The sequence below is a fragment of the Lysinibacillus sp. EB271-A1-10B genome, from assembly GCF_058791335.1.
The window spans coordinates 1-49,198 of the sequence record NZ_JBYTDL010000021.1 but is presented as its reverse complement, the minus strand read 5'-3'; the positions used below and the strand labels follow the sequence as shown (position 1 = coordinate 49,198).

The window sequence follows — 49,198 nt, the reverse complement described above, 5'->3', positions numbered from 1 at the left end:
CCAGTAGAGCCAGTAGAGCCAGTAGAGCCAGTAGAGCCAGTAGAGCCAGTAGAGCCAGTAGAGCCAGTAGAGCCAGTAGCCCCAGTAGGTCCAGTAGAGCCGGTCACGCCAGTAGCCCCAGTGACCCCAGTAGAACCGGTCACGCCAGTAGAGCCAGTCACACCGGTAGCCCCAGTAGAGCCAGTAGCCCCAGTAGCCCCAGTAGCCCCAGTAGCCCCAGTAGCCCCAGTAGGACCAGTTATTCCACGTTTAATAGGAATAACAGGACAGCTTGGAGCACAAGGATTACAACAACACGGGAATGTATTACATTTGCTGCAGATTCTATTTTTAAATTGTCCAAAATGCATTGTTTCACCTCCTCTCTCAAATATCGTATTCATAGAGAGAAAAGATGAAATAGACAGTTAACTACTTGGTTTATCAAAAATATCAATAGCGATAAAAGTATTTTCTAAACACTGTTCACTAACAACTTATTTATATAGAAGATATTTAAGATGTTTCATTTTCCTTATTTAAAATGCGATCAAAATATTTTTTATTGTGCAGTATTTTTTCATCATTTGGTAAATAGGCTCTTGCTAATTCATTATGTGCGTTGGCGAGTTCATATTGTTGTAATCGATCGAAGAGGACACAAAGTTGTAAGTGGGGTAACCAGGTCGTAAAGGTTTTATTTTGAAAAGGAGTGTTAGGTTTTTGCTTGATGACAAGCGCTTGTTCATACCAAAATATTGCTTCATAATTTTTGGCTTGTTCCATAAAATGAAAGCCAAGTCTACAACACGCTTCCGGGCGTGGAATATCATATTCAAAGCTTCTTAAAATGGAACTCAAATTATTTTCTTTATCATTTAAATGGGAGTAACAATCTGCTAATTTAAAACAGGCTCGGATATTATCTTCTACCCAGCCCAATTTAGAAACTAAAAACGTTTCATAGTAAAATAGTGCGTCCTCAAATTGTTCATGATCTAGTAATTCATTTGCATAATAAAATGTATCTCGTGGAGAGAGAGGTTCTCCTGATTCAACTAATTGCTTATAGATGTTAATATTCCGATTATGATCATGACTAAGTGGTAAATGGCTGACAGCGATATCGCTATCCAAAAGCTTCCCGCCGACTTCTAAATATTCATGGACAGCTCCTATCCATTGGAATTGTTTATCTCTTCTTACTAAACGATATCTTCTTAATAGTGAACTTACATTTCCCTCATGATCAAAGTTTAAATTATAATTCATCGAAACGGCATCTATATCAAGACTTAAGGATTCTTTTAGTGCTTTAAATTTTACCTGATCCTCTTCTAATAATACGTCGTCTGCATCAAGCCATAAAATGTACTCCTTTGTTGCTTGCTGAAAGGAAAAATTTCTTGCTGCTGCAAAATGCTGAATCCATTCGAAATCATAAATACGATCTGTGAATTGTTTAACGATTTGCTTTGTATTGTCGGTCGAGCCTGTATCGATGATATTAATCTCGTCAACTAACCCTTTTACAGATGCTAGACATCTACCGATGACATCTTCTTCATTTTTCACTATCATACATAAGCTAATGGACACCATAAAGTGGATTCCTCCTTACCGTAATCTATGTAGTATATGAGCTACTATATTTTTGGGTTTGGATAAATGCTCGTAGATGTAATATTAATAGTGAAAATTCACTTGTTTTCTTTGTCATAAATTTACCATTCAAGTTTCACGCGAATTTCACAATTGTGAAGTATAGTTAAGAAACAGAGGTGATGATGTTGAAAAAATGGGTATTCTTCATTTTTTCTTTAGTACAGCTTATATGGCTAGCAGGGTGTACGGGGAAATCGTTTGATCCTATAGAACGCGACCAGGATTTTATTGCATCCTTAAATATACAGGAGCCTTCGCTAGATTTTATAGATGGGCAAGGGAATGTGATGGCAACGTGGTTATTTGACAAAGCTTACTCGGGGGCAATTCTGCTTGAAAATGATCGTGTATTATTGTACGGTCATCAATTAAATGAAATAGACGTCTATACATTATCAACTGGAAAGAAGCTCTATTCCAAAAAAGTAAAGCTTGGTACAACCAATGTGTATTATGCTGAAAATAAAAAACAGTTTTTTATTGCGAATAGCAAAACAAATACAGTGACAAGCTTTGATGAGAAGGGCAATGAACTGGCAACACAGAAGCTAGGTAACTACCCTATGTCAATGGCAGCCTATAAAGATAAGCTATATGTGATTAATTATAAAGATACGAAATTATCGGTGTTAAATATTGGAAATCTAAAGGTTGAGCAAGAGTGGCCGATTCAAAAATCATCACATGGAATAGCTATTCTCGAAGAGACAAATGAACTATGGATAGGTGGTCATGGAGAAGGAAGCAAACCGAATAGTTCTGTTAAAAAATATGATCTTACGACAGGAGTCAAAAAAGGGGAGATAAAAATGCCTTTAATGCCTGTTGGATTAACCAAAACAAAGGATGCTATCCTCGTTGTTAGTCATGGTCATAATGAATTATATGTTGCTGACTTTGATGGAAATGTGAAATGGGAGCAAGTGGTAGGCGCTAATCCATTTGCCGTAAATCAGTTTAAAGATAATATTGTTGTCGCTGGCTATGATGACCATACTTTATATTTCATAAAAGAAGGTCAGGTGAAAAAAACAGTTGATGTGGGGAAAGGTGCTTTTCAACTGTTAGTGAGGGAGGAAAAAATGTGACAACTGTATTAATTGTTGATGATGAGAAAGATATGCGTAATTTAATAGAAATGTTGCTCAATAATTCTAAAATTGAGACTTTAACAGCAGCAAGTGGTACAGAAGCCTATGATTTTATTGTACGAGAAAAAATTGATTTAGTTCTACTAGATGTGATGATGCCACATGAAGACGGTTTTGCAGTTTGTCAAAGTATACGTGCGATGTCGAATATACCAATTATTTTCCTGACAGCACGCGATGCAAATGAGGATAAAGTTAAAGGCCTAACAATTGGCGGAGATGATTATATTGTAAAACCGTTTACAAACGATGAGCTGGTTGCACGAATTCATGCTGTGTTAAGAAGAAGTGGTGCTAATATTGAAGAATTACAGCAAAAATATGTGATGCTTGGACCTATTAAAATAGATGAGACTGCACGCAAAGTATCTGTGGATGGAAAGAGTGTTCCGCTTACTTTAAAGGAGTTTGAACTATTACATTTATTTATGAACAATCCTGGAAATGCTTATACAAGGGAGCAATTACTAGAACGCATTTGGGATATTGATTATGTAGGGGGTACAAGAACTGTTGACACGCATATAAAAACCTTACGTATAAAGCTTGGAAAGGAAGCAGCGGGGCATATTCAGACCGTTTGGGGAGTGGGCTACCGCTTTGATCCTGGCGAATGAAAAAGATTTCAACACGTATTTGGCTATTAATCTTTGCATTTTTAATTATTACGGTTGTCTTCATGTATGTCCTGACTGATTATTTATATGAACGGCTTTATGTAGAAGACACGGAAGAGATGATGGTAGAGGTAGGGTCAAAGCTACAAACGATGTATACTGGTAGTAAAGTAACGGATGAATTTATTGCAAATATTGAACAGTATACTAATTATTCTAATTTAAATATTTTTGCAGTAAGAAATCCGCGTGAACTAAGCGCTTGTGTGCCGTTTGATATTGACTTCGAAACATTGATTGGTCCAGAAGAGCGACAGCAATTACTGGCTGGTGAATATGTACAGAAAATTGGGTATGAGCCTCGGTTTGATAGACAGTTAATTTCTGTAGTACTTCCGCTAGTAGATCAAAATAGGCTTGAAGGAATTATATATATTTATTTCCCTTTAGCAAAAATTAGTGAGTTAGCGAATAATGAAGTCATTTCCTTATTTGTCAGTGCCTTTATATTTTTAATTGTCATCAGCTATTTAATTTATAAAGGAATCCGTCATATTATGCGACCACTAAGTAATTTGCAAAGAGCTGTTGAGCAAATGTCAGACGGAAACTATGGAACACGTGTGACAGTTCATTCCAAAGATGAAATAGGAAGATTATCTAGCACCTTTAATAAAATGGCAGAGTCGATTCAACAAGAGGATGAGGCTCAAAAAACATTTTTAGCGACAGTTTCACATGAGCTAAGGACACCTATTAGCTATGTAAAAGGATATAGTGAAGCGATGCAAAAGGGCATCATTCCGGAAAGTCAAAAAGAGGAAACGATCCAGCTAATTGTACGTGAGGCAAATCGGATGGAACGTTTAACGAATGAATTACTTCTACTTGCTCGTATGGAAAATGAACAGGCGGAAATTACTTTATATCCAATTCCGCTTGCTGAAACATTACGCGAGGTTCAAAAAATATTAACTCATCAAGCCGAGAAGAAGACGATTGCACTCCATTTGGATGCTGATGATGCATTGATTATCAAAGCTGATGAAGTAAAGCTGAAACAAGTTTTTATTAATATAATTGAAAATGCTATTAATTACTCTTATGAGCAGTCAAAGGTTGAAATTACTGCTTTTGAGGATAATGGAAGTGCACAAATTACGATAAAGGATTATGGAATTGGTATTCCACAAGAGGATTTATCGCATGTAACGGAGCGCTTTTATCGTGTTAACAAAGCACGGAGCCGGGCAGATGGTGGCAGTGGACTAGGCTTGTCGATTGTTGAACAATTGCTGAAGCAGTTACAGGGCAAGATAGAGATTGAAAGTGAAGTTGAAAAGGGCACAATTGTAAAAATTACATTGCCGTTAATGGAGGAATAAAACGTGAGAAAATGGTTATTGGCATTAATAGTAGCAGTACCTGTATTATTGGTTGGATGTGGAGAAAAGAAAGAGCAAACAACTTTGAAAGAGCCAGAAGTGCCTCAAATTCCAGAGGTTGAAATTTTAACACCAAAAGAAGTAGCAATCAATGAAACGATTGAACTTGCTGCGCAAGTTGAACAAGGTGGCAAAAAAGTTGATGATGCAGTTGTAAAATTTGAGGTATGGGAATCTGGTAAACGTGATGAAGGGCAAATGATTGACGGTAAATTAGAGAAAGATGGCGTTTACAAAGCGGAGACTAAGTTTGACCACGATGGAGTATATTATATGTATGCTCATACGACGGCAAATGGTGTTCATAATATGCCGAAGCAACAAATTACTGCTGGAAGCCCAGATATGACGAAAGTTTTACCTGAAGATGAAAAAGCAAATAACAACAGCATGGATCATAACATGATGGATCACGGTAATGATAAATCAGAGGGTGCTGAGCATAGTGATCACGAAAAAAGTGAAAAAAATCACAATTAAATGCTTGCATTATTTTTAAAATAGGAATATGATAATGACCAGATGACCGAAACGGTTTTCTGGTCATTAACATTTTCGTGTACAAAGGCATGTACATAATAGAACAAGAAAGGATGTTACTAATGGATCGTAGGCAGGAAATTCTTGAAGCAGCTACAAAATCCTTTACATTGTTTGGGTACAAGGCGACAACAATGGAGCAAGTAGCTAAAATTGCGAATGTCGGTAAAGGGACGATTTACACATTCTTTGCAAATAAAGAAATTTTATTTCAAGAGATAGCTATGTCACTTGTACGAGAGATGCAAGCAGAAGCGGATGCAGTGCTGGATGCATCAGCTAGCTTTATGGACAATGCGCACAATGCTTTAATGAGAATGCTACATTTCCGTGAAAAACATCTTTTATTTGCGAAGCTATTAGAGGAGGAAAAGGAACTACGAACGCCAGCAGTTAAACAAGCTCTAGTTCGCATTGAGAATGAAATTTTATCCTACGTTACTGAATTAATTCAAAGACGTATCGTAAAAGGAGAAATTAGAGACTGTGATGCAGAATTAGTAAGCTTTCTGTTGCTAAAGGCGTATCTAGCATTTGTCGTTGATTGGCATGAGCTACATGGTGAAATTATTCCAGAAGAAAAGATACTAAATCTTTTCAAGGAAACAATCTTCCGTGGACTAATTTTAACTTGATTTGGCCGAGATAAAAAGAGAAGCAATGACAGTCTAGAGTTTTTACCCACCTGAAATTTTTTTTTGAATAAAAATGACCGACTGACGTTTTCGGTCAATATTATAGGAGTGAAGAAAACGTATGATTAAAGCTGAGTGGCTGAAAATCTTAAAAACAAGAAAAATGCTTGTTTCAATAATCGCTGTATTATTTATTCCAGTGATGTACGCAGGTATGTTTTTATGGGCATTCTGGGATCCATATAAAGGCCTTCCGAATTTGCCAGTAGCTGTTGTCAATGAAGATAAGGGCGCTGAAATGGAAGGAGTTAAATTAGATTTAGGGAACGAATTAGTTGATAAGCTTGTCGAGAGTAACGAGTTTAAGTTTGTTGAAGTATCCAAAGAAGATGCAGAAAAAGGTCTAAATGGTCGAGATTATTATATGACTCTAGAAATTCCAACAAATTTCTCTGAGCATGCGACTACGTTATTAGATGACAAACCTTCTAAATTAGTCATGAATTATATTCCAAATGAAGGATTAAACTTCCTTAGTGCACAAATTGGTGAATCAGCAATGGAACTAATACGTGCGGAAGTGAATGAACAAGTTTCAGCAACTTATGCTGAAAAATTATTTGATTCTATTACAACTCTTGGAGATGGCTTTACAGAGGCTGCTGATGGCTCGAATAAGCTAGGTGAGGGTGCAAAAACTTTAGCGAATGGTACAAAAGATTTAAAAGGTTATTTAGAGAAAATAGCATCAAGTTCGGTTGAATTATCGAATGGTGCAGACAAAATTGCTAAAGGTATTGGAGATGCTTCAAAAGGTGCAAATGAATTAAATACTGCTATAGGAAGCATACAAAATGCTACTGGACAGTTATACCCAGGTGCACAGAAAGCAGCATCGGGGGCAACAGAACTTTCGGGCGGTGTGTCACAATATACACAGGGTGTAGCACAACTTCAAGCAGGTATAGCTAAGGTTAGCAATAATCAACCACAAATCACTGCAGGCGCAGCAAAAATTGCAGATAGTGCAGGTCAATTAAATGGTGCAGCAGGCCAATTAAAAGATGGTTCTGCTCAAGTATCAGCTGGTATCAATGAGTTATCTAAACAATTAGAAGGCATGATGGGTTCATTGCCTGAAGAGCAAGCAGCCGTATTAAAACAAACATTAACTAAGCTACAAGCAGGAAGTGCAAGCGTGCATGATGGTTTAGGTGCTTTAACTGCTGGTACAGGACAATTACAAGCTGGTGCTAACGAATTAAGTTCAGGTGCATCGCAAATTGCGGCAGGTCAATCACAAGTGTTAGCAGGTGCAAATGAGTTAGTATCAAAAAGCGGTAAATTAAATCAAGGTGCACAAACTCTTCAAGCTGGTAATGCAACACTTGCTCAAAAATTAGGTGAATTAAATGCAGGTGCACAGAAAGTCGGAGCAGGTTCTAACGCGTTGGCTTCAGGCTTAAATGAGCTAGTAAGTGGTTCAAATAAACTTGCAAATGGTCAATCAACACTTGCATCTAAATCAGGTGAAGTAGCAGAGGGTTCTACAAAGATTGTTGATGGTTCAAGTGAACTTGCAGATGGTCAATCAACTTTATCTGGAAAATTAGGTGAAGCAAGTGAAAAAGCAAAAGAAGTTCATGCAAGCAAAGACACATATGATATGGTAGGTAGCCCAGTTGAGGTTGATAAAGAATCTGTTAACCATGTACCTAACTATGGAACAGGTTTCTCACCATACTTTATTTCTCTTGGTTTATTCGTTGGTGCGTTATTAATCTCTATCGTTTTCCCACTTGTGGAACCAGCGATTCGTCCAAAAAATGGAGCAGCTTGGTTTACAAGTAAAGCTTCAGTTTTAGCAATAGTCGGCTTAATTCAAACTATATTAACAGTGGTTATTGTAAAATGGGGCTTAGGCCTTGAAGTAAACAATTTCGGATACTTCTGCCTAACAGCATTATTAACAAGTTATGTTTTCTTAGCTTTAATTCAAATGTTAGTATCTATTTTCGGTGATCCAGGACGCTTCATGGCGATTGTTGTATTAATTTTACAACTTACAACAAGTGCGGGTACATTCCCACTTGAGTTAATCCCATCACCATTACAAGTATTTAATAAATTATTACCAATGACATATACTGTTTCAGCATTTAAAGCAAGTATCTCAACTGGTGATACATCATTCTTAATGCAAAACTATGGAATTCTAGCAGGTTTCCTAGTAGCATTCTTAGCTATTACTTTCGGTTATTTCATGTTACTACACACAAAACGTTACTCAAAAGTAGCCGAAGAAAACTAAAAAGGAATTTTTTACACCCACCGATATTGGTGGGTGTTTTTTTTATGGTTGAATAATTGACTGACAAAGGAAGAGTTACTCGTTAGCAGGAGAACCTCCCGGGTTGCTTCGAGAACTGATCAGGTACAGGGAAGAACTGTTCGTCTTCAGCAGAAAACAGCTCATATGCAAAAGAGTCATACAAAAAACAGCAGCTGATATGAGCGTATCGGCTGCTGTTTTTAAGTGTAAGAGATTTAATTAAGGGTTCATCAATTAATATGATGAGAGGTGTCATTTTTAGTACGTGTGGGGCACGTATATGACTATTACAGAATAGGCAAATGCTTATAGGTGGTTACATTTTTCACAAGTGTTGCTGTAGCATTCACTTTGTTCTTCAATCTTTTCACCGCATTCTGTACATTGCTTTGCAGGTAGGTTCTTGAAAAATTCAACTACATTTTCTAACATTGTGGACTCCTCCTTTAAGTTCATCTGTACTATTACTGTTTTGATATTTTCTAGTGTATTATAACAGAAGCTTTTCGTCAACACAAAATGCCTAATTTACGTTAAAATAAATATGGATATATTGTGAAGGAGGAAACGTAAATTATGATATTCGTTGATAATAAAGGGATTCATGATCCACGCATTAACCTTGCCATTGAAGAGTATTTATTGAAAACGATGGATGTTGAAAAGGAGCCAGTGCTACTTTTTTACATAAATCAGCCTTCAATCATCATCGGTAAAAATCAAAATACTATCGAAGAGATTAATACAGATTACGTAGAGGATAATGGCATAATCGTTGTACGACGCCTTTCTGGTGGAGGCGCAGTGTATCATGATTTAGGGAACCTCAACTATAGTTTTATTACTAAAGACGATGGCGACAGCTTTATGAATTATAAAAAATTCACGCAGCCTGTTGTAGATGCACTTGCAAAAATGGGCGTTCATGCGGAGCTTTCAGGCCGCAACGACATTTTAGCGGAAGGACGTAAAGTTTCCGGGAACGCGCAGTTTTCTACAAAGGGCCGTATGTTTAGCCACGGCACATTACTGTTTGATACAGAAATTGATGCTGTAGTATCTGCATTAAAGGTGAAGAAAGATAAAATAGAATCAAAGGGTATTAAATCGATTCGTTCAAGAGTAGCTAATATTTCTGAGTTCTTAAAGGATACGATGACAGTCGAAGAATTCAGGCTGGAAATTTTAAAATCCATTTTCGGTGGTGAAGAAAATATTCGCTATTATGAGCTAACAGAGGAAGACTGGGCAAATATCCATAAACTATCTGAAGAGCGTTATCAAACATGGGAATGGAACTATGGGAAATCGCCACGCTTTAATATTCAAAAAACACATCGCTTCCCAACAGGAGGCATTGATATTCGCTTAGAGGTGAATAAAGGAATTATTGAAGAAGCACATATTTTTGGAGATTTCTTCGGTGTAGGCGACATGACAGATGTTGAACAGCGTTTAGCTGGGACAAACTATGATCGAACTGCAGTTGCTACTGCGTTAGCAGATATTGATATTCCAACATACTTTGGTGGAATTACGACAGAAGAGTTTTTACAATTAATTTATTAAGAGAAGCTTATGAAGAAAATGGCAAGCGTCCTTATTAAAGGTTCAATATCAAAAGAAGAGGATGACATTTGTTAAACATATGCGATGTTTAGATGCTGATTGGAGCGAAGGCTGGACGCCCCTTGGAAGCTTTGCTAAAGCGCCTAGTCGGAACGGAAATCACCCTCACGTTATGAGATGCCCCTTATTTAAAGCAGGGCATTTAGACATAAAAATCTGTAGCTAACGATACATGTTAACTTTTGCTACAAAAGGTTCGCTGACAGTTATGTCAGTGGGCCTTTTTTTGATACAATATAAGATAGAAAGGAGTGTTGGTATGGAGAAGCATCGAATATTTATTGTCGAAGATGATGTAAAGATTGCATCATTGCTCGCAGAAACGCTTAGAAAATATCAATACGAAGTTGAAACGATCAAAGAATTTGATCATCTCGTTGAAGAATTCACAGCATTTAATCCACACATGGTGTTGCTTGATATAAATTTACCTTCGTACGATGGCTACTATTGGTGTCGCCGACTACGTCAACATACAACTTGTCCAATTATTTTTATTTCCGCTCGTTCTGGGGAAATGGATCAAATTTTTGCGCTAGAAAATGGGGGCGACGATTTCATTACGAAGCCATTTAATTATGAGATTGTGCTAGCTAAAATCCGTAGTCACTTGCGTCGTACATATGGCGAATATGCAACAAGACAAGAAGAACGGACAATTAAACAAGGACAGCTCGTTCTTCATTTAGAAAGAATGGAGCTTCATAAAAATGATTTAGAGATCCCACTTCAGAAAAAAGAATGCATCATTTTAGAACTGTTAATGGGAAATGCTCCAAAAGTAGTGGCGCGTGAGCAACTGTTAGAAGAGCTTTGGGATGATCAGGCATTTGTCGATGAAAATACATTGAACGTCAATATGACACGAGTGCGCAAAAAGCTAGCTGATTATCAAATTATGTCTTCTATAGAAACGGTGCGCGGAGCAGGTTATCGCTTTAATTTAAGTGCAGGTGAGTTATAGTGGGCTGGAAATTATTTTTGCGTGATTACGCATCGTTCATTGTATTCCAGTTCTTACTAGTCGGTTTTATTATGGTTTTATATTGGTTGGACGGCTTTCGAAATGTTGATACTGCTATATACTCCTTCTGTATTAGTTTAGTGTTATTAGCATCGTTTTTAATTATCCGTTATTTAATGCGTCAACGTTATTTGATCAAAATATCGCAGCTACCTAAAACGATGGAGGACGTATTGCAAAAAAATGCTAAAACACCTGAGGCGATACAAGCTGAAAAATATATGCATGAACTATATCGACTATATAAGCACGAGCTTCAATCGTTATATGCTGGACAAAAACGACATGATCAGTTTATGAATCAATGGGTGCATCAGATGAAAACACCAATTTCTGTTATTGAGCTCTTATTACAGGATGAGCGTCCTCTTGATAAAAAGAATGTACAGGAGGAAATTGACCGCCTGCGTAGAGGCTTGGATATGGTGTTAGTGAACGCTCGATTAGAAAATTTTGAAGAAGATATGCAAGTAGAACAGATTGCCTTAAAAACGATTGTTACGGCAACTGTAAATGAAAATAAACGTTTATTTATTACGAAGCGTGTCTTCCCAGAAATTCATATTGAGGACGATATTATCGTAGCAAGTGATTCAAAATGGCTTCACTTTATTATCGGGCAATTCGTCACAAATGCGGTTAAATATACGTTTGAGGCGAATAAAAAAATAGTGATTACTGCCGTTAAAAAGGATGGCCACGTACAATTAGCCATTTGTGATGAAGGTATTGGTATTCCTGCTTCCGATCTTTCTCGTGTCACTAAAGCTTTCTTTACTGGTGAGAACGGGCGTAAAACTGGGGAATCCACAGGGATGGGCTTATATTTAGCGAAAGAAATCTGTGAAAAACTCGGTCACGAATTAAACATTACATCAGAGGTAGCGAAAGGAACAGTTGTTACAGTGACATTTACGAATTAGGGGGATCGGAAATGACAGAGGTATGTTTGGCTGAATGGGTTTTACATGTAGAGACAGAGAAAACAGAAGCATTATACGAATCACTTAACGAAGTTTGTGAGTGTTTATCCTGCAAAAATTTTCGTAAGGCTAGTCTTTTGCTTAATGAAGAAGTCATGCATTTTTCGAATAAGCTTGGGCTAGACTTATATAAACCAACTTTACTTAACGCTTTTCCTGTAGAAGGTGAACAAGTGATGTACAGTGGACATTATATGATTTGTGGAGAAGTAATTGAAGGTGAAATAGATGCCTGGGATGTAATTGTTGGTTCGCATTGCTTTAGTCTAGTGGAGGAGGATGGTAATACGCCAGCTGAATGTTTAACGGAGCCGTATTTTCAAATTGGCTTTGAAGTAGTATTGCAGTGGCTTTTACCAGAATCTATGGAATTAATGAAGAAATAAGGTGAACAAGATATGCCTATTTTACAAATAAAAGACGTGACAAAGGTGTATGAAGGTAAAGTAACCCATCGTGCGCTAAGTCAACTAAGCTTTGAGGTGGAGGAAGGCGAGTTTTTAGCAGTCATGGGTCCATCAGGAAGTGGAAAAACAACATTATTAAATCTCATTTCTACGATTGATGAACCAACGAGCGGAGAAATCATTTTAGATGACATGAATCCTCATATGCTGAAAGCAACTGAGCTAGCCTACTTTAGAAGAAGGCAGCTTGGTTTTGTTTTTCAGGATTTTAATCTTTTGCATATGCTCACAGTGGAAGAGAATATTGTGCTGCCACTGACTTTAGACCAACAACCATTAGAAGTAATGGAGGAGCGTCTTGCAAGTATTGTGGAAAAGCTCGATTTAACTTCATTCTTGCATAAACGCCCAAATGAAATATCAGGTGGACAAGCGCAAAGAACAGCTATTGGTCGGGCACTTATTCATAACCCGAGTCTCATTTTAGCAGATGAGCCGACCGGGAATTTGGATTCGAATTCTTCGCGTGATGTACTTGAGCTTTTAACAAAAATCAATCAGGAAAGACGAACAACGATTGTCATGGTAACACATGATCCAATTGCAGCTAGCTACTGTGACCGCGTGTTATTTATTAAAGATGGAGAATTCTTTAATGAAATTTACAAAGATGATCGTCGTCAAATGTTTTTCCAGCGAATATTAAATGTGTTGAGCTTACTAGGAGGAGGACAAGTAGGTGACCTTTCGACAATTCGCTTACCGTAATGTCGTACGGAACAGCCGTATATACGGCGCCTTTTTCATGGCAAGCTTTTTTTCTGTGGCTGTGTTTTTTATCTATTCAATGCTCATGTTTCATCCGGATATTGAAAGTGGAATTTTAGGAGAGGCATCGTTAATTGGGATGGTTGGTGCGGAAGTCGTACTCGTCCTTTTTACATTATTCTTTTTATATTATTCGATGAGTGCTTTTTTAGAGGCGAGATCACATGAGTTTGCAATTTTACTACATTTAGGAATGGAAAAACGCCAGATGAATAAGCTTGTCTTTTTGGAGACAATGATTATTGGATCGGGTTCTATTTTTGTTGGGATTGTATTTGGTTTTTCGTTTTCGAAATTCTTTTTCATGATTGTGCGGGAAATTTTACATTTAGATAGTTTACCCTTATATGTTTCATGGCAGCCTTTTTTACTAACGATAGGTGTTTTCACAAGTGCTTTTGTGGTCATTTCTTTTATTAGTGTATATTTTACACGTGAAAGAAAATTGCGCGATCTCCTTAAGGGAAATGACTATTTAAATAGTGTTTCAACCTATTCAAAAATTCGTGCTTTAATTGGTATTACCCTTATTTTATCGTCATACGTATTATCAATTATCGTAGCAAAAACAACTTTGATTGGTTTAACAATAGTAATCCCGTTTTTAGCAACCTTTGGAACATATTATTTTTTCAGAGATTCTTTACCTTGCTTTTTAGATAAAGCACGGGGAAAAAGGAAATTTCATTGGCAACGCTATCGTCTTCTTTCGTTAGCTGAGCAAACACATATTATGATGGACAATGTGAAAATGTTTTTTGTAGTAACGATGGTGTCAACTATGGCCTTTTTATCGATTGGTGTTTTAGCAACAATGTCATCATATACAATACAATATGATCGTATAAATCCACTAGGGCTTGTCTATAAGGGAGATGGCGACAATCCATATGAGCGAAATCATATCGCCTCATTACGTATGGAATTAGAGGAAAAGGGCTTGTCCTATCATTTATCTCGCTTTGTTGTTATCAAGCAAACCTCTTCCTATACTCACAATGAGGTTGAGGTGTTTAGGGAATCAGATATGAATGTATTGCTTTCTTCCTATAGTTATCCATTACTTGATATGGCTAAAGGAGAGGCAGTGTTTATTCCATATTCGGAAGAGTCTCTAAAGAAACTAAAAAATAAAGTTGTGCATACAGTTTTAGAGGAAAATTCTATCCCGATCACCATCGATAGTGTATATCCTAAAATAGTATTCCCAGGGTCTATTGTTAGTGTTAATTCTATCGTGATCAGCGATGAGGATTTTGTAAAGCTCATAAAGCCGATTGCCAATAAAAACGTTGCGCAGCCAACCTATCATTTATTTACCTTCTATATTCCTCAGTGGATGCAAACAAAAAATATTGGTAAGGAAATAAATGAGTTACAAGCGTCTCTATATTTTTCTAAGAAAAATAAATTTAGCCCATTTTACTTTGAAAATGCAGGATTAAATTATTCTTATATATTAGCTACTTATTCTTTATTCACATTAGTAGGGGTTTTAGTAGCAACGGTATTTTTATTAGCAGCAGGTAGCTTCGTTTACTTTAAACTGCATACTTCTCTTGAAAGAGAAAAGCGTAAATTCGATGTCTTAAAGCGAATGGGCTTAACAGATACGGAGCTCAAAAAGCTTGTGAATCGTCATTTATTCCCGCAATTTTTCTTACCATGGGGTGTTGCAATGATGCACAGCCTCTTTGCTTTTCTTATGGTTCAAGGTGTTTTGAAGGATATTGCTAATATTTCCATTGCAAAAGAAGTTGTCTTATCTTTTAGCTTTTTTGTGTTAATACAAGTAGTCTATTTTTACTTGATTCGTTGGCGTTACATCTCGCATATACGTTCGTAGAAAAAACGTACAAAAGAGAAAAAAATGAGTTATTTGACGTAAATTATGACATGAGATAAAAAGTTTCGTTGTTTTTTTAATATATTTCTTATATAATGTTACTGAATGATGATTCATTTTGTCTTTATTTAGTAGATTTAGGTGATGAGATGGATGGGGTGTGTTTCCTTTTCAAAGGAAGTCCAAACATCTACTGAATGAAGATAAGCCTCCGGCGGATGTCACGGATTGTTTATCTGCGCGAAAGCGAAGCGTCAGCGTCAATGCGCCAAGGCGAAATTGATACGATAAGGGGATGGTGTAATTGAATTTAGTTTCAAGTGTTCGTCAGCAAGCATTAGAGCAACCGGATAAAATTGCGTATCATTTTATGGGGAAAGATACGACTTACGGTGAGTTTGAACACACAGTTGGTCGTTTTGCAAAGGGATTACAACAATTAGGGGTAGAAAAAGGGGACCATGTGGCGTTTTTACTCGGCAATACACCACATTATTTAATTTCGTTATATGCAACAATGAGTATTGGGGCAACAGCAATTCCGATTAATCCAATCTATACACCGGATGAAATTTCGTATATTTTGCATAATGGGGATGTAAAAGCTGTTATTGCACTTGATGCGCTTCTTCCATTAGTAGAAATGGGTGTACATGCTTTTCCAAATGTAAAAACATTTGTTGTTTGTGAAACAACAGCAGATGTTACTGAAAAAGTAACTACTTTATCCGATGAGGCAAAATCAAAAATTCATTTATTTTCACAAGTGATTGCTAGTGTATCAGAATCTTGCCAACCAGTAGAAGTAGCTGACGAAGATAATGCAATTATTTTATATACTTCAGGAACGACAGGTACTCCGAAGGGGGCAATGCTGACGCATGGCAATGTCTATTCGAATGCACGAGATGTTGCGCATTATCTAGGCTATAGAGCGAATGACCGTATTATTGCAACTTTACCAGTGTTCCATGTATTTGCGTTAACGGTCGTCGTCAATGCACCTTTATTGAGTGGAGCAACAGTTTTACTTGTACCACGCTTCAGTCCAACAGAAATCTTTAAACTTACGAAGGAACAAAAGGCAACAGTCTTCGCTGGTGTGCCAACTATGTATAATTTCTTGTATCAATTACCTGAAGGCAATCCTGAAGATTTCTCAACAGTTCGCTTAGCAATTTCAGGAGGTTCATCTTTACCTGTAGCACTCTTACATAATTTCGAGAAGAAATTTAATGTGCGTGTTTCAGAGGGGTATGGCTTATCAGAAGCTTCACCAGTAACATGCTTTAACCCATTGAATCGTGAACGTAAGGCAGGTTCTATTGGGGCATCCATATCCAATGTTGAAAATAAAGTGGTCGATGTTAATGGACAAGAAGTGCCCGTTGGCGAAGTAGGAGAGCTAATTGTACGAGGGCCTAACGTTATGAAGGGCTATTATAAATTGCCTGAAGAAACGGCTATGGCTATACGAGATGGCTGGTTATACACAGGGGATTTAGCTAAAGTTGACGAAGAAGGGTACTTTTACATCGTTGACCGTAAAAAAGATATGATTATTGTAGGCGGATTTAACGTATATCCAAGAGAGGTTGAAGAAGTACTCTTTGCACATAATAATATCGTTGAAGCGGCAGTTGTAGGTTTCCCAGATCCTAACTTAGGTGAGGCAGTTCATGCATATGTTGTCTTAAAAGATGAAGCTGCAACTTCAACAGAAGACCTTCTCGCATACTGTGCAAAACATATGGTGAAATACAAGGTTCCTAAAGTAATTGAGATTATAGATGAATTACCGAAAAATACGACAGGCAAAATTTTACGCCGTTCATTAAAAGAAAAAGTATAAGAAACTGTAGCTACTATTGAAAAATAGTAGCTTTTTTTATCTCGCATAAATGAACAGTTAGATTCACATTTCAAGATTCAAGAGAAGCCTGTGCGAAAGCGAAGCGTCAGCAACAAAGCGCCCAGTCGGAACGGAAATCAACCACACATTTTTGTGATGATCCAATATTACAGCAATGTAAAAAAGTATGGCCATTTATTTAAATAGTTGAGTGTATATGACTGTAAGTGATAAAATCAAACTTATGAAATCTACATACTTTTTAAAGGCTTGTCATATAGTGTTGAAGAAGTAACACCACAGCCTGTCAAGAAGAATGGAACCCTTTGGTGTCTAGCTACGTCAAAGCCTTTAGAAAATTAAATTGAAAGAGAGCATATGGAAAAATGATAGAACTCATCAAAGAGTTAATTAGTTTTATTATGCATATTGATGTGCATTTAGAAGAAATCATTCGTGAGTTTGGTAATTTGAGTTATTTCGTCTTATTTGCAATTGTTTTTGTTGAAACTGGTGTCGTAATTTTCCCATTCCTGCCAGGTGATTCATTGCTTTTTGCTAGTGGTACATTGGCAGCAGCAATGGGCGCGTTTAACATGTGGATATTAATTCCTGTGTTTTTAGCAGCTGCAATTTTAGGGGATACGATGAATTATCATATTGGTCATAAAGTTGGGACATCCATTCCACCAAAGAGCTTCCTTGGTAGAGTCGTTAAAAAAGAACGTATGGAGGCAGCAGAAAAGTTCTTTAATAAGCATGGTGGAAAAACGATTGTCATCGCACGTTTTATGCCTTTCATCCGTACATTCATCCCATTTGTTGCAGGGGCTAGTAAAATGAAGTATGGCTACTTCATATTGTATAATGTTGTAGGTGCAGTGTTATGGGTGTTCAGCTGTACATTACTAGGTTATTTCTTTGGTAATATACCTATTATTAAAGACAACTTCTCAACAGTTTTAATATTAATTATCTTAATTTCAGTAATACCAGCCGTAATTGGTGTTATTAAATCAAAAGTAAGTGGAAAATAAAAGGACGGTCCAAAAGTGATAGAAGATCACTTAGGACTGTCCTTTTTTATTCATCATTATTATGAAAGTTCTTTTCTGTACGAAAGCTAGTGTTAACATAGCGACAGATGTTATCACGGGACTTGATACTCAGCCTTCTTGCCCTATTCGTTTGCGTTTTAGGCTATCGTCTGGAACGCTGATTCTCAAGCGAGTGTCATTTGCGCTTTAACGCTATTTATTGGGGATGATCTATTTTTTACTATTCTAAATAATAGATAAGACCTTGAGAATCTTCTATTTCTGTACCGCGTGGTATGTCGATAACTATAAAATTTGAATAGGAATTATCCATTTCGTATCGTTCTGCTCCTCGATTAAAATCTAAGAAACCTATTGTTGCTTTTAAACGATTATAATTTACTTGTTGTTTAGAAAAAGATTCAATAAATAACTGGTTTTGTGCCACATATACATCAGGCAGTGGTACTTCGTCAGAAAGATCGACACCATTTACTATGAAAGGAAATTGATAATAGGTAATAAGAGCTTTCCCCGATTCAATATTGTCATTATAACGTTGTCGAATATTCAAGCTTAAATTATTGTCATCATTATTTATTACAACAGGTAATGTATCTCCATCAAAGTTAATTTCCCATGTTTTCTTTTTGTAGTCTGAAGTTAAATACGAAGAATTGAATTCTTGATCATACTTTGGGATTTGATCAAATTTTTTCTCAACTTGTTTAATATCAGAAGAAGAAAGTACTGGTATTTTTGAATCTGAAAAAAAGCTAATATAAATGAAAGCAGTAAGTCCAAGAATGATATAACTAGTAATGCCAATCATAATACGCTTTGGTGTCCAAATTCTTTTAGTTTTTTTACCTAATTTACTTAGTATTTGAAAAATAGCAATTACGAGTAGTATTGAAGTAAAAAAGAATATTGTAGTTACTATCATTTACGAGACACCTCCGATTTATTTGCAATCCAAATAGTGAGGCAAAAGCATAGTGTAGCCACAAGTAAACAAAGAACACTAATCATAAGATTTGGTAGCATCATTAGAGGAATAATGTTTGGTGTCATAAAAATGTAAATAAAGCTAAACACCATAAAAGTAGATAGAAATATCTTTATCACTACGGGTCCTTTGAAGCTGGTGCCAAATAGTAAGCCGAGTGCACCAAATAAACAAATGCTACTGAAGCATAATATGAATGTTGATGGTGAAATAAATAGACCTTCTGTTACAAAATATTTCTTTTCCACTAACAAAATCCCTAATACTTGTAAATAGTAAGTCGAAATCATAATGATGACTGCAATAAAACTGTACATGATCATGACAAATATATTTGCGATGGTGCTTGATGTCCGACTAGAAATAACGGATAAATCATCAACTCGATACGCTTTTGTGGTAAAAAGAAGCGCTACGATAAATGCCCAAATGGCTGAAACAATAAGAAACGTATCGAGTGAATAAATAGAAAATCGAACATCTAAATTTCCATGCCCATGACCAGAAGAGGCACTTCCAGAGCTAGATGTTAAAACGCCAAAAATGATTTGTACAATAACTAAGGAGCTAAGGGCAGAAATATTTAATTTTGCTTTCCATTTCACTTGTTTTTTGACAATTGTTTTAAGTGAAATATTAGTCAAAGATTGCATCAATATCACGTCCTTTTTTATTTGTTAAATACATGCAAACTTCACTTGCAGTAAGGGTTGATACTTTGATGCCTTTTGTTCGAAGTATTTCTTCTGAGACGAATAGTTTACTAGCAACTACTACAGCTGAGGTCATCCCTGCCACAATCTTTTGAGCGTAAACTTCCGTCTCAGAGAGCAGATCCGCAAGTTCATCACTTGGTCCGCTAAGTGATATGAGCTGTTCCTTAAATTCATCCAATGGCGCGTGGGCAATGACGGAGCCTTCATCTATTAATAAAATTTCTTCTAAGATAGATTCCATCTCTTGTAAATGGTGACTAGTAATTAAAAATGTCCGTGGAAATGCTAGGTATTCCTTTAAAATTGCTCTGTAAAAATCTGTACGAATCACTTCGTCCATACCATTCATCGGCTCATCTAAAATGGTTAGTGCACAGCGACTTACTAATCCGTAAACAAGATTAAAGGTTGCCAATTGACCTTTAGATAGTTGCTGGTGTTTTGCTGTAAGATCGATACCCGCATAATCGAGCATGCGATAAGCTAATTCATTTTGCCAATTAGGATAAAAATCAGCGCCCATCTTAAGAATATCTTCGAGCGACAAGTATTCTGAGAAGCTTAATTGATCATCGATAAAAATCATATTGGCAGCTGTTTGAATATTATTAAAGGGATTTTCATTAAACACTTTACATGAACCAGTCGTAGGCTTTAGATAGCCTGCAAAAATATTTAGCAATGTCGACTTACCTGCACCGTTGAGACCAATAATGCCGATAATTTTTTCTGCATCAATAGCGCAGGTTACACGTTGCAGTGCTTGACGACGTCCAAAGCTTTTAGATAACTCCACACATTGAATAATATTCATTCCAATCCCTCCTGTGTTTTTCGAATAAGTACTAGCAATTCTTCATCAGATACAAGTAATCGTTTTGCCTCTAATACGATCTCTTGTGCCATTTTGGTCAATATTTCGTTTCGACGTTTCAACAAAATGCGTTCCTTTGCATCCATAGTGACAAACATTCCTAACCCCCGTTTTTTATATAAAAGTTGCTCTTCTAGTAAAATTGTCAATCCTTTACCAGCTGTGGCAGGATTTATATTGAATAACTCAGCTAGTTGGTATTGTGAATAGACTTTCTGGTCTGCCTGTAATCGATCGGCAATGATTTCGTGCTGTAGCCATTCAGCAATTTGGATATAAATCGGTGTTGTACCATCTAGATGAACGTGCATCGAAAAACCCCCTTTCGTTGCTACAATATATAGTGCATTAGTGTTGTAATGTACTGTACACCGAAATTTGGTAAATGTCTATATGAAAAGATAATATTTTACAAATCTATAAGAGTGAATTTAAAAAAGGTAGATCGGAAAAATGAATAATATTTTATTGTGAGTAAATTGGAGTTTTGGGTAACGATTTTTTGAAACTCATCGACGAGAGTTGAGGATGACACATAATGAGATGAGGATTAGAGACTAGGAGACTCCTTAGGGATAGCATCATAGTGGCTCATCGTACGCCACCAACTGGAACGAAAATCACTATGCTATTTGGGTGATTTATTTTATTGTATATAATGTTAATTATTGTTAGTCAATTTTTAGACAGTTACTTGAACGATAAGCAGAGAGTACTGAAAAATGCTATAATAATGTTACTAATAACTAGAGAAATGGGGGGCGACGAAATGGAAGTATTTATCGGCAGACAGCCAATTTTTAACCTTCAGGAACAAATCGTTGCATATGAATTATTATATCGCAGCAAAAACGTGAATGCTTTTCCAATGGTCGATTCAGATGCTGCCACAATTGATGTATTAGTAAACTCATTTCTTTTAATTGGCATTGAAGAGGTAACAGAAGGAAAACCTAGTTTTGTTAATTTTACAGAAAACTTGCTTATGAGTCCTTTAAATGAATACATAAATCCATCGCAAGTTGTTATTGAGATTTTAGAGGATGTCCCTATTACAGCTCAGTTAGTCGAGAGAGTTATTGAGCTCAAATCATATGGGTTTAAAATAGCATTAGATGATTTTATTTTGGATGATCAAGTACAAGTTTATGATGAGTTATTTACTTATATCGATTATATAAAAGTTGACTTTTTATCGTCACCACTACTTGAGCGAATGGAAATAGAAAATAAAGTGAAAGAAAATTTTCCTCACATAAAATTGCTCGCTGAAAAAGTAGAGACACGTAAGCAATTTGAAGTGGCGAAGCATTCTGGCTATGAATTGTTTCAAGGCTATTTTTTTGAACAACCTCAAATAATTACAGCAACCGATATACCTGCGAATACGATTCAATATTTATATATTATTACGCTATTAAAAGAAGAGGAGCCTAATATACAGTTATTGGCGGAAAGTATTGAGCGTGACATTTCATTAACATATAAATTATTGCATATGGTTAATAATTCAGAGTTGCGTTCTAAATCCAAGGTTCGTTCGATAAAACAAGCGATTATATTACTCGGGGTTCCAAATTTACGAAAGTGGATTTATTTATTGGCGATGCGAGAAATTGACAGGAATACTGATAATGATCTGTTTAAAGAAGTCATGCGTACATCTTTATTTAGAGCAAAAGTATGTGAGAAATTAGCCAAGCTTTCCTATAAGAAAAATTTCTCTGAATATTTTTTAGTTGGGATGTTTTCATTAATAGACACTATGTTGCAAAGACCGCTGAATGTTATTTTACAGCAGCTCCCTTTTTCAGAAGACATTACAGCAACGCTTTTAGGTAATCAAACTGAAATGACACCTTATTTGGAATTCAGTTCTGCGTTAGGCAAGTTAGATTGGTCTACATTAGAAAGGTTAGCTCCTCAGCTTACTATTGATTTTTCAACTATTGATCTTTTATACAATGAAGCCATGGAGTGGGCAGAAAAGTCTTTATAAAAATAAGAATCAATCATAGTTTTTGTTTAGTGGAATAGGCCGTTAAGTATATAAGCTATCTTAAAATATTTTTAAGGTAGCTTGTTTTTATGTTTATAAAGCTTGCCATTAGTTGATTGGAGAGGAGACTGGGCGACTCTTCGGGGATTAGCGATTTAGAGGAACGAAGGCTAAGAGCATCACGTCCTGTGATAACACCTTCGTGACCAACATCCTGCTGCTGCCGCTACGTTGCACTCACGCTTTCGCGCAAAAGACATTTGTTGGCCCGAGACTCTGCAGCGAGCCTCGCGAGTGAAGAGGCTCATCGGACGCTCCCAGGAAGCTCTGCTCTGCGCGAAAGCGAAGCATCAGCGGCAAATGTTTTAACTGTGCGAAAGCGTAGCGGCAGCAAATGTTTTATCTGTGCGAAAGCAAAGCGACAGCAACAACAAAGCGCCCAGTCGGAACGGAAATCAACCACACGTTATGATGATGAATCTAATTGTCATAAGTGTCATACATAATGCAAATTATAAAAATACATGTTCCTTCATCAAGACGAAGTTCTCAATGCGAAAACTATTTGCTATAATCATCTCGTCTTTGAAAAATTCTGAAAGCTGAAGTGGACGTGGGGGAAATGAATCAAATTCATGATGTAAGGGAAAGCATTGTGGAGTATGTGTACGTCATAGTAGGAGCTGCAATTATTGCTATCGGCTTTAATGTATTTTTACTGCCAAATCAAGTAGCTTCTGGCGGAGTAAGCGGAATTAGTACAATTTTAAACGGTTTATTTGGTTGGAATCCTGGCTTAGTACAATATGCATTTAATATTCCATTATTTATAGCAGGTATATTATTACTTGGAAAGAAGTTTGGGATAAAATCGTTTATTGGAACAGTGACATTACCGTTCATTGTATTACTAACGAACAGTTGGAGTCCTTGGACAGATAATCCTTTACTCGGTGCACTATTTGGGGGGATTGTAGTCGGTATAGGAATAGGACTTGTTTTTAAGGGGAATGCTTCTACTGGTGGCACTGATTTACTAGCGCAAATTATTACAAAGTATACTGGAATTACGCTTGGTACAAGTGTACTTTTAATTGATGGGATTATCGCAATTAGTGCAGCAATTGTTTTCGACTTAGAGAAAGGTTTGTATGCCCTGATTGGACTTTATGTCACGACAAAAACGATTGATATTATTCAGCTCGGCTTTAGTCAGTCTAAAATGATTTACATTATTACGATGAAACAAGATGAGGTACGTGATGCCATATATGCCGAGATCAATCGAGGAGTGACAAAGTTGCCTGCAATAGGTGGTTATACAGGGGAAGCTCGACCAGTTTTGATGGTTGTGGTTTACCAAACAGAATTCACAAAGCTGAAACAACTCATTAAAAACGTTGACCCATCAGCGTTTGTGATAGTTTCTAATGCTTATGAGGTGTTGGGAGAAGGTTTCAAACGTGCATAACTTTGGTATAATGTCGGGGAAAGATACTTATTTACTTTGAGGAGGGTCCCTATTGAAAAAGGCAATGTTAACATTAGCTATTGGTTCAGCAATCTTCTTAGCTGCTTGTGGTGGAGGTAAAACGGTAAATGAAGGTTCAAAAACTACTGCACCAGATGGCGAAACAATTGCAATGAAATCTTGTATTACTTGCCATGGTGGTGAACTACAAGGCCAAGGAAATGCACCAAAAATTAATGATGCTGGCTCTCGTTTTTCGGAAGCTGAACTTTTAGATATTATAGAAAATGGTAAAGGTTCAATGCCTTCTGGTATTGTTAAAGGCGAAGATGCAAAAGCAGTTGCTAAATGGCTGGCAACTCAAAAATAAAATGATCATGAAACTAGCGGGGCTGGAGAACCGCTAGTTTTTTTATGTGTAGAAGTTTTTAGTCATGTAGACAGAGTGTAAATATAGTTCTTTTAAACTTAGACATGCTAAAATAAAGTGAAGCTGCAATCAGTAAGCTGATTGCTAGTTGAACCAATCAGGTGTATACAGCTAGTTAATTTCCACGAATAGCGGAAATTTTACTGACTGTTAACACAGACAAAACATATTCAATTCCTTTGAATGGAGGTTACAAAACATTGGTCGTAGTATTAACAAGAGACGTTATGGAGAAATTTAAGTTAGAATTGTTAGCTGGTGAGGAAGGAATAGGAAGAACGATTGTTACGAGTGATATTTCAAGACCAGGGCTTGAAATGGCGGGATATTTTACGCATTATCCTGCAAATCGAGTGCAATTGCTTGGAAAAACTGAACTGTCATTTTTTGAAATGTTACCTGCAAATGTGAAACTGGAACGCATGCGTCTACTATGTTCGCAGGATACGCCAGCTATTATTATTTCTCGGGATTTAGAGGTACCGAAGGAACTTATACAGGCGTCCAATGAAAAACATGTACCTGTATTTAAAACACATATGACAACAACGAAATTTTCGAGTAGACTAACAAACTATTTAGAAGGTCGCTTAGCACCAATGACTGCTGCTCATGGAGTTTTGGTGGATATATACGGCATCGGTGTACTCATTATCGGAAAAAGCGGTGTGGGGAAAAGTGAAACAGCACTTGAGCTTGTCAAGAAGGGGCACCGTTTAGTGGCTGATGATTGTGTAGAGATCCGTCAGGAGTCAGAGAACTTTTTAATTGGTAGTCCACCGCCTCTTTTAGAACATTTACTCGGAATTCGAGGCATCGGTATTATCGATATTATGACCCTTTTTGGAGCAAGTGCGGTACGCCCGTACAAGCGTATTACATTAGTGATCGAATTAGAAATATGGGATCCAGAAAAAGTATATGATCGTCTAGGTTTAGAGGAAGAGAAAATGAAAATCATTGATACGGAATTAACGAAGTTAACGATTCCTGTAAGACCTGGACGAAATGTGTCTGTTATTATTGAAGTAGCAGCAATGAATTATCGTTTGAAAAAAATGGGTGTTAATGCAGCCGAAGAGTTTTCTAGACGATTAGATGAGGTGATTTCATCAGCGGATGAATTAGATGATTAATTGTTCGTTAATAGGATACAATAGCCTATATGATAGATGAGAGGAGTTTAAGATGGATTTATTATTATTAGATATTAATCCGATTGCTTTCCATTTAGGACCTATCCCTGTTCGTTGGTATGGGTTACTAATTGTATCGGGTATTATTTTAGCTTATTTTGTTGGACAAAGAGAGGCTGTTAAGAGGGGCCTACCGGAGGAGTTTCTTGCGGATTTATTACTATGGGCTGTTCCTATATCCATAATATGCGCACGTATTTATTATGTAACGATGCGTTGGGATTATTATAGTGAAAACCCGGGGAAGATTATTGAAATTTGGAATGGTGGTATCGCTATTCACGGTGCACTTATTGGGGCATTTTTGACAGGTTACATATTCACTCGTAGAAGAAATATAAGCTTTTTACGAGTAGCAGATATTGCGGCACCGAGTATTTTAATTGGACAGATAATAGGACGCTGGGGAAATTTTATGAACCAGGAAGCTTATGGTGGTCCAGTATCACGTGAATTTTTAGAACAATTAATGTTGCCAGACTGGATTATTAATCAAATGTATATTGAAGAATTAGGAACTTACGTACATCCTACTTTTTTATATGAATCCGTTTGGAACTTCATTGGGCTAATTATTTTACTAGTATTACGCAAAGTAAATTTAAATCGTGGGGAAATATTCTTCAGCTATTTAATTTGGTATTCAATCGGTCGATTCTATATAGAAGGTATGCGTACAGATAGCCTGTATTTAGTAGGGGATTTACGTTCAGCTCAGGTTGTTTCAATCATAGGCATTGTAGTGGGTCTTGGTGCGATTATTTACCGTCGTATAAAAGTAAAACCCGCAGTGAAATATTTAGATAATAAATAGGGGGTTTGAAAAGTGACTGTAAAAGCATTACTATTTGATTTTGATGGCACATTACTCAATACAAATGATTTAATCATTCAAACATTTATGCATGTTTTAAACGAGCGATTTCCCGGGCAATATTCGCCAAAAGATTGCCTGAAATTCCTTGGCCCGTCCCTAAAACAGACATTTAGTGACATTGCTCCTGGTGAAGAGGAAGCAATGATTACAAAATATCGTGAATATAATGAAGAGCATCACGATGAGCTTGTCACTCAATATCCTGATGTGGTCTCAACTTTAGAGCAATTAAAGGATATGGGCATCAAATTAGCGATTGTGTCTACAAAGCGTAATGGGATGATTGACCGCGGATTATCTGTACTAGGAGCAAATCATTTATTTGATATCCGTATTGGCACGGATGATGTGAAAAATGTAAAGCCTAATCCAGAGCCTGTATTGCTTGCGCTTGAACGCCTTGGAGTAAACAAGGAAGAGGCCATTATGATTGGTGACAATTCCCACGATATTGAGGCAGGACATAACGCTGGAGTTAGAGCAGCTGGTGTCGCATGGGCATTTAAAGGTGAGGAATACTTACAGCAATTCAAGCCGGAATATATGTTACATCATATGACGGATTTATTTGAAATTGTGGAAGCGGGGTAAGTGAATGGCACGTAAAACAGAACGCTATCGTGTCGAAGGGGCAAACTCGCTTTGGAATATTTATGACACGGTGTCCTTTTGGAAGGTGATGAAGTGTTTCATTGTCATTCAAATTGGACGCTTCACACCATTTTTACGTGTGAAAAACTGGTTGTATAGAACTTTTTTAAAAATGGACATTGGTGAACAAACTTCCATAGCTTTAATGGTTATGCCAGATACAATGTTTCCAGAACGTATTCACATTGGTGACAATACCGTTATAGGCTTCAATACGACTATTTTGGCGCATGAATATTTAATAGAGGAATATCGTCTAGGAGATGTTCATATTGGCAATGAAGTAATGGTTGGTGCTAATTCAACGATACTACCAGGTGTAACGATAGGTGACGGTGCGATCGTGTCAGCTGCAACCCTTGTACATAAGGATGTGCCTGCAGGCTGTCTAGCAGGCGGCAATCCTATGCAAATTATTTATTCAGCTGAACAAATGGCGGAACGCAAACGCAATGAAGTAGTGGAATGGTCCACGCCAAAAAAATAATAACATCGAAACTGTGCAATCTTTGCTGTGCACAGTTTTTTTCGTATGGTCACGTATGAAGTTTAATCGCTTTCCAGGAGTGGTACGCGCTATTTTGCTTTTGCATATAAACTTTTAGTTGGCGTTTTCTTTCGCTGCAGAACTATCTGTTGCTATGGGTTTGCTTTTGTACAGACATGCTGAAGTCCGCTTTATCGTTATAAACTATACATGCTATGTGAAGTGGTTGATTGTAGTGGAGACTGGACACCCCCAGGAAAGCGCCCTGTCGGAACGGAAATCAACCACTCGTTTTGCCGAATAGTCATGCTTTATTCAGTTTACCTACACCTTGCTCTGCACAATTTTTGTGTAAAGATTTACTTGTTTAAGGAGAAAAAAGCTTACTCTGTTAATTAAAGTTTAAATTTTTTTATTTTTAAGTATAATTAACAGAATAATCAGTATTGAAATTATTTGATAATTTCGTGGTGTTGCATTGACGGAAAAGAAGAAATAAGTTAGAATTCTTTCATAATCTAATTCTCTAACACTCTAGTGAGTTAAAGTGAATCGTAAGGAAGTGTCAAAATGTCGTCGATTAAAATGTTTGAAAAACCACTTGGAATGCGCGATACATTTCCACAAATATTCGAAAAGGTAGAGACTGTTAGAAATACTGGACGAGACTTTTTATGCCGAAGAGGCTATGAATTTATTAAAACACCTGCAGTAGAGTATTTCGATACAGTCGGTAAAGCATCTGCAATAGCCGATGCGCATTTATTTAAATTAGTAGATAGCCAAGGCAACACGTTAGTATTACGACCTGATATGACAACACCGATTGCACGCGTGGCAACCTCGAAACTATTAAAAGAGATGATCCCAGTACGTCTCGCTTATTTTGCTAGCGTCTTTCGAGCACAGGAAGCGGAAGGTGGACGTCCGGCAGAATTTGATCAAATGGGGATCGAGTTAATTGGGGACAATTCTGTATTTGCTGATGCTGAAGTTATTGTGACAGCTATGGAGTTATTAAAGCATTTTGGATTAGTGAATTTTAAAATGACGATCGGTCATGCAGGTATATTAAATTGTATTTTACAAGATTATACAGAAAGCGTTGAACAACAAAATATACTGCGGGCACTCCTTGTGCAACGTAATTATGTAGGATTTGAAGAAGCGGTGGAATCATTTGATTTACCTAAGGCAAAATCCGATGCATTACTGCAATTTATTGAAGAAGCTATGAATGTTAAAGAAATTCAAGATATTGAAAAATACGTGCGGAAAAATGACGCATTAGAATATATGCAGCAGCTCGCTAAACTACTTGAAATTGCAAACTTAGCGGATTATATAGCCTTTGATTTTACACTTTCTAGTCATATGAGCTATTACACAGGCATGTTATTCGAAGTGTTTGCTACCGGCAGTGGCTTTCCATTAGGCAATGGGGGACGCTATGACGGATTGCTGGAGGTATTTGGCTCAAAAGTAGGCGCTACAGGATTTAGTATTCGCGTTGATCGCTTATTAGAAACATTGGATGGGCAGTCTGTCGAACGACAAGAAGCTACAGTCGTGTTATTTGAGGAAGAACAATTTGAAGAGGCGATTGCAAAAGTAAAAACGCTACGAGCAGCTGGTAAACAGGCAACCTTGCAGTTAAGGAGTAGCCTTGTTGAAGAAGAAGCATTTTTAGCACACTTCACAGAAGTAGTGGTTGTGGGACAGGAGGACGTTGACGGTGAATGAATTAACGATTGCTATGCCGAAGGGACGCATCTTTGACGAGGCATACGAGATGCTTATAGAAGCCGGCTTTAATTTACCAGAAGAAGTCGAAATGTCCCGTAAATTAATGCTTGAAATTCCAGAAGAGAAAATCCGTTTCATATTAGCAAAGCCAATGGATGTGCCTGTGTACGTTGAACATGGTGTAGCGGATATTGGTATTGCTGGGAAGGATGTTTTGTTAGAACAGCAACGTGAAGTGCATGAGTTATTGGATTTGAAAATAAGTACTTGTTATATCGCTTCAGCAGGCTTACCTAATACGACAATGAATGAAATTGCACCAAGAATAGCGACAAAATATCCTAATATTGCAATGAAATATTATAAGGGTATTGGCGAACAGGTTGAAATTATTGAGCTAAATGGTTCGATAGAATTGGCGCCCATGATTGGCTTAGCAGATCGAATTGTTGATATTGTTTCAACAGGCCGTACGCTGAAAGAAAATGGCTTAGTGGAATATGAATTTATTACAGACGTATCATCACGATTAATTGCCAACCCTGTAAGCTACCGCATGAAGAGTGACCGTATTATCGATCTCGTGAAACGTTTAAAGAAATGTGTTAAATAAATCAAGCCTCCTGTTGGAAGGGGCACCTACATGAATTCCTAGATTTAAAGGAGATTAATCCTATGAAAATATTAAAGCTAGAAAAAGGTATTTCCTTAAAGCGACCACTGGAAGGTGGAAATGAGGAACAGTTAAAGGTTGTGCGCCAAGTATTGAAAGATGTTCGTGCACAAGGTGACGCAGCCATACGTTTTTATACAGAAAAATGGGATGGCTTTGCCCCTGACTATTTACGCGTAACGAAGGAAGAGTTAGAAGAGGGCGCTAATACAATTGATCAACGGCTTTATGCTGATTTAACAGAAGCTACTCAAAATATTCGCCTTTATCACGAGCAGCAAAAGCGTTCAGGTTATCGCATGGAGCTTGCAGATGGTTCATGGCTTGGACAACGAATTACTGCTCTCGATGCAGTAGGTCTTTATGTTCCTGGTGGTACAGCAGCATATCCATCATCAGTATTGATGAACGTTATTCCTGCACAAGTTGCTGGTGTCAAACGCATTGTGATGACATCTCCAGCAGGTCGCGATGGAAAATTACCTCCAGGTGTACTTGCGGCAGCGCATATTTTAGGGGTAGAAGAAATATACAAAATCGGTGGAGCTCAGGCGATTGCGGCTCTTGCATATGGCACAGAGACAATTTCTCCCGTTGATAAAATTACAGGTCCAGGAAATATTTTTGTAGCATTAGCAAAACGTGAAGTATTTGGTGAGGTAGCAATTGATATGATTGCAGGCCCAAGTGAAATTGCGGTGTTAGCAGATGACACAGCATTTGCTGATGAAATCGCGGCCGATCTTTTATCACAGGCGGAGCATGATAAATTGGCTTGTGCCATTTTAGTAACGACTTCTGAGCAATTGGCTAAAAAAGTAGCTGATGAGGTGGAGAAGCAATTATCGACTTTACCGCGTGAAGAGGTAGCGCGAGCATCGATAGAAAATTTTGGTGCCATTTATGTGGCTGAAACGATGGCAGATGCCATAGATGCGATTAATTCGCTAGCACCTGAGCATTTAGAAATTGTCACAAAAAATGCTGAGGCTGTAGCGGAGCAAGTACGACATGCAGGAGGTATTTTCATCGGTCGTTATAGCTCAGAACCAGTGGGTGATTACTTTGCAGGGACAAATCATGTTCTACCAACGAATAGCACGGCACGCTTTGCAAGTGGTTTAAACGTTGATGATTTTGTGAAAAAATCGAGCGTCGTCTTTTATAGTGAAAAAACTTGGGCAGAAAATGCACCGAAAATTGCACGTCTGGCACGTATGGAAGGTTTAGAGGGTCATGCGCGTGCAGTCGAATCGCGAGGATGGGAAAAGGAGTAGTACTATGACTGAAAAGAAACGATATGCAAAAGTTGAACGTACAACCAATGAAACACAAATTTCGGTTGCCATCAATTTAGATGGTGAAGGAAAGGCGGATATTGAAACGGGTGTTGGCTTTATGGATCACATGCTTGATCTATTTATCAAACATGGGCTTTTTGATGGGACAATACAAGCGAACGGTGATACCTATATAGACGATCACCATACAACAGAAGACCTCGGAATTGTATTAGGCCAAGCTATTCGTGAAGCGCTAGGTGATAAAAAAGGAATAAAACGTTACGGGACAGCATTTGTGCCAATGGATGATGCGCTAGCACAGGTCGTTGTGGATTGCTCGAATCGTCCGCACTTAGAATATCGTGTGCCACCATTGAAGGAAAAGGTCGGTAGTTTTGATACTGAATTAGTACATGAATTTTTGTGGAAGTTTGCACTTGAGGCACGGATGAATGTTCACGTTATCGTACCTTATGGACAAAATACACATCATATTATCGAAGCTATTTTTAAAGCGTTAGCACGTGCCATCGACGCAGCGGTGGAAATAGATCCACGTGTGAAAGGTGTACCATCGACTAAGGGGCTGTTAACGTGAAAATAGGTGTTATTGATTATGGAATGGGGAATTTATTTAGTGTTGAACAAGCCTTAAAACGACTTGGCTGTGAGGTTGTAGTCACGTCTAACGAGACTGAGCTAGATGCAACAGATGCATTGTTGCTTCCTGGTGTTGGGGCTTTTCCAGATGCTATCAAACGTTTAGCTGAAACGAATTTAGATCGATATTTACAGAAGGTGAAAGCTGAAAATCGACCACTTCTCGGAATTTGCTTAGGCATGCAACTATTATTTGAGCAAAGTGAAGAAGTGACCACTACGAAGGGGTTGGGCTTTTTTAAAGGAAGCATTAAACGATTTAGTGGTGACAACGCAGGGCAGAAGTACCGAGTACCGCATATGGGATGGAATGAGCTCGTAGTAACAGAGCGACCTTTATGGTTAAAGGGTGAAGGAACAGCAAAGCATGTTTATTTTGTGCACTCATTTTATGCGACCGATATTGATGAAACGGAGCTTGTCGCTTATGCGGATTACCGTGGTATTAAAGTTCCTGGCATTGTTGCAAATGGCTCTATTACGGGCATGCAGTTCCATCCCGAAAAGTCAGGTGAACTAGGTGTGTATTTATTAAAGCAGTGGTTGGAGGGGGTGGCATCATGTTAACAAAGCGCATTATTCCATGTCTTGATGTGAAAGAGGGACGTGTTGTAAAAGGTGTACAGTTTGTGTCATTACGTGATGCGGGTGACCCAGTAGAGCTTGCTAAGTTTTATGATGAGCAGGGGGCAGATGAGCTTGTGTTTCTAGATATCTCGGCATCACATGAAGGCCGTGAAACGATGGTTGATGTCGTCCGACAAACTGCAGCTACATTAGCCATTCCATTCACAGTAGGTGGTGGAATCCGTACATTAGATGATATGAAACGCATTTTACGTGCAGGTGCTGATAAAGTATCCGTGAATACTTCTGCTTTAGAGCGACCGGAGCTGATTAAAGAAGGTTCTGATTTTTTTGGCGCACAATGTATTGTTGTCGCTATTGATGCTCACTTTAGTGAGGAAGATGCTACATGGATGGTTTATACGCATGGAGGACGAAATAAAACAACATGGCAGGCAACTGAGTGGGCAAAGGAAGCGGTTCGCTTAGGTGCTGGTGAAATTTTATTAACGAGTATGAACCAGGACGGCGAGAAATCAGGTTTTGATTTAGCCTTAACAAAAGCTGTGAGAGAAGCTGTGACAGTTCCTGTTATTGCAAGTGGCGGTGCAGGGAATGCCGACCATTTTTACGAGGTATTAGCTGAAGATGTCGATGCAGATGCAGCACTTGCCGCATCCATCTTCCATTACAAAGAAACGAGCGTAGCACAAGTAAAAGAGTACTTACGTGAAAAAGGAGTGGCAGTAAGATGATGGACAGCATTAAATTTGATGAAAAAGGTCTTGTCACTGCGGTAGTACAAGATGCGAATACGAAAGAAGTACTAACTGTAGCCTATATGAATAAAGAATCTCTAGAAAAAACAATTGAATCGGGAGAAACATGGTTCTTCTCACGTTCACGTCAAGAGCTCTGGCACAAAGGGGCAACTAGTGGCTATACACAAAAAGTTGTATCAATTAAAGCGGACTGTGACGGTGATGCATTAGTCGTGGAAGTAATTCCTGCTGGCCCAGCTTGTCATAATGGAACAACTTCTTGCTTTACAGAAATTATTCAGCAAAATGCCAAAGTCGGATCTGTTGAGATTCTTTCTAAACTTACCAATGTTATTGCGAAGCGTGAGCAAGAAATGCCAGAAGGGGCGTATACTACATATTTATTCGATAAAGGAATCGATAAAATCTGTAAAAAAGTTGGAGAAGAAGCGACTGAGGTTGTTATAGGTGCTAAAAATCGTGATACAGAAGAAGTAAAATGGGAAGCTGCCGATTTAATTTACCATCTACTCGTTTTACTACAAGAGCAAAAAGTAAGTGTTTATGACGTTTTACATGTGTTAGAAAAACGTCATGAGGAGAAATAACGGCATATTGCTTATTGTATGTTATAATAGAAGTTACTGTGTAAAGGAACGTATCATACGTTCCTTATTTCTTGTTTCGGAGGAAATGTATTGGAAAAGAAACGTCAGAAAGAGAATCAAACGAATATAGTGTCGTTCATTCCAACAGGCGACTATTATTATAAAAAATCAATTCAAGCAATGAATAGCGGACAAATGAATAAAGCCTATAAATATTTACAGCGAGCAGTTGATTTAAGTCCTGATGATCCAATGATTTTATTGCAATTAGCGATAGTAGAGTTAGAGGGTCAACGTTTCGAGGAAGCGTATGATCTCCTTCATCGTGCCTATCAGATAGATAAAGAAAATCCAGAAATTATTTTTTACATGGCAGAGGTTTCAGGATGCATTGGTATTATACATGATGCTAAACGCTTTGCAGAGCAATATTTAGAAATAGAGCCAGAGGGTGCTTATGCTGATGAAGCTGCTGAAATATTAGACTTTGTTGATATTGAGCAGGATGACTTTGAAGAGCTTGAAGGTTCTGCTGAAGATTTATATCGGCAGGAGCAAGCAAGACGTTGTATGGAAAAGGGAGATTTCCCTGAAGCTATTAATATGCTAGAAGAGTTAATTGAGGATAGACCAGATTTTTGGTCTGCCTATAATAACTTAGCTCTTGCCTATTTTTATGTTGGTGAAGCAGAGCAGGCGAAGGCTCTTCTAAATAATGTATTACGTGAAAATAAGGGAAATTTACATGCACTATGTAATTTAACGGTGATCGCGTACTATGAAAAAAATGAAGAGGATTTAAAAGATCTTTTAGAAGTACTTGTGAAAATTCAGCCATACTTATGGGAACATCGCTATAAGTTAGGTGCAACATTAGCGCTCGTTGGACAATATGAATTAGCATTTAAATGGTTGCGTAGCATGCAAAAAAGAGGCTATGTAGGCGATGCTGGCTTTTACTTTTGGTTATCTCATGCAGCTTATTTCTCAGGACATGAAGAAATATCAAAGAGTACATGGGAGCAGCTACTTGAGCTAGATCCTGAAAAAGAAGGCTTTGAACCTTGGCGCCAAGAAGAAAACACGTTTTCACTGGATGCATTAGAGCATGACCGTGATTATATTGTGGAGAAGCTGGAGAGCGATTATACAAGTGAACGCATATTTGGTTTATTTTTACTAAGTTGTACAGCACATAAACAGGAAATTATCGCTCATCCCAAATGGATAGATGTTGACCAATGTAATGCGTATGAAAAGCTGTTCCTAGCTTATGCACTAGGACATCAATTTGATATGAAAAACAAAGTAGAGGCTAGCTTTATACGAGCAGTAAGTGTGTCAGAAATTTTACTAGAACAGTATGGTAAGCTGACGACATTGATTGCACCAATGTTCCAAATGTGGTTTGTACTTTGTGAGCAAGCATTGATAAACAATTATCGTTTTACAAATCCAGCGGCTATTGCAGGAGCAAATGACTATTTATTCCGCTCTTCTCGTAATCTCAAGGTGACAAAAAAAGAAATAGCTCAGCAATACGGAGTATCCGTGTCAACTTTATCGAAGTATATTGATGAAATTTTAACGTTTTTACCAAGTACGAATAATTAGACTGTGAGCAACATAGTTGAATAACTTTTTACTTTCACATACGATGAACATACTGAAGTTATTATCAATGGAGTCTTGGTTACGTCCGAGGCATTATCTTCATTCAGTAGGTGTTTGCGCACCTACTGAATGAAGGTAAAAAAGTATTTGTTTAGGGGGAAGTATTTATGTCAGAAGAAAAAATTTATGATGTTGTAATAATTGGTGCAGGTCCGGCTGGTATGACTGCGGCTGTTTATACATCACGTGCCAACCTTTCAACTTTAATGATTGAACGTGGGATCCCTGGCGGACAAATGGCAAATACAGAAGAAGTAGAAAACTATCCTGGATTTGATACAATTTTAGGGCCTGAGCTATCAACAAAAATATTCGACCATGCTAAGAAATTTGGTGCAGAATATGCGTATGGCGATGTAACTGAAATTATTGATGGTGAAGAATATAAAACAATAAAATCAGGTGCTAAAGAATATAAAACACGAGCAATTATTATTTCTACAGGTGCGGAGTATAAAAAAATGGGCGTACCTGGCGAAAAAGAACTTGGTGGCCGTGGTGTCAGCTATTGCGCAGTATGTGATGGTGCATTCTTCAAGCAAAAAAATCTTGTTGTCGTAGGTGGCGGAGATTCTGCTGTTGAAGAAGGCGTTTATTTAACTCGTTTTGCTGATAAAGTAACAATTGTGCACCGTCGTGATAAATTACGCGCACAAAAAATTCTCCAAGATCGTGCCTTTGCTAACGAAAAAATTGATTTCATTTGGAATGCAACAGTCAAAGAAATCAATGAAGCTGATGGTAAAGTTGGAAGTGTAACATTACAATCAACTGTAGATGGTACAGAATCAGATTTTGCTACTAATGGCGTATTTATTTACATTGGAATGCTACCATTAACAAAACCATTTGAATCACTAGGTATATTAAATGATGCCGGTTATATTTTGACAAATGATAATATGGAAACAACAGTACCAGGTATCTTCGCAGCTGGTGATGTACGCGAAAAATCACTTCGTCAAATCGTTACAGCAACAGGTGACGGAAGTATTGCAGCACAAGCCGTACAGCATTATGTGGAAGAATTATTAGAAAAAATTAATGCTTAAAGTGGAGCACTCCTAAAATCTGTTTTTGAATGGATCATCACCAAAAGTTGTGTGGATGACATTTGTTAAAACGTATACTATATAAACAAGTTGATTGGAGCGGAGGCTGGACAGAAAGCGCCCAGCTGAAACGGAAATCAACCCCAGGTTATGGGTATGATCCTCTTGATTAGTTTTTAAGGAAAAATATACAATTTTAATACGGTCTTAATATAGTTGTAACTTGAATGACATATAAAAGGTGTAAGATAAAAAGTGTAATTAGCAATCCCCCTTTTATTTTGTTGAGTAGGTTGTTTCCGCCAAATAAGGTGGAGCAACCTATTTTTGTTGTAAACGGAAATTTTGAATTTTTTTATGGTGAAGTTTCATATGCTTGAATAGAGGTTAAAAATAGGTAGCCACACATGTATCGGTGAAGTTAAAATTGCAATGCCCCTAAAGTTTAGAATTGAGGACAAACCTTGTTTAGTCTTGCTATAATAAAAGGAAGAACGTAAAAGTGATTAGAGGTGTGCCTATGCAAAGAATTGCAAATTTAATAGCCATTAAAGACGATCAAGTATTATTACTTCAGAAGCCGAGACGTGGTTGGTACGTAGCTCCTGGCGGTAAAATGGAGAGCGGTGAGTCGATTTATGAGGCTGCTGTACGCGAATTTAAAGAAGAAACAAATGTCACACCTATAAATGCTCATTTAAAGGGTGTTTATACGATGATTATTAAAGAAAACAATGAGGTAGTGGACGAATGGATGCTTTATACGTTTGTTGCAAAGGATATAGAAGGCATACCGTTTAAAGAAACTAGAGAAGGCAAACTCGCATGGCACCCAGTAGAGGACTTGAAACATTTGCCAATGGCTGAAGGTGATCGTACAAACTTACAATTTGCTATCTCACAATCAGGCGTTCAGTACGGTACATTTGAATATACGACCGATTTTGAATTACTTCATGAGAAAATACAAATATCAATAGAACAATAAAGGAGCTGCATGACAGTGGTGGTTGAAGACCTAAAAGGTAAACATGAATTAGTTATTATTACAGGAATGTCTGGAGCTGGGAAAACAGTAGCTATTCAAAGCTTTGAAGATTTAGGGTATTACTGTATTGATAATTTACCACCAGCGTTACTCACAACATTTTTAACCCTACTAAGGGATTCGGGTAAAAATATTACACGTATAGCAGCTGTCATGGATATGCGTGGCGGCGACTTTTTTGATTCTCTTATTGGCGCCCTCGACCATATGCTTAAAGAAGGCGATATAGTTGCACGAATTTTATTTTTAGATGCAGATGATGCAACGCTAGTTAGACGTTATAAGGAAACAAGACGTGCACATCCTTTGGCTGCAAATGGGTTGCTATTAAATGGCATTAAACGAGAACGTAATCTTTTATCGGAAGTAAAAGGGCGCGCTAAATTTGTTTATAATACATCTAATATGAAGCCAAAAGAGCTACGTGAAAAAATCGCAAAAGAATTTGCAAATGATGCCAATAATATATTCTCAGTAAATATTATGTCTTTTGGATTTAAACATGGTATGCCGATCGATGCCGACTTAGTGTTTGATGTCCGTTTTTTAAAAAATCCATATTATGTAGAAGAGTTACGTCATAAAACAGGATTACAAACAGAGGTATCTTCTTATGTGCTGGCACTTGAGGATACGCAAACACTCATTCAAAAATTGACGGATTTGTTTGAATTTATGATTCCACTTTATAGACAAGAGGGTAAATCGCAACTTGTCATTGCTTTTGGATGTACTGGAGGACAGCATCGCTCAGTAACATTAGCGGAATATTTCGGGGCATATTTAGCTGGGAAGGAAAATACCGTTATTGCGCATCGTGACATCAATCGTAGAAAGGATTGAGTGAATGGGAAAGAAGCGAACAAAGCTTGTTGTAATAGGTGGTGGCACAGGGCTTTCTACCCTGCTGCGAGGCCTCAAGCACCATCCATTTGATATTACTGCAATTGTTACAGTAGCAGATGATGGTGGGTCTTCAGGACGCTTACGGGATGACTATGATATCCCACCACCTGGTGATGTCCGTAATGTTATCGCAGCGTTATCTGATGTCGAGCCGCTTGTAGAGCAAATGTTTCAATATCGATTTTTAGCATCGGAAGATTTACGTGGTCATTCATTAGGTAATTTAATGCTGACGGCTTTAACAGATATTACTGGTGACTTTAACCATGCTATTAGTGAAATGGGAAAGGTTTTAAAGGTGCATGGCCGCGTCATACCAGCTGCTAATAAAAAGATATATTTACATGCCGAACTTGAGGATGGTTCTATCATTGAAGGTGAATCTAAAATTCCCTTTGCTAAAAAACGAATTAGTCGAGTTTTTTTAGTACCTGAAAACGTGCAACCGCTACCAGAGGCTATTCGAGCAATCAATCGTGCTGACTATATTTTAATTGGTCCGGGAAGTTTATATACGAGTATAATTCCAAACCTTCTTGTAAAAGAAATTGGAGAAGCTGTTGTAAAGGCAAAAGGAAGAAAAATTTACGTTTGTAATTTAATGACTCAAAAAGGTGAAACCATTTCCTATACAGCTGGTGATCATGTAAAAGCTTTATATGACCATGTTGGAGACGCATTCATTGATTCTATTTTAGTAAATGATGTAAAGCTTCCTCATCCTGTAAAAGAACTTTATAAGGAAGAGTGTGCTGAGCCAGTAACGTTCGACGTTGCCAAGCTCGAAAGTATGCGATTAGAGGTTATTCAACGAGATATTGCCACGATTCGTCCTGATGGAACGGTTCGTCATAATGCGGCAAACGTTGCGGAATGGCTTGTAGATTATGCAAAAATCTATGAGGCAAAAAGTTAGTGAATTATAAAGCGCTTATTGTATATGATAAGATGGCATATACATAGAACAAAAGGTTGAAAGGAGGGCGTGATATGTCTTTTGCTTCTGAAACGAAAAAGGAATTAACTCAAATAGAAGCGGACAATCATTGTATGAAAGCAGAAGTATCTGCCCTAATTCGTATGAATGGTTCATTATCTTTCGCTAATAAGCAGTTAAGCTTAGACGTACAAACTGAAAACGCTGCAATCGCAAGAAGGCTTTATACGATTATGAAAAAACTATATCCATATAATGTAGAGTTGCTTGTTAGAAAAAAAATGCGTTTGAAAAAAAATAACGTATACATTTGCCGTGTTAGAGAAGGTGCGCGTGAGCTACTAATTGATTTAGAAATCATCTCAGACGACTTTCAATTTAATCATACTATTTCTCGAGAGCTCATTAAAAAGGGTGGCCAAAAAAGAGCATATTTACGAGGAGCATTTTTAGCTGGAGGCTCTGTCAACAATCCAGAAACATCAGCCTACCATTTAGAAATTTATTCATTATATAAAGAACATGGCGAGGCTTTAATGGATTTGATGAATGAATTTGAGCTAAATGCAAAAACAATTGAACGAAAAAAAGGCTTTGTAACTTATTTAAAAGAAGCTGAAAAAATTTCCGATTTCCTTAATATCGTTGGAGCTCATCAAGCAATGATGAAGTTCGAAGATGTCCGCATATTACGAGATATGAGAAATAGTGTTAATCGCATTGTTAACTGTGAAACAGCGAACTTAAATAAAACAATAGGTGCCGCATTACGTCAGGTAGAGAATATCCGATTTATTGAAAATTCAATAGGTCTCGATCAATTACCAGAAAAACTTCGTGAAATAGCGCGATTACGAGTAGAATATCAAGATGTAACACTGAAAGAACTTGGTGAAATGGTATCAAGTGGAACGGTTAGTAAATCAGGTGTCAATCATCGATTACGTAAAATTGATGAGATTGCTGATGCATTAAGAAGTGGCGAAAAAATTGGTGGCTAAATTTTCATACTTTTCAGGTACGTGTTGTTCTTTTGCTAGTAAGTAAGGTAAGATAAAAATAATAAGATGAACGGTAGTAAAGGGGAGTTTTAAGAATGACCGAGAGAAGAGTCCATGTAAAATTAAAATTAGGACTACAAGCTAGACAAGCAGCGCTATTTGTACAAGAAGCAAATCGCTTTAGCGCAGATATCTTTCTTGAGAAAGACGAGAAAAAAGTAAATGCTAAATCCATTATGGGTGTTATGAGCTTAGCCATTGCAAAAGGAACAGAAGTTGTCCTTAGCGGTGATGGTAACGATGCTGAGCAAGCGGTTACAGCATTAGCAGCCCTAATCGAAAAAGAAGATTAATAAAACGTATAATGCAGAAACTGTCCAAGAGGTCACACTTACATATTGGGCAGTTTTTTTGCGTTTTCACATTGAAAAAGCAGGTCCTATTTTTTGTTGGATATTTGTACAACTTGAGATGAAGGTCAATGTTATCCTATACCGATCGTCGACGTGAGGGATAGGAAGATTGAAGTGATAGGGAGTAGAGTCAGAGTCGAAGCGATGGGAGAAAGGGTGAGAAAGTTAAGATGACGGATGGAAAAGCCGAGGTGACGGAAAGAAAGGGTAAAGTGACAGAAAGAAAGGGTAAAGTGACGGAAGGAAAGAGTAGAGTGGCGGAAAGAAGAGTCAAAGCGACGGAAGGAAAGAGTAGAGTGGCGGAAAGAAAAGGCAAAGCGACGGAAGAAAAGGCTGCGACGGAAAGAAGGGCCGAAACGACGGAAAGAAAGGGCTGCGACGGATGGAAATGCCGAAGCGACGGAAAGAAAGGGTAAAGCGACGGATGGAAATGCCGAAGTGACGGAAAGAAAAGGCCGCGACGGATGGAAAGGGCGGAGTGACGGAAAGAAGAGTGGAAGCGGTGGAAAGAAAGGTCAAAGCGACGGAAGAAAAGGCCGCGACAGATAGAAATACTGAAGTCGTGGATAGGAAGGCTAAAGTCGCGGATAGAAACGCCAAAAACGCGGATAGAAACGCCAAAGTCATGGATAGAAACGGCAAAAACGTGGATAGAAGATCCAAAGCGACGGATAGAAGAGCCGAATCAAGGGTGGACCCATCAAAGCAAACAAAAAAAGACATCTCAGGAATAAACCTGAGATGTCATTCGTTTTTTTATTTACGGTCGTTGCGATCCATAATTTGGTCGATTAAGCCGTACTCTTTTGCGCGCTCAGCAGTCATGAAGTTATCGCGGTCTGTATCTCTTGCAATGACTTCAAGTGGTTGACCTGTGCGTTCTGATAAAATACCGTTTAATTTTTCACGTAAGAATAAAATGCGTTTTGCAGCGATTTCGATTTCAGTTGCCTGACCTTGTGCACCGCCAAGTGGTTGGTGAATCATTACTTCAGCATTCGGTAATGCGAAACGTTTACCTGGTTCACCAGCTGCAAGTAGAAAAGCACCCATAGATGCTGCCATACCAATACAAATTGTTTGTACTTGTGGCTTGATAATTTGCATTGTGTCATAAATTGCCATACCGGCAGTGATTGATCCACCTGGTGAGTTAATATAAAGAAAGATATCTTTATCTGGATCTTCTGCTTGTAGGAATAGAAGTTGAGCAACAATTGAGTTAGCAACGTTGTCATCAATTGCACTTCCTAATAGGATAATACGGTCTTTTAGTAGTCGTGAATAGATGTCGTACGCACGTTCACCACGACTTGTTTGTTCAATAACTGTAGGAATTAAATTCATGTTAAATCCTCCTTAGAAAACTAAATTCGAATACTTTTGCTGAAAACTTCCATCGTATTCAGCTGTAACCTTATCATACACATTATAGTCAGGGAAGGTCAAATATTAACCCTGTTAAAGTGAAATAAATTAAAATAATTTCGCCTTGTGTTAATTGAAGCAGGCGCTTCGCTTTTACGTAGATAAACAATGCGCCTGAAGCCCGTACATTAACTTCCTTTCTAATGCGTGACATACACTGTAGCTGCGTTTTATTTACTAGGTATTTTGAACTTACTGAATGAAGATAAAAAAGTTTAAATGTTTTACATTCTATAGTTGAATTTTGAGCAATACGTTTGTATAATGAATAAGGTCATAAGTTAAAGTACAGTACACTATTTTGTCAGGTATGCTTCAAATGAGGATTATCTACATCATGCTTTTCGTAAAGCCTAGTGGGTACTTTTTTTTTGTTCAATTGCCCTCGTGGTGTAATGGATAACACGTAAGATTCCGGTTCTTGCACTGGGGGTTCGATTCCCTCCGAGGGCGCCATTTTACTGATTATTTGATATATTTTTATAACTCGAATTCTCCTAATAAGTAGTTTAGCAGCCTGCTTAGTGGAGAAAGAGAGGGAAATTAATGGGAATATTACCTAATAGGCATTATTCCCGTATCTGTTCCTTTCAAACCTTCAAAAGAGCAACAACTCCAAATTATTTTTTAGTGAACATACTGTACGTGAAGACTAGTTATACTAGTCGAAAAAAAAGAATCCTATCTGAGGGGATTCTTTTTTTTGCAAAAAAAGTAACATATACAATGGGTTTTGACTGTGGAGTTAGAGATTGTGTTGGCTATTTGTCGAAGAGAGAAGCTTTTTGTAATCCGCAAAACGAGCGAGGAAAATTTATAGTTCATTAAATAAGAGCAGCCCCTGTGATGATGCATCACATATGGGACTGCTCTTGTTTTTTTATTATTAATGTAGGGGATTTGTTGTAGTGCCGAACGAATTAAGCATCGTGTTCATATCTTGTTGAGAATATTGTGGTACTTGATAGTAGCCGTGCATATTTTGGTAAATAGATAATTCGTATGCCATTTCAATGCAGTTGGGAATACTATCAGCAACAACACGTCGAACTACAGGGTTTGTAGTTTCAGTTGCGGCAGTAGTCATACATTTTGCTGCTCCTTTTTGAGCACCTAATAGGAAGCCAGAAATTGCTTCGTCGTTGAGCTCGCTTGCATTTTGCATAGGCTTTTTAGGTTGGCCAGGATTTAATCCGTATTTGAAATCATTGCCTGTCTCCATTTGATAGCGTCCTGTAGGTACGGAAGGATCATGCCCTGTATTAAATGATTCCACAATTGTGTTATACATACCTAATGTGAAATTATATTGGCGATCCAAAATGCTAAGTAACTCAGGATCCTTAACATGTTGACGTAAAAAGATCGATTGATTCATTCCAGCAATAATTTCGCCAATTGTTTCATGCATGTCCATTAGTTCATGTCCACCATGATTTAGGCTTTGTTGTTGGTTGAATGATGTTTGGTTTGATGATTCATTTTGAAACGATTGTGTCAAAAAAAGCGCCTCCTATATATCATAGTTTTGTTACATATTAAGTATGGCACGTTAGACAAATTTCATACGGTATTGATGCGTTTGCATATAAGTAGAATAGTGATGTTTTTTTGTTGCATATTAGTGGTAATGAAAAGAATGGCTCATCGTCAAAATAAATAGTATTTCTGATTTTGAGTGATAGCTAAAAGAAAGCGAAGGTGGTTTTAAAGTTGAAAAAAATATTTGGACCTATCGGAATTATCGTTATTATTTTAGTTGTATTGTCCTTACTATTTATACCAAAATACAATAGCCTTGTAACGGCTGAGGAGGGCGTAGATTCGAAATGGGCTCAGGTTGAAAATCAGCTACAACGTCGCTACGATTTGATTCCGAACTTAGTAGAATCTGTAAAAGGATATGCCAACCATGAAAAAGAAGTTATCGCTAGCATTACAGACGCACGTGCACAAATGGGAAGTGCTCAAAGTCCAAAGGAGCAAGCGGTTGCCAATGATGCATTGAATGGAGCACTTAGTCGATTGCTAGTAGTTGTAGAAAATTATCCGAATTTAAAGGCAGATGCAAACTTCCGTCAATTAATGGATGAATTAGCGGGGACAGAAAACCGTTTAGCTGTTGCCCGAGAAGATTATAACAATGAAGTGCAGGCTTTTAATAAAACAGTCAAACGTTTCCCAGGTAATTTAATCGCGGGGATGTTTGACTTTGAACAGAAGGAATATTTTAAAGCTGCTGCCGGTGCTGAAAAGGCACCATCTATAGATTTTAGCGGTTCAGGTAAACAATAATGAAACGGTTGATGACCCAACTTGCTATTGTTGGCTTCCTATTTATTTTATCTATTAGAACAGCAGATGCCACAATGCCAACACCGATGAAAAATACGTATATTCATGATTTTGCTAATGTTATATCTGCCTCTGTAGAGGAAGAACTCAATCGTTACTCAGAGCAGCTAGATAAAGGTACAAGTGCTGAAATTATGGTCGTAACAGTAGATAATATTAATGGCCAAGAGCCAAAAATGTATGCAACAAAAATGATTCGCTCTTGGGGTATTGGTGATGCCCAAAAAAATAATGGTGTGTTAATCTTAGCAACGTTTGGGCAGGGAAAAGGCAATAATGATGTTGTTATTGCAGTAGGTCAAGGCCTTGAAGGGGCATTACCTGATGGCAAACTGGGGCGCATTTTAGATGATGCGTTTTATCCAAATGTAGGTGCTGAAAATATGGATAAGGCATTTAAAGCAACGTATGCGGAAGTATTTCAAAATGTCGCGCAAGAGTACGATTGGGATGGAGAGGTGCCTGAAAATACAGCAGACAGTGAAGGAATGCCAACGTGGATAATTATTTTAATCGTTATCATAGTAATTGTTGTATCAAAAGGTAGAGGGGGAGGGCCTCGTTCAGGTCGACGTGGCGGTTATCCAGGTGGTTTTGGTGGCGGCTTTGGCAGTGGCCGCTCTGGAGGAAGTGGCTTTGGTGGATTCGGAGGAGGCTCATCTGCTGGTGGTGGAGCAAGTCGGAAATTTTAACTTCTTTCCGAATCTAGACGAATTATGCTGAGGCGATTGATTATTATATTCAAAAAAGTGAACTACAAATGAGTTCACTTTTTTACTGGTTTAAAAGTTCTAACAATCTAACGTGTATTGATATGGAGTAACCACTTTGAATAAAAGACTTTTATCAGCATCATTAGCAGTTAGTTTAACAACATCAGCTGTTAATCCTGTAACTATGAAGGAAGTTTATTGCACAGTCCTTTTATTATTGAAAGTAAAAACTCATGAATACGCCTTATGAAAAGTTTTATGCTACAAGAAGTAATGGGGAGTTCGTTCAGTCATCAGTTGTTTGCACCTTTGATGACGAATACATACAGACTGTTTATCTACTCATGTATTCAGTTGATTTCATACCTTTTAATCTAGTGAACCAGAAAATTGACAAACATACAGAAGTTGGTTTAAATTTGTTGTATTGACAAAAAATGTATGACACGAACTGATAATAGGAGGGAATCGTTTTGAATAAAAGATTTTTATCAGCATCATTAGCGGTTATTTTAACGACATCTGCTGTCATTCCTGTATCTATGCAGGAAGTGCGCGCGGCCAATGAAACTAGTAGTCAAGTAGAAGTAAGAGAGGAACGTCTATCAGCTAAGGAGTTTTTAGATTTAACGGTAACAGCTCTTACGTTCCAGCATGGATCTGAAACAATGCGTCAGCAAATCATTGATACGTGGGTAAAAGGCGCAGAATTAAAAGATTTAAGTGTCAATATTAAACGTGATGAAGTGGCACGTGTTTTAGTAAGAGCTTTAAATAAAGAAGAAAAAGAAGCAACACTTGCCGAGTATCAAGAAAAAGCAAATAAGCTTGGTTTATTTAACGGTCTTTCGAATAGTGAAACGATTACTAAACAAGATGCGGTCAAAATTTTAAACAATGCTAAAAATGTGAAAAACGCTGTCAGTAATAAAGGCGTGAAAGAAATTTCTGTAGAAGATTTCATGAAAAACCCTGGAAGCGTTGGCTATCAACTTTCACCAGACGGAAATTACATTACTTATAACTCTGCGTGGAAAAATCGTTCAAATGTGTACGTAAAGAAAATGAATGATGATAGTGAGCCAGTACGTGTATCTAGCTCAAAGGACCGTGATATTGCCGGGTCATTCTGGAAAGATAATAATTTACTATATTTAAAGGATAAAGGTGGCGATGAAAACTTCCACATTTATTCAACAAAATTTAATGGTAATAAGGAAAAAGATTTAACTCCTTATCCAAATGTAACAGTTAGGTTCTTAAGTGATTTACAGGGCGTTAAAGACGAAATCCTTATTACGATGAATAAAGAAGATGCAAAGGTCTTTGATGTATACAAGCTTAATGTGAAGACTGGAAAAACTACACAAGTTGCTAAAAACCCAGGTAATATTTCGAGTTGGTTAGCAGATCATGATGGAAAAGTACGTATGGCAGTTACCTCAGATGGTGTAGAAGGAACTATCCTTTACCGTGACTCAGAGAAAGACGAATTCAAGCCATTTATTGAAATGAAAGCAGGAGATGAAGTAATGCCAATTGCTTTCTCTAAAGACAATAAGCATATTTTTGCAACTTCTAATAAAGGAAGAGATAAAGTAGAAGTGGTTAAATATGATTTGAAAGGTAATGAAGAAGTAATTATGTCCAACTCAGAAGTGGATGTAATAGGTGTATTATATAGCCCTGAGAAAGATAAATTATTATACGGTGGATATATAACGGATAAAGTACACTATCAATTCTTTGACAAGGACTTTGAAAAACTATTCCGTAAAATTCAAAACAAATTAGGAGTTCATGAAAGTGAATTAAGTATTAATGATTACAATAAAGAAATGACAAAATTTATTGTTAGTGTTTCTAGTGACACTGTTTACGGAAAATATTATTATTACGATTCAACAATAGATAAAATGACAGAAATGGGAACATTAAGCCCTTGGTTAAAACAAGAAGAGCTTGCAGAAATGCATCCAATTTCATATAAAAGTCGAGACGGTCTAACAATTAACGGTTATTTAACATTACCAAAAAACAAAGAGGCTAAAAATCTGCCACTTATCGTCAATCCACATGGTGGACCATGGGGACGTGATATGTGGGGCTTTAATCCTGAGGTGCAACTACTAGCAAATCGCGGTTACGCAGTACTACAAATGAATTTCCGTTCTTCGACTGGATACGGTAAAAAGTTCCTTGAGGCTGGTAATAAGCAGTGGGGTCTCAAAATTCAAGATGATATTACGGATGGTGTACAATGGGCAATCAACCAAGGTATTGCAGATCCAAAACGAATCGGAATTTACGGTGCATCCTTTGGGGGTTATGCAACTTTAGCAGGTATCACTTTCACACCAGATCTATATGCAGCGGCAGTTGATTATGTGGGTGTATCGAATATCTTTACGCTATTAAATACAATTCCTCCATACTGGGAAACAATGCGTGAAATGTTATATGAGCGAGTAGGGCATCCAGTGAAGGATAAAGAGCTATTAACAGCAGTTTCACCTGTCTTCCACGTGGATAAAATTAAAACACCATTATTCGTCGCTCAAGGTGCAAATGATCCACGTGTAAACAAAGCTGAATCTGATCAAATTGTTGAAGCGTTACGTGCAAGAGGCGTCGATGTAGAATACATGGTGAAGGATAATGAAGGCCATGGTTTCCATAATGAAGAAAATAGAATCGAATTCTACAATGCAATGCTGAAATTCTTAGATAGCCATCTGAAAAAATAATATGTATGAAAGAAGACTGTGCAGGAAGTATGACCTTGCACAGTCTTTTATAGTTAGAACCTTAATAGAATAATCCATATATCCGATAATTTTGTTATTTTAGGGATAGGAAAAGTCAGAACCATTTTAATAATGGGTGCTATTTCCCGAAAAATTGTTTATAGATAGCTGTTTCGTTTTATAATAGCTCATAAGGGAGGTGCTGTAATTGAACGTGAAATTTTTTAGTCGAGCGAATTGTGGACTATGTGTAGAGGGACTGCATACATTAAAGCTTGTACAGGAAGATATAGATTTCGATTTAGAAATTATCGATATTGAAGAAGATGAGAGCATACATGAAAAGTATATGCTCATGATTCCGGTAGTAGAAAAAGATGGGCAAGTAATACAATACGGCAATTTGGATTACCCAACACTTATGGAGCATTTATGTAGCGAATAACAAAGGAGGAACCTTGTATAAATCAACATACACAGAGCGTGGAAACGAATATGCTTAAAAAATTCGCTTCCTTCTAAGAGGTTAATTATTTATGTAGACCTAATTATAGTACCCTTATGATGTGTTCCTTTAATTGAAAGGGTTGATTCTATTTAATAGTATGATTTAGCTGTTGTTAAATCTACTGTATTGAAAAATTGTTTAAACGTGTTGACAGGTGAAAAGTAATCGTGATATATTATTATTCCTGTCACTTCGACAGTAAAAAACATTTCAAAATAGGTTTGACAAACATATTGATATTTTGATAGAATAAAGTCCTGTCACATTGACAGTGAAAAAACACTTCAAAATAGTTGTTGACAAACATATTGATATTTTGATATAATTATTTTTGTCGCTAGTCGACAATGAAACATGAAACATGAACCTTGAAAACTGAACAAGCAAAACGTAATCAATAAAGTTTTCAGTAGCTAACCTTGAGTTAGTGAACGAAAC

The 49,198-nt window shown here is 37.5% G+C and carries 49 protein-coding genes and 1 tRNA gene; 42 read left to right on the top strand and 8 right to left on the bottom strand.

From position 1 onward, the window contains the following. Positions 1-411 (top strand): hypothetical protein (locus AC3WSK_RS20725; RefSeq protein ID WP_492535126.1); only part of this gene is annotated, 411 nt, incomplete at its 5' end. 84 nt (positions 412-495) lie between these two features. Here AC3WSK_RS20725 and AC3WSK_RS20720 read toward each other — a convergent pair. Next, the gene (locus AC3WSK_RS20720; RefSeq protein ID WP_492414436.1) at positions 496-1,581 is read right to left on the bottom strand and encodes a glycosyltransferase family 2 protein; all 1,086 of its coding nucleotides are present in this window, start codon (positions 1,579-1,581) and stop codon (positions 496-498) included. 185 nt (positions 1,582-1,766) lie between these two features. Between AC3WSK_RS20720 and AC3WSK_RS20715 the strand changes: the two genes are divergently transcribed. From AC3WSK_RS20715 to AC3WSK_RS20690, 6 genes are all read left to right on the top strand, one after another. After that, positions 1,767-2,732, top strand: coding sequence for a YncE family protein (locus AC3WSK_RS20715; protein ID WP_492535129.1), 966 nt, complete (start codon positions 1,767-1,769; stop codon positions 2,730-2,732). After that, complete coding sequence (locus tag AC3WSK_RS20710) at positions 2,729-3,412, top strand: response regulator transcription factor (RefSeq protein ID WP_492414434.1); 684 nt, start codon at positions 2,729-2,731, stop codon at positions 3,410-3,412. The genes AC3WSK_RS20715 and AC3WSK_RS20710 overlap by 4 nt, the downstream gene beginning before the upstream one ends. Continuing rightward, positions 3,409-4,797 (top strand): sensor histidine kinase, encoded by a 1,389-nt coding sequence (locus AC3WSK_RS20705; RefSeq protein WP_079563800.1) that lies wholly within the window; start codon positions 3,409-3,411, stop codon positions 4,795-4,797. Before AC3WSK_RS20710 ends, AC3WSK_RS20705 begins: the two co-directional genes overlap by 4 nt. A gap of 3 nt (positions 4,798-4,800) precedes the next feature. Beyond that, complete coding sequence (locus tag AC3WSK_RS20700; RefSeq protein ID WP_079563799.1) at positions 4,801-5,337, top strand: FixH family protein; 537 nt, start codon at positions 4,801-4,803, stop codon at positions 5,335-5,337. Between the two features lie 122 nt (positions 5,338-5,459). Then, on the top strand, positions 5,460-6,032 hold the full coding sequence (locus tag AC3WSK_RS20695) for a TetR/AcrR family transcriptional regulator (RefSeq protein ID WP_079563798.1): 573 nt from the start codon (positions 5,460-5,462) through the stop codon (positions 6,030-6,032). Positions 6,033-6,153: 121 nt separating this feature from the next. After that, complete coding sequence (locus AC3WSK_RS20690) at positions 6,154-8,343, top strand: YhgE/Pip domain-containing protein (protein ID WP_079563797.1); 2,190 nt, start codon at positions 6,154-6,156, stop codon at positions 8,341-8,343. A gap of 327 nt (positions 8,344-8,670) precedes the next feature. Here the strand turns inward: AC3WSK_RS20690 and yhfH are convergent, their stop codons facing one another. Then, positions 8,671-8,796: a protein YhfH gene (gene yhfH / locus AC3WSK_RS20685; protein WP_012292204.1), complete on the bottom strand. Its 126-nt coding sequence runs from the start codon at positions 8,794-8,796 to the stop codon at positions 8,671-8,673. A 144-nt stretch (positions 8,797-8,940) separates the two neighbouring features. Between yhfH and lplA the strand changes: the two genes are divergently transcribed. From lplA to AC3WSK_RS20645, 8 genes are all read left to right on the top strand, one after another. Further along, a complete protein-coding gene (gene lplA, locus AC3WSK_RS20680) occupies positions 8,941-9,933 on the top strand; it encodes a lipoate--protein ligase (protein WP_079563796.1) in 993 nt (330 codons plus the stop codon). Positions 9,934-10,252: 319 nt separating this feature from the next. After that, a complete protein-coding gene (locus tag AC3WSK_RS20675) occupies positions 10,253-10,957 on the top strand; it encodes a response regulator transcription factor (protein WP_492414433.1) in 705 nt (234 codons plus the stop codon). Then, complete coding sequence (locus AC3WSK_RS20670; protein WP_079563794.1) at positions 10,957-11,940, top strand: sensor histidine kinase; 984 nt, start codon at positions 10,957-10,959, stop codon at positions 11,938-11,940. The genes AC3WSK_RS20675 and AC3WSK_RS20670 overlap by 1 nt, the downstream gene beginning before the upstream one ends. 11 nt (positions 11,941-11,951) lie before the next feature. Continuing rightward, positions 11,952-12,386 carry a hypothetical protein gene (locus tag AC3WSK_RS20665; RefSeq protein ID WP_079563793.1) on the top strand — a complete coding sequence of 145 codons (435 nt, stop codon included), beginning with the start codon at positions 11,952-11,954 and terminating at the stop codon, positions 12,384-12,386. Between the two features lie 12 nt (positions 12,387-12,398). Then, positions 12,399-13,175 (top strand): ABC transporter ATP-binding protein, encoded by a 777-nt coding sequence (locus AC3WSK_RS20660; RefSeq protein ID WP_079563792.1) that lies wholly within the window; start codon positions 12,399-12,401, stop codon positions 13,173-13,175. Beyond that, on the top strand, positions 13,147-15,081 hold the full coding sequence (locus AC3WSK_RS20655) for an FtsX-like permease family protein (protein ID WP_079563791.1): 1,935 nt from the start codon (positions 13,147-13,149) through the stop codon (positions 15,079-15,081). The genes AC3WSK_RS20660 and AC3WSK_RS20655 overlap by 29 nt, the downstream gene beginning before the upstream one ends. 304 nt (positions 15,082-15,385) lie before the next feature. Continuing rightward, entirely contained in the window at positions 15,386-16,933 is a 1,548-nt protein-coding gene (locus tag AC3WSK_RS20650; protein ID WP_427483989.1) for a fatty acid--CoA ligase family protein, read from the top strand. A 389-nt stretch (positions 16,934-17,322) separates the two neighbouring features. Continuing rightward, complete coding sequence (locus tag AC3WSK_RS20645) at positions 17,323-17,970, top strand: VTT domain-containing protein (RefSeq protein ID WP_240518380.1); 648 nt, start codon at positions 17,323-17,325, stop codon at positions 17,968-17,970. Between the two features lie 241 nt (positions 17,971-18,211). On the opposite strand, the gene AC3WSK_RS20640 is transcribed toward AC3WSK_RS20645, so the two are convergent. From AC3WSK_RS20640 to AC3WSK_RS20625, 4 genes are read right to left on the bottom strand one after another with little or no spacing between them, the layout of a single operon-like run. Continuing rightward, the gene (locus AC3WSK_RS20640) at positions 18,212-18,916 is read right to left on the bottom strand and encodes a hypothetical protein (RefSeq protein ID WP_079563788.1); all 705 of its coding nucleotides are present in this window, start codon (positions 18,914-18,916) and stop codon (positions 18,212-18,214) included. Then, entirely contained in the window at positions 18,913-19,632 is a 720-nt protein-coding gene (locus AC3WSK_RS20635; protein ID WP_492414432.1) for a hypothetical protein, read from the bottom strand. The genes AC3WSK_RS20640 and AC3WSK_RS20635 overlap by 4 nt, the downstream gene beginning before the upstream one ends. Beyond that, positions 19,616-20,509, bottom strand: coding sequence for an ATP-binding cassette domain-containing protein (locus AC3WSK_RS20630; protein WP_492414430.1), 894 nt, complete (start codon positions 20,507-20,509; stop codon positions 19,616-19,618). Before AC3WSK_RS20630 ends, AC3WSK_RS20635 begins: the two co-directional genes overlap by 17 nt. Further along, positions 20,506-20,880 carry a GntR family transcriptional regulator gene (locus tag AC3WSK_RS20625; RefSeq protein WP_079563785.1) on the bottom strand — a complete coding sequence of 125 codons (375 nt, stop codon included), beginning with the start codon at positions 20,878-20,880 and terminating at the stop codon, positions 20,506-20,508. Before AC3WSK_RS20625 ends, AC3WSK_RS20630 begins: the two co-directional genes overlap by 4 nt. Before the next feature lie 458 nt (positions 20,881-21,338). Between AC3WSK_RS20625 and AC3WSK_RS20620 the strand changes: the two genes are divergently transcribed. From AC3WSK_RS20620 to AC3WSK_RS20515, 22 genes are all read left to right on the top strand, one after another. Then, positions 21,339-22,568: an EAL and HDOD domain-containing protein gene (locus AC3WSK_RS20620; protein WP_492414429.1), complete on the top strand. Its 1,230-nt coding sequence runs from the start codon at positions 21,339-21,341 to the stop codon at positions 22,566-22,568. A 622-nt stretch (positions 22,569-23,190) separates the two neighbouring features. Continuing rightward, complete coding sequence (locus AC3WSK_RS20615) at positions 23,191-24,039, top strand: YitT family protein (RefSeq protein WP_079563783.1); 849 nt, start codon at positions 23,191-23,193, stop codon at positions 24,037-24,039. 52 nt (positions 24,040-24,091) lie between these two features. After that, positions 24,092-24,409, top strand: coding sequence for a cytochrome c551 (cccB, locus tag AC3WSK_RS20610; protein WP_427483987.1), 318 nt, complete (start codon positions 24,092-24,094; stop codon positions 24,407-24,409). A gap of 260 nt (positions 24,410-24,669) precedes the next feature. Then, entirely contained in the window at positions 24,670-25,605 is a 936-nt protein-coding gene (gene hprK, locus AC3WSK_RS20605) for an HPr(Ser) kinase/phosphatase (RefSeq protein WP_492535124.1), read from the top strand. Positions 25,606-25,657: 52 nt separating this feature from the next. Continuing rightward, positions 25,658-26,479 carry a prolipoprotein diacylglyceryl transferase gene (gene lgt / locus AC3WSK_RS20600; protein ID WP_079563780.1) on the top strand — a complete coding sequence of 274 codons (822 nt, stop codon included), beginning with the start codon at positions 25,658-25,660 and terminating at the stop codon, positions 26,477-26,479. A 12-nt stretch (positions 26,480-26,491) separates the two neighbouring features. After that, a complete protein-coding gene (ppaX, locus tag AC3WSK_RS20595) occupies positions 26,492-27,133 on the top strand; it encodes a pyrophosphatase PpaX (RefSeq protein ID WP_492414428.1) in 642 nt (213 codons plus the stop codon). 4 nt (positions 27,134-27,137) lie between these two features. Then, complete coding sequence (locus AC3WSK_RS20590; protein ID WP_079563778.1) at positions 27,138-27,680, top strand: acyltransferase; 543 nt, start codon at positions 27,138-27,140, stop codon at positions 27,678-27,680. Between the two features lie 570 nt (positions 27,681-28,250). Then, positions 28,251-29,423, top strand: a complete 1,173-nt coding sequence (locus AC3WSK_RS20585) for an ATP phosphoribosyltransferase regulatory subunit (RefSeq protein ID WP_492414427.1) — start codon at positions 28,251-28,253, stop codon at positions 29,421-29,423. Beyond that, entirely contained in the window at positions 29,416-30,039 is a 624-nt protein-coding gene (hisG, locus tag AC3WSK_RS20580) for an ATP phosphoribosyltransferase (RefSeq protein WP_427483985.1), read from the top strand. The genes AC3WSK_RS20585 and hisG overlap by 8 nt, the downstream gene beginning before the upstream one ends. Before the next feature lie 62 nt (positions 30,040-30,101). Beyond that, positions 30,102-31,376: a histidinol dehydrogenase gene (hisD, locus tag AC3WSK_RS20575; protein ID WP_492414426.1), complete on the top strand. Its 1,275-nt coding sequence runs from the start codon at positions 30,102-30,104 to the stop codon at positions 31,374-31,376. Between the two features lie 4 nt (positions 31,377-31,380). Continuing rightward, on the top strand, positions 31,381-31,980 hold the full coding sequence (gene hisB, locus AC3WSK_RS20570) for an imidazoleglycerol-phosphate dehydratase HisB (protein ID WP_079563774.1): 600 nt from the start codon (positions 31,381-31,383) through the stop codon (positions 31,978-31,980). Further along, positions 31,977-32,609, top strand: a complete 633-nt coding sequence (hisH, locus tag AC3WSK_RS20565) for an imidazole glycerol phosphate synthase subunit HisH (protein WP_427483982.1) — start codon at positions 31,977-31,979, stop codon at positions 32,607-32,609. Before hisB ends, hisH begins: the two co-directional genes overlap by 4 nt. Further along, positions 32,603-33,364 (top strand): imidazole glycerol phosphate synthase subunit HisF, encoded by a 762-nt coding sequence (gene hisF, locus AC3WSK_RS20560; protein WP_492414425.1) that lies wholly within the window; start codon positions 32,603-32,605, stop codon positions 33,362-33,364. Before hisH ends, hisF begins: the two co-directional genes overlap by 7 nt. Further along, a complete protein-coding gene (hisIE, locus tag AC3WSK_RS20555; protein WP_079563771.1) occupies positions 33,361-33,978 on the top strand; it encodes a bifunctional phosphoribosyl-AMP cyclohydrolase/phosphoribosyl-ATP diphosphatase HisIE in 618 nt (205 codons plus the stop codon). Before hisF ends, hisIE begins: the two co-directional genes overlap by 4 nt. Positions 33,979-34,068: 90 nt before the next feature. Then, positions 34,069-35,592 carry a tetratricopeptide repeat protein gene (locus tag AC3WSK_RS20550; RefSeq protein ID WP_492414424.1) on the top strand — a complete coding sequence of 508 codons (1,524 nt, stop codon included), beginning with the start codon at positions 34,069-34,071 and terminating at the stop codon, positions 35,590-35,592. Between the two features lie 167 nt (positions 35,593-35,759). Beyond that, positions 35,760-36,704: a thioredoxin-disulfide reductase gene (gene trxB, locus AC3WSK_RS20545; RefSeq protein WP_492414423.1), complete on the top strand. Its 945-nt coding sequence runs from the start codon at positions 35,760-35,762 to the stop codon at positions 36,702-36,704. A 520-nt stretch (positions 36,705-37,224) separates the two neighbouring features. After that, a complete protein-coding gene (locus tag AC3WSK_RS20540; RefSeq protein WP_079563803.1) occupies positions 37,225-37,692 on the top strand; it encodes an 8-oxo-dGTP diphosphatase in 468 nt (155 codons plus the stop codon). Between the two features lie 9 nt (positions 37,693-37,701). Further along, positions 37,702-38,595, top strand: coding sequence for an RNase adapter RapZ (gene rapZ / locus AC3WSK_RS20535; RefSeq protein WP_079563768.1), 894 nt, complete (start codon positions 37,702-37,704; stop codon positions 38,593-38,595). Between the two features lie 4 nt (positions 38,596-38,599). Beyond that, complete coding sequence (locus AC3WSK_RS20530; RefSeq protein ID WP_079563767.1) at positions 38,600-39,574, top strand: gluconeogenesis factor YvcK family protein; 975 nt, start codon at positions 38,600-38,602, stop codon at positions 39,572-39,574. Between the two features lie 74 nt (positions 39,575-39,648). Further along, complete coding sequence (gene whiA, locus AC3WSK_RS20525; protein WP_079563766.1) at positions 39,649-40,596, top strand: DNA-binding protein WhiA; 948 nt, start codon at positions 39,649-39,651, stop codon at positions 40,594-40,596. A 95-nt stretch (positions 40,597-40,691) separates the two neighbouring features. Next, positions 40,692-40,949 carry an HPr family phosphocarrier protein gene (locus tag AC3WSK_RS20520; protein ID WP_053485816.1) on the top strand — a complete coding sequence of 86 codons (258 nt, stop codon included), beginning with the start codon at positions 40,692-40,694 and terminating at the stop codon, positions 40,947-40,949. Between the two features lie 230 nt (positions 40,950-41,179). Next, positions 41,180-41,425, top strand: coding sequence for a hypothetical protein (locus AC3WSK_RS20515; RefSeq protein WP_492414422.1), 246 nt, complete (start codon positions 41,180-41,182; stop codon positions 41,423-41,425). Between the two features lie 340 nt (positions 41,426-41,765). On the opposite strand, the gene clpP is transcribed toward AC3WSK_RS20515, so the two are convergent. Next, positions 41,766-42,356: an ATP-dependent Clp endopeptidase proteolytic subunit ClpP gene (clpP, locus tag AC3WSK_RS20510; RefSeq protein ID WP_079563765.1), complete on the bottom strand. Its 591-nt coding sequence runs from the start codon at positions 42,354-42,356 to the stop codon at positions 41,766-41,768. A gap of 462 nt (positions 42,357-42,818) precedes the next feature. Here clpP and AC3WSK_RS20505 point away from each other — a divergent pair. After that, positions 42,819-42,893: transfer RNA gene (locus AC3WSK_RS20505), tRNA-Arg, on the top strand. A gap of 430 nt (positions 42,894-43,323) precedes the next feature. Here the strand turns inward: AC3WSK_RS20505 and AC3WSK_RS20500 are convergent. Further along, complete coding sequence (locus AC3WSK_RS20500) at positions 43,324-43,938, bottom strand: spore coat protein (protein WP_492414421.1); 615 nt, start codon at positions 43,936-43,938, stop codon at positions 43,324-43,326. Between the two features lie 212 nt (positions 43,939-44,150). Here AC3WSK_RS20500 and AC3WSK_RS20495 point away from each other — a divergent pair, with 212 nt between their 5' ends. The 4 genes from AC3WSK_RS20495 to AC3WSK_RS20480 all read left to right on the top strand — a co-directional run bounded on the left by AC3WSK_RS20495 (position 44,151) and on the right by AC3WSK_RS20480 (position 48,697). Next, on the top strand, positions 44,151-44,732 hold the full coding sequence (locus tag AC3WSK_RS20495) for a LemA family protein (protein ID WP_492414420.1): 582 nt from the start codon (positions 44,151-44,153) through the stop codon (positions 44,730-44,732). After that, positions 44,732-45,484, top strand: coding sequence for a TPM domain-containing protein (locus AC3WSK_RS20490; RefSeq protein WP_492414419.1), 753 nt, complete (start codon positions 44,732-44,734; stop codon positions 45,482-45,484). Before AC3WSK_RS20495 ends, AC3WSK_RS20490 begins: the two co-directional genes overlap by 1 nt. Before the next feature lie 494 nt (positions 45,485-45,978). Continuing rightward, a complete protein-coding gene (locus tag AC3WSK_RS20485) occupies positions 45,979-48,252 on the top strand; it encodes an alpha/beta hydrolase family protein (protein WP_079563760.1) in 2,274 nt (757 codons plus the stop codon). Between the two features lie 208 nt (positions 48,253-48,460). After that, a complete protein-coding gene (locus AC3WSK_RS20480) occupies positions 48,461-48,697 on the top strand; it encodes a glutaredoxin family protein (RefSeq protein ID WP_079563759.1) in 237 nt (78 codons plus the stop codon). Positions 48,698-49,198 lie beyond the last annotated feature (501 nt).

What these genes read in the sequence shown, in the direction of transcription:
- AC3WSK_RS20635 (WP_492414432.1), bottom strand. Translation starts at nt 19,632, where the DNA reads ATGCAATCTTTGACTAATATTTCACTTAAAACAATTGTCAAAAAACAA.
- AC3WSK_RS20490 (WP_492414419.1), top strand. Translation starts at nt 44,732, where the DNA reads ATGAAACGGTTGATGACCCAACTTGCTATTGTTGGCTTCCTATTTATT.
- hisD (WP_492414426.1), top strand. Translation starts at nt 30,102, where the DNA reads ATGAAAATATTAAAGCTAGAAAAAGGTATTTCCTTAAAGCGACCACTG.
- AC3WSK_RS20625 (WP_079563785.1), bottom strand. Translation starts at nt 20,880, where the DNA reads ATGCACGTTCATCTAGATGGTACAACACCGATTTATATCCAAATTGCT.
- AC3WSK_RS20630 (WP_492414430.1), bottom strand. Translation starts at nt 20,509, where the DNA reads ATGAATATTATTCAATGTGTGGAGTTATCTAAAAGCTTTGGACGTCGT.
- hisB (WP_079563774.1), top strand. Translation starts at nt 31,381, where the DNA reads ATGACTGAAAAGAAACGATATGCAAAAGTTGAACGTACAACCAATGAA.
- hisF (WP_492414425.1), top strand. Translation starts at nt 32,603, where the DNA reads ATGTTAACAAAGCGCATTATTCCATGTCTTGATGTGAAAGAGGGACGT.
- trxB (WP_492414423.1), top strand. Translation starts at nt 35,760, where the DNA reads ATGTCAGAAGAAAAAATTTATGATGTTGTAATAATTGGTGCAGGTCCG.
- clpP (WP_079563765.1), bottom strand. Translation starts at nt 42,356, where the DNA reads ATGAATTTAATTCCTACAGTTATTGAACAAACAAGTCGTGGTGAACGT.
- AC3WSK_RS20690 (WP_079563797.1), top strand. Translation starts at nt 6,154, where the DNA reads ATGATTAAAGCTGAGTGGCTGAAAATCTTAAAAACAAGAAAAATGCTT.
- lplA (WP_079563796.1), top strand. Translation starts at nt 8,941, where the DNA reads ATGATATTCGTTGATAATAAAGGGATTCATGATCCACGCATTAACCTT.
- AC3WSK_RS20620 (WP_492414429.1), top strand. Translation starts at nt 21,339, where the DNA reads ATGGAAGTATTTATCGGCAGACAGCCAATTTTTAACCTTCAGGAACAA.
- AC3WSK_RS20640 (WP_079563788.1), bottom strand. Translation starts at nt 18,916, where the DNA reads ATGATAGTAACTACAATATTCTTTTTTACTTCAATACTACTCGTAATT.
- AC3WSK_RS20665 (WP_079563793.1), top strand. Translation starts at nt 11,952, where the DNA reads ATGACAGAGGTATGTTTGGCTGAATGGGTTTTACATGTAGAGACAGAG.
- AC3WSK_RS20660 (WP_079563792.1), top strand. Translation starts at nt 12,399, where the DNA reads ATGCCTATTTTACAAATAAAAGACGTGACAAAGGTGTATGAAGGTAAA.
- hisIE (WP_079563771.1), top strand. Translation starts at nt 33,361, where the DNA reads ATGATGGACAGCATTAAATTTGATGAAAAAGGTCTTGTCACTGCGGTA.
- AC3WSK_RS20705 (WP_079563800.1), top strand. Translation starts at nt 3,409, where the DNA reads ATGAAAAAGATTTCAACACGTATTTGGCTATTAATCTTTGCATTTTTA.
- AC3WSK_RS20540 (WP_079563803.1), top strand. Translation starts at nt 37,225, where the DNA reads ATGCAAAGAATTGCAAATTTAATAGCCATTAAAGACGATCAAGTATTA.
- whiA (WP_079563766.1), top strand. Translation starts at nt 39,649, where the DNA reads ATGTCTTTTGCTTCTGAAACGAAAAAGGAATTAACTCAAATAGAAGCG.
- lgt (WP_079563780.1), top strand. Translation starts at nt 25,658, where the DNA reads ATGGATTTATTATTATTAGATATTAATCCGATTGCTTTCCATTTAGGA.
- AC3WSK_RS20520 (WP_053485816.1), top strand. Translation starts at nt 40,692, where the DNA reads ATGACCGAGAGAAGAGTCCATGTAAAATTAAAATTAGGACTACAAGCT.
- AC3WSK_RS20515 (WP_492414422.1), top strand. Translation starts at nt 41,180, where the DNA reads ATGACGGATGGAAAAGCCGAGGTGACGGAAAGAAAGGGTAAAGTGACA.
- AC3WSK_RS20695 (WP_079563798.1), top strand. Translation starts at nt 5,460, where the DNA reads ATGGATCGTAGGCAGGAAATTCTTGAAGCAGCTACAAAATCCTTTACA.
- yhfH (WP_012292204.1), bottom strand. Translation starts at nt 8,796, where the DNA reads ATGTTAGAAAATGTAGTTGAATTTTTCAAGAACCTACCTGCAAAGCAA.
- AC3WSK_RS20585 (WP_492414427.1), top strand. Translation starts at nt 28,251, where the DNA reads ATGTCGTCGATTAAAATGTTTGAAAAACCACTTGGAATGCGCGATACA.
- AC3WSK_RS20675 (WP_492414433.1), top strand. Translation starts at nt 10,253, where the DNA reads ATGGAGAAGCATCGAATATTTATTGTCGAAGATGATGTAAAGATTGCA.
- AC3WSK_RS20590 (WP_079563778.1), top strand. Translation starts at nt 27,138, where the DNA reads ATGGCACGTAAAACAGAACGCTATCGTGTCGAAGGGGCAAACTCGCTT.
- AC3WSK_RS20615 (WP_079563783.1), top strand. Translation starts at nt 23,191, where the DNA reads ATGAATCAAATTCATGATGTAAGGGAAAGCATTGTGGAGTATGTGTAC.
- AC3WSK_RS20715 (WP_492535129.1), top strand. Translation starts at nt 1,767, where the DNA reads ATGTTGAAAAAATGGGTATTCTTCATTTTTTCTTTAGTACAGCTTATA.
- AC3WSK_RS20530 (WP_079563767.1), top strand. Translation starts at nt 38,600, where the DNA reads ATGGGAAAGAAGCGAACAAAGCTTGTTGTAATAGGTGGTGGCACAGGG.
- rapZ (WP_079563768.1), top strand. Translation starts at nt 37,702, where the DNA reads ATGACAGTGGTGGTTGAAGACCTAAAAGGTAAACATGAATTAGTTATT.
- AC3WSK_RS20720 (WP_492414436.1), bottom strand. Translation starts at nt 1,581, where the DNA reads ATGGTGTCCATTAGCTTATGTATGATAGTGAAAAATGAAGAAGATGTC.